Below are 55,902 nucleotides of genomic sequence, written 5' to 3' on the forward strand. Positions count from 1 at the left end.
AAAAGGCCGGGCCCTGGTGGGACTGGAGCGCCGAGAAGCATGCGCTGGAGTGGCTGTTCGCCGCCGGTGAGGTGACGGTGGCCGGGCGCCGGGGTTTCGAACGGCTCTATGACCTGCCGGAGCGGGTGATTCCTTCGGCAGTGCTCGGGCAGCCGCTGATCGACGAAGCCGAAGCCCAGCGCGGTTTGTTGCGCCAGGCCGCGGCGGCCCTCGGGGTGGCGACGGAGAAGGATCTGCGCGATTACTTCCGCCTGGACCCGGCCGACAGTCGGGCGCGCCTGGCGGAGTTGCTCGAGGCCGGCGAGTTGCAGGCGGGCGAGGTACAGGGCTGGCGCCAGCCGGTGTACTGCCTGGCGGATATCAAGGTGCCGCGCAAGGTCGAGGCCAGCGCGTTGCTGTCGCCGTTCGACTCGCTGATCTGGGAGCGCAGTCGTACCGAGCGGTTGTTCGACTTCCGTTACCGCCTGGAAATCTATACGCCGCAGCACAAGCGGGTGTATGGCTACTACGTGCTGCCGTTCCTGCATGGCGAACGCATCGCCGCGCGGGTCGACCTGCGTGCGGAGCGGGTGCTCGGGCGCCTGGCGGTGCATGCCGTGCATGAGGAAGAGCAGGGGCTGGATGAGGCGGGGATGGCCGCGCTGGCCGTCAGTTTGCGGCAACTGGCCGACTGGCTGGGGTTGCCGGATATTCAGCTCAACTGCCAGCGGGTCAGTGCGCAGCGGTTGCGCGGCTTGCTGTGAATCCCGGGTAGGGCGCTGTCTGGAAGGGCCTCTTCGCGGGCAGGCCCGACGCCTGCGGACTCATGTCGTCTGCAGGAGCCGGGCTTGCCCGCGAAGGCGGTCTGACGAACCACGAAAAACCGCCTGAATCAGCGCCGCACCTGTTTCAACGTCTCGGCAATCAGGAACGCCAGCTCCAGCGACTGATCGGCGTTCATCCGCGGATCGCAATGGGTGTGATAGCGGTCCGACAGGCCATCTTCGGTGATCGGCCGCGCGCCGCCGATGCACTCGGTGACATTCTGCCCGGTCATCTCGATATGAATCCCGCCGGCATAACTGCCTTCGGCCTGGTGCACCTGGAAGAACTGCTTCACCTCACTGAGGATCTGCGCGAAGTCGCGGGTCTTGTAGCCGCTGCTGGCCTTGATGGTGTTGCCGTGCATCGGGTCGGAACTCCACAGCACCTTCTTGCCTTCGCTTTCCACCGCGCGGATCAGTTGTGGCAGGTGATCGCCGACCTTGTTCGCGCCCATGCGCACGATCAGGTTCAGGCGACCGGGGTCGTTGTCCGGGTTGAGAATATCGATCAGGCGGATCAGGTCGTCGGTGTTCATGCTCGGGCCGACCTTGACCCCGATCGGGTTGTTCACCCCGCGCAGGAACTCGACGTGGGCGCCGTCGAGCTGGCGGGTACGGTCGCCGATCCACAGCATATGGGCCGAGCAGTCGTAGTAGTCGTTGGTCAGGCTGTCGCGGCGGACAAAGGCTTCTTCGTAGTTCAGCAGCAGCGCTTCATGGGCGGTGAAAAAACTGGTCTCGCGCAGTTGCGGTGAGCTGTCCATGCCGCAGGCGCGCATGAACGCCAGGGTTTCATCGATGCGGTCGGCCAGCTGGCTGTATTTCTCGGCCAGGGCCGAGTTGGCGATAAAGTCCAGGTTCCATTTGTGTACCTGGTGCAGGTCGGCGAAGCCGCCCTGGGCAAAGGCGCGCAGCAGGTTCAGGGTGGCGGTGGCCTGGTGATAGGACTGCAGCAGGCGGTCCGGGTCGGGCACGCGGCTTTTTTCATCGAAGCCGATGCCGTTGACGATATCGCCACGATAGGCCGGGAGGGTCACGCCGTTGATGGTTTCGTCGTTGGCCGAGCGCGGCTTGGCGAACTGGCCGGCCATGCGTCCGACCTTGACCACCGGGCAGCCGGCGGCGAAGGTCATGACAATGGCCATCTGCAGCAGCACCTTGAAGGTGTCGCGGATCTTGGCGGCCGAGAACTCCGCGAAACTCTCCGCGCAGTCGCCGCCCTGGAGCAGGAAGGCCCGGCCCTGGGTCACTTCGGCGAACTGCCGGCGCAGTTCGCGGGCTTCGCCGGCAAACACCAGGGGCGGGTAGCTGGCCAGGCTTTGCTCGACGCGCAGCAGGTGGGCGGCGTCCGGGTAATGAGGTTGTTGCTGGATCGGCAGGGCGCGCCAGCTGTCAGGGCTCCAGGGGTGGCTCATCATGAACTCTAGTGTTGACGGTCGGAGTCCCATGTTAGCAGCAATTAGTACGTGACCTGCTCCCGTGGCTTGGCCGACAATCGGCGCTTTCCCGCTCGTAGCCGAGCGGCTTGATTCATCGCGACGGCAGGGGCCGCTCGCGGCAAGGAGATGAAATGTCTGAGGAGCGCGTCGAGCGTCTGCTGGCTGAAGTGCACGACGACTTCGGCATGATTCGCGTGCTGGAAGTGGACGACTACCGCTTTCTCGAATTTGGCGATGCGATCGAGCAGAGCTGCGTGTTCACCGCTGATCCCAGTTGGCTGGAATATGACTATACCCGGGCCATGCTCATCGGCGCGCTGTGCCACGAGTTGCCCGAGAGCGCGCTGTTCCTCGGGCTGGGGGCCGGGACACTGACCCAGGCCTGCCTGAAGTTCCTGCCGCTGGAAGATGTCGAGGCCATCGAACTGCGCCCGGACGTACCGCGCCTGGCCATCGAGTACCTGGGGCTGGACGACGACCCGCGGCTTTACATCCGGGTCGGCGATGCCCTGGAACTGCTGGAGACCGCGGAGTCGGCGGACCTGATCTTCGTCGACCTCTATACCGATGTCGGCCCGGGGGTGGGGCATCTGGCCTGGACCTTCCTGGAGAACTGCCAGAAGAAGCTCAATCCCGGCGGCTGGCTGGTGATCAACCAGTGGGCCACCGACGATGGCAAGCCCCTGGGCGCGGCGCTGCTGCGCGGGTTGTACCACCGGCATTACTGGGAACTGCCGGTGAAGGAGGGCAATGTCATCCTGATCGTCCCGGCGGACCTGGACCAGGTGCTGGACCGCGACGCCCTGATCGGTCGCGCCGATGAGCTGGCGCCGCGCCTGGGCTACTCGTTGCAGTCGTTGATCAGGGATATCCGCCCGGCGACCTGAGGTTCAGCGCCCCTTGAATTCGCCGGGGCGTTTTTCCAGCATGGCGCGCACGCCTTCCGCGGCGTCCTCGCTGGTCAGCAGTTTCTTGACCAGCGCCGGCAGGCTCGCCGCCGCGGCCGTCTCCCCTTCGTAGCGGGCCTGGCGCGCCGAGGTCAGTGTCGCCTGGACACCCAGCGGCGCCTGTCGCGCGATGCGTTCGGCCAGTTGCAGGGCTCTTGGCAGCAAGTCTTCGCTGGCCATCACTTCCTGCACCAGCCCGAGGCGCAGCGCCTCGTGGGCGTCGAACTCGTCGCCGGTCAGCAGCCAGCGCATCGCGTTGCCCCAGCCGGCGATCTGCTGGAAACGCAGGGTCGCGCCGCCGAAGGGAAAGATCCCGCGTTGCACTTCCATCTGGGCAAACCGGGTGTTGCTGGCGCACAGGTTGATATCCGCGGCGAGCATCAGCTCTATGCCGATGGTCAGGCAGTAGCCCTGCGCCGCGACGATGACCGGTTTGCTGACCCGGGGGCCGGCAAATACGCCCCAGGGATCACAACCGCCGGTCGGTATCTTCCAGCCTTCGGCCATGGTCGCGCCGACCTTGGCCAGGTCCAGGCCGGCGGTGAAGTGTTCGCCATGGCTGAAGACCACGGCGACCCGCGACTGTTCGTCGCGCTCGAACTCGCCATAGGCCAGGCTCAGTTCGTCGAGCAGGTCGAGGTCGAAGGCATTGCGCTTGGCGACCCGGTCCAGGCCGAGCAGCAGGACATGACCACGTTGTTCACGACTGACACGACTGGCGGCGGGCTGATTCATGGGGCAGTTCCTGGGTAGGGGAGCGAAGCCGCGGGCCGGCGTAGCCGACCTGATGGGTGAACCGTTTAAGCACCAAAGCACGCCCGTAGAAAATAACGCTTTGGCCGCCGATCCGCAAAGCCTGAAACAGACGGGCGTCTACCGGCTTTTGCCGATAAATAAATCTCCCTTTTTTCGCCAATTCCGGTATAGTGCGCGCCGGCCTTTAACCGGGCCGCGTTTAGGTAATGCAATTCCCCGAAGCCAGCTTCGGCTGCTGTTCGCCCTGCGGACTATCCTTGACGATTCTTTCATTCAATCGTTTTCGCAAATCCCCGCCGACAAAGCTGCCAGGGTGACTCTCAGAGTCTTACACGGCATGTGCAGCTTTGGAGCATGGGTCTTTGCGGATGCACTTAGAGGCAGACCCATGACCCAGGAAATCGGCGGCTTCGCCGCTCTTGAACTTCATCCCAATATTGTCGCTGCAGTAGTCGCTACCGGCTATGAAGAGCCTTCGGCCATTCAGCAGCAGTCAATTCCGATCATCCTTGCCGGTCACGACATGATTGGTCAGGCACAAACCGGTACCGGTAAAACGGCCGCTTTCGCCCTGCCTATCCTTCACCGCATCGATCCGTCCAAGCGCGAGCCGCAAGCTCTGATCCTGGCCCCAACCCGTGAGTTGGCGCTGCAAGTTGCAACCGCTTTCGAAACCTACGCCAAGCAGATGCCGGGCGTGACTGTTGTGGCTGTCTACGGCGGCGCGCCGATGGGCCCACAATTGAAAGCAATCCGGAATGGCGCGCAGATCGTTGTCGCCACCCCGGGCCGTCTGTGCGACCACCTGCGTCGCGACGAAAAAGTCCTGGCGACCGTGAACCACCTGGTTCTCGACGAAGCCGACGAAATGCTCAAGCTGGGCTTCATGGATGACCTGGAAGTCATCTTCAAGGCCATGCCGGAAAGCCGCCAGACCGTCCTGTTCTCGGCCACCCTGCCGCAATCGATCCGTGCCATCGCCGAGCGCCACCTGCGCGATCCGAAGCACGTGAAGATCCAGAGCAAGACCCAGACCGTCACCGCGATCGAGCAGGCCCACCTGCTGGTTCACGCCGACCAGAAGACCTCGGCCGTGCTGAGCCTGCTGGAAGTCGAGGACTTCGATGCCCTGATCATGTTCGTGCGCACCAAGCAAGCGACCCTGGACCTGGCCAGCGCCCTGGAAGCCAAAGGCTACAAGGCCGCCGCGCTGAACGGCGACATCGCCCAGAACCAGCGTGAGCGCGTGATCGATTCCCTCAAGGATGGCCGCCTGGACATCGTTGTGGCAACCGACGTGGCTGCTCGTGGCCTGGACGTTCCGCGCATCACCCACGTATTCAACGTGGACATGCCGTACGATCCGGAATCCTACGTTCACCGTATCGGCCGTACCGGCCGTGCCGGTCGCGAAGGTCGTGCCCTGCTGCTGGTGACTCCACGCGAGCGCCGCATGCTGCAAGTGATCGAGCGTGTGACCGGTCAGAAAGTTGCCGAAGTCCGCCTGCCGGATGCCCAGGCCGTTCTCGATGCGCGCATCAAGAAGCTGACCAACAGCCTGTCGCCACTGGTGGCCGATGCCGAATCGACCCACGGTGATCTGCTCGATCGCCTGACCGCCGATATCGGTTGCAGCCCGCGTGCCCTGGCCGCGGCCCTGCTGCGCAAGGCGACCAACGGTCAAGCGCTGAACCTGGCCGCTATCGAGAAAGAGCGTCCACTGGTGCCGAACAATGCACCACGTGGCGATCGTCCGGAGCGTTCGGGCGACCGTCCCGAGCGTAGCGATCGCGAGCGTCGTGCCCCGATCCCGCTGGCCGAAGGCCGTGCCCGCTGCCGTACCGCGCTGGGCGCGCGTGACGGTATCGCCGCCAAGAACCTGCTGGGCGCCATCCTCAATGAAGGTGGCCTGGCTCGTGAAGCGATCGGTCGCATCCAGGTGCGCGACAGCTTCAGCCTGGTGGAACTGCCGGAAGATGGTCTGGAGCGTCTGCTGACCAAGCTGAAGGACACCCGCGTTGCCGGCAAGCAGCTCAAGCTGCGTCGCTATCGCGAGGATTGATCGACAGGCGTCGACAGACGTTGCGTTGATTGATCGATAAAAAAATCCCCGACTGGTTCGGGGATTTTTTTTGCCTGCTCCTGGAGGATTGACGTTTCAACGCGAAATATCTCGCTACCCCGAACCTTGTGGGAGCCGGCTTGCCGGCGATGAGGCCCGCGAGGCTGGCATTGACCTGACGGACGCCATCGCCGGCAAGCCGGCCCCACAAAAGCGCTGTCAGGCGAAGCGATAGATGTCCATGCCCAGCGCGCCCATGGTGAAACCCTGATGGGCGATGCTCATCCGGTCGCCGGCGCCGCGGGCGAAGTACAGCGGCAGCAGGTGCTCGTCGCTGGGGTGGCTGCGCACCGCGTAGGGGGCCTGTTTGCGGTAGTCGTGCAGGGCGGCTTCGTCATCGGCGGCGAGTTTGTCGACCATCCAGTCGCGAAACGCCTTGGCCCATGGCTCGATGGTTTCCGGGCCGGCATGCCAGTCCAGTTCGCCGAGATTGTGGGTGATGCTGCCGGAACCGATCAGCAGGATGTCCTGGTCCCGCAGGCTGCGCAGGGCCTGTCCGACCCTGGTCTGCAACGCAGGACCCTGGCGGCTGGGCAGGGAGACCTGGACCACCGGGATATCGGCTTGTGGATACATCAGCGACAGCGGCACCCAGACGCCGTGGTCGAACGGCCGGTTGTTATCCAGGCGGGCGGGCAGGCCGCTGGCCGTCAACCGCTGGGCCACCTCGGCGGCCAGTTGCGGTTCGCCCGGCGCCGGGTATTGCACGGCGAACAGTTCGCGGGGGAAGCCGCCGAAGTCGTGCCAGGTTTCCGGGTGCGGGTTGCTGCTGACCAGCAACTCCTGGCTTTCCCAGTGGGCCGAGACGATCACGATGGCTTTCGGGCGTGGCAGTTCGGCGGCCAGCCGGGCCAGCGCCGGGCCACTGGCACCGGGTTGCAGCGCCAGCATCGGCGAGCCGTGTGAGATAAACAGGCTGGGGAGCATAATAAAGGTCCTGAGCGTTAAGATGAGATCATCTTCGGTCAGATCATTGATCTAAATCTAATATAAGTTTTGATAGGTTTTAATCGAATTTCCTGAGGTCAATCATGCAGCCCGAGTTTTGGCACAAACGCTGGGAGTTCAACCAGATCGGTTTTCATCTGGATCAGGTCAATCCCTGTCTGCAACGCTTCTGGCCGGACCTGGCGCTGGAGCCCGAGGCGCGGGTGCTGGTGCCGCTCTGTGGCAAGAGCCTCGACCTCGCCTGGTTGGCGGCCCAGGGGCTGCGGGTGCTGGGCGTGGAACTGTCGGAGAAGGCCGTGGAGGCCTTTTTTGCCGAGCAGCAGCTCAAGCCGCAGGTGCGCGAGCACGGTGCCTTGCGGATCTACGAGGCCGGGCCGCTGGAGCTCTGGTGCGGGGATTTCTTCGCCCTGACCGCGGCGGACGTCGCCGACTGCACGGCGCTTTATGATCGTGCGGCGCTGATCGCCTTGCCGCTGGAGATGCGCGAGCGTTACACGGCGCATCTGACACGGATCCTGCCGGGTGGCTGCCAGGGTTTGCTGATCACCCTTGATTACGATCAGGCGCAGATCGACGGCCCGCCGTTCGCGGTACTCGATGGTGAGGTCCGGCGTCTGCTGGAGCCGCAGTGGCAATTGCGCATGGAGGAGGAGCGGGATGTGCTCGGCGAGAGCTGGAAGTTTCTCCAGGCGGGTGTCACACGGCTGGAAGAGCGGGTGTACCGGCTGGAGAAGATTGCTTGAGGATGGTGGGTTGGTAGCTGGTGGGTGTTGAGGCTGTGTGGGCTTTATGTGGGGGGCTTGTGTGGGAGGGTTTGTGTGGGAGCGGGCTTGCCCGCGAAGCTTTTGGCGCTCTTGATGACGCCTTCGCGGGCAAGCCCGCTCCCACAAGGGTCCGCTCCCACAAGGGCCGCTCCCAAAAGAGCTTGCTCCCACACAATCCTGCCCCCACATAGCCTGCCTTGGGGGCAGGGTCAGGTCAGCCGCGACGACGCAGGGCGTCGATGCGCTCTTCCAGCGGCGGGTGGCTCATGAACATCTTCGCCAGGCCCTGCTTCAGGCCGCCGTTGATGCCGAAGGCGTTCAGGGTGTCGGGCATGTGCACCGGCAGGCCCTGTTCGGAACGCAGGCGCTGCAGGGCGCTGATCATCGCGGCGGTACCGGCCAGGCTGGCACCGGCTTCGTCGGCGCGGAATTCGCGTTTGCGCGAGAACCACATGACGATGGCGCTGGCCAGGAAGCCCAGGACCAGTTCGGCGAAGATGGTCGCCACGTAGTAGGCGATACCCTGGCCTTCTTCGTTCTTGAAGATGACCTTGTCGACGAAGTTGCCGATGATCCGCGCGAAGAACATCACGAAGGTGTTCACCACGCCTTGCACCAGCGCCAGGGTGACCATGTCGCCATTGGCCACGTGGCCGATCTCGTGGGCCAGCACGGCCTTCACTTCATCGGGCGAAAAGCGCTCCAGCAGGCCCTGGCTGACGGCAACCAGGGCATCGTTCTTGTTCCAGCCGGTGGCGAAGGCGTTCGCCTCGTAGGCGGGGAAGATACCGACTTCCGGCATCTTGATCCCGGCTTCGCGAGACAGTTGCTCGACGGTCTGCAGCAGCCATTGTTCGTGGCGGGTGCGTGGCTGGGTGATGATTTGGGTACTGGTGCTCATCTTCGCCATCCACTTGGAGATGAACAGCGAGAACAGCGAGCCGGCGAAACCAAAGACCGCACAGAAGATCAGCAGCTGATTGAGGTTGAGATCAACCCCGTTGGCCGCCATGAACCCGTTGAAGCCGAAAAGGCTCAGGGTGATGCTGGCAATCAGCACGACCGCCAGGTTAGTGGCCAAGAACAGCAGGATGCGCATCATGGTTGAAAGTTTCTCCTCATCTAAAGATGTAGCGTCATGCGGGGTATATAAGGTGCCGCTACCGCCTATTCAACCGGGTGACTATTTCAAACTGTGTCCTACAGCTCGATTCTAGAATCCTGCCAGTCATTTCCGAAGCGCGGAAGCCGATTTTTTCTTGCAGCAGCGCCTCCAGTCACTTCAGAAACCGCGCCGCAGAGCCTTTGACAGCTCCCTGCGGGACAGTTCGATGAGTGACGCACGCGCATACAAAAAACAGCCGATGAGAGGGGGGCCACGCTGCAACTCTTTCTTGGAGTCGCAGCGGGCTGTAGGAGATTACTGGCGGTAGGATTTCAGGAAGTTGCCGATGCGACCGATGGCCTGTTCCAGGTCGTCGACCCGTGGCAGGGTGACGACGCGGAAGTGATCCGGCCACGGCCAGTTGAACGCGGTGCCCTGGACGATCAGCAGCTTCTCCGAGAGCAGCAGGTCCAGCACGAATTTCTCGTCGTTGTGGATCGGGCAGACCTTCGGATCGATCCGCGGGAAGGCATACAGCGCGCCCATGGGCTTCACGCAACTGACACCGGGAATGTCGTTGAGCAGTTCCCAGGTGCGGTTGCGCTGTTCCAGCAGGCGGCCGGGCGGCAGCACCAAGTCGTTGATGCTCTGGTAGCCGCCGAGGGCGGTCTGGATCGCGTGCTGGCTCGGCACGTTGGCGCACAGGCGCATGTTCGCCAGCATGTCGATGCCCTCGATGTAGCTCTGGGCATTGTGCTTGGGACCGGAAATCGCCACCCAGCCGGAGCGGAAACCCGCGACCCGGTAGGACTTGGACAGGCCGTTGAAGGTCAGGCACAGCAGGTCCGGGGCCAGCGAGGCGGTGCAGATGTGCACGGCGTCGTCGTAGAGGATCTTGTCGTAGATCTCATCGGAAAACACCACCAGGTTGTGCTGGCGGGCCAGTTCCAGCATGCCCAGCAGCACTTCCTTCGAATACACCGCGCCGGTCGGGTTGTTCGGGTTGATGATCACCAGGGCCTTGGTGTTCGGGGTGATCTTGGCCTTGATGTCGGCCAGGTCGGGCCACCAGTTGGCCTGTTCGTCGCACAGGTAGTGCACCGGGTTGCCGCCGGAAAGGGTGACGGCGGCGGTCCACAGCGGGTAGTCCGGTGCCGGGACCAGCACTTCGTCGCCGTTGTTGAGCAGCGCCTGCATCGACATCACGATCAGTTCGGAGACGCCGTTGCCCAGGTAGATGTCCTCGATGCCGACACCTTCGACCTGCTTCTGCTGGTAATACTGCATGACCGCCTTGCGGGCGCTGAACAGGCCCTTGGAGTCGCTGTAGCCCTGTGCGGTCGGCAGGTTGCGGATCACGTCCTGGAGAATTTCGTCCGGCGCTTCGAAACCAAAGGGCGCCGGGTTGCCGATGTTCAGCTTGAGGATGCGATGGCCTTCCTCTTCCAGGCGTTTGGCGTGCTTGAGCACCGGGCCGCGAATGTCATAACAGACGTTGGCGAGCTTGTTCGATTTGCTGACCTGCATGGCGATTTGATCCCGAAAATGGACGATCCGGGCGACTCGCTGAGCGCCCTGGCAATACTGCGTTTTCAGCGCGTCCCGTGGTCCCTGGCCAGCGCTCGGAAAATCCGATTTGAATGCGCCTGGCGCGGGTGCCAGACTGGCGTTCAACGAGGCGCAATCATACGTGCCACCCGATCCGCGGAAAAGATACAGATCGGGGTTTTTCAGTCGCCGAGGTGTAACGATGGAAAAGCTTGAGAAAACCCTGGAAGAGTGGCGCGCCATGCTCGATCCGGAGCAGTACAACGTCTGTCGCCTGAAGGGCACGGAGCGGCCGTTTTCGGGCAAGTACAATGGCACCAAGACAGATGGTGTCTATCATTGCATCTGTTGCAACGCGCCGCTGTTCGACTCGAAGTCGAAATTCGATTCGGGTTGCGGCTGGCCGAGTTTCTACGAACCGATCGGCGAGAGCGCGATGGTCGAGATCCGTGACATCAGCCACGGCATGATTCGCACCGAGGTGGTCTGCGCCAGGTGCGATGCACACCTGGGCCATGTGTTCCCGGACGGTCCGCCGCCGACCGGCCTGCGTTACTGCATCAACTCCGTGTGCCTGGACCTGGTCCCCCGGGGCTGAGTCCTGCCACAGGCACCGCCCCCGCGGGGGCGGTGTTATCAAATGGCGATATGGCGTGGCATCAGTCCGGGAAATTGAATTGTGTACAATTCAATTGCTCGCTATTTTATCTGGCATTCAATGGAGGAACTGTCATGAGCGCAAACCTGCTGAACATCCCGTGCACCACCATCAAGGGTGAGCAAAAGACCCTCGGCGATTTCGCCGGCAAGGCCGTACTGGTGGTCAACACCGCCAGCAAGTGCGGTTTCACCCCGCAATACAAGGGCCTTGAACAGCTCTGGCAGAACTACAAGGACCAGGGCCTGGTGGTTCTCGGTTTTCCCTGCAACCAGTTCGGCAAGCAGGAGCCGGGCAACGAAGGCGCGATTTCCGAGTTCTGCGAGCTGAACTACGGCGTCAGCTTCCCGCTGTTCAAGAAGATCGAGGTCAATGGCGACGGCGCTCACCCGTTGTTCGTGCAACTGAAGAAAGACGCCCCGGGCCTGCTGGGTTCCGAGCGCATCAAATGGAACTTCACCAAGTTCCTGATCGGCAAGGACGGCAAGCTGGTGAAGCGTTTTGCCCCGCTGACCAAACCCGAGGACCTGACCCGCGAGATTGAAGCCCTGCTCAAATGAATGACCTGTCCCTCGATTCCCTATGTCTCGATCGTCAGTTGTGCTTCAAGCTGTATGCGGCTTCGCGGGCGGTTATCCGGGGTTACAAGCCCATGCTCGAGCAGTTGGGCCTGACTTATCCACAGTACCTGGTGATGCTGGTGCTGTGGGAATGGCACGAAGCCGCGCCGGAGCAGCCCACGGTCAAGGCCCTGGGCGAGCGCCTGTTGCTCGACTCGGGGACGCTCACGCCGTTGCTCAAGCGCCTGGAGCAGGTGCGGTTCGTGCAGCGCCAGCGTTCGCCCCGCGATGAACGTGAAGTGCACCTGAGCCTGACGGCATCCGGCGTGGCCCTGCGCGAGCAGGTTGCACCGCTCAAGGCGCGCCTGCTCTGTGACAGCGGTGTCGACCTGGGTCGGCTCGATGAACTGCGTGACGGCCTCGATCAGTTGCTGGCGTATATCAGGGAGCCGTAGGCGGGACCCAGAGTTCCAGCAGCGCCATCAACTCCTCGCGCCGGAACGGTTTTGCCAGGTAGTCGTTCATGCCCGCCGCGCGGCAGCGTTCACGTTCTTCGGGCATGGCGTTGGCGGTCAGCGCGACGATCGGCAGATGCGGCCAGCGTCCGCTGCGGCGGATCTGCCGGCTGGCCTCGTAACCGTCCATGACCGGCATGTTGCAGTCCATCAGCACCATGTCGAAATCCTTGTGCTCCAACTGGCTGAGGGCCTCGCCGCCATGGGCGGCGACGGTCACTTCGCAGCCCAGCTTGCCGAGCATGCCCTTGGCTACCAGTTGATTGACCGGATTGTCCTCCACCAGCAGGATGCGCCCGCGGCGTTGTGGCTGGTTGACCTGGGCCTGCACCGCCTGGTCGGTCGGATCGTCCGCCTGCAGGGTGCGTTGCAGGATCTGATACAGCGCGTTGCGCGCGAGGGGGCGGGCCTGCTGTTGCAAGGGGGCCAGGGCGGCGGCCTGTTCGCTGGGCATGAAGTTGCCGTAGGCGGTCACCAGCAGGATCGGTGCGGTGATGGCCGGGCGCAGCCCGAACAGGCATTCCGGGCAATCGGTAATCAGCAGGTCGGCCTGCAGGCCGGCGAGGCTGTCGTCGAGTCCGTAGCGCTGGTAATCCAGGCCCCAGGCCGGCAACTGGTTGCCGAGCAACTCGCTCAGGCCGCTGGCCGGTGAGCTGACGGCGATGATCTTGCCCTTGAGCTGCTTGGGCGTGGCGGCCGGTGTATGGCTGGGCAACGGCAGTTCGGCGCAGAACTGGCTGCCGAAGCCGACTTCGGAGTTGATGGTCAGGCGGCCCTTCATGGCTTCGCAGAGGTTATGGGTCAGGGTCAGCCCCAGCCCGGTGCCGCCGTACTGGCGGGTGATACCGGCGCCGGCCTGGGTGAAGGGCTGGAAAATCTTCGCCTGGGCTTCCTGGGCGATCCCGATGCCGGTGTCGCAGACCTCGATCCGTACGCCGCCGTCACGGGCTGACAGGCGCACATCGACGCGGCCGAAACGGGTGAACTTCAGCGCGTTGGACAACAGGTTGCTGACGATCTGCCGCACCCGGGTCGGGTCGCCCAGTACCAGGGCCGGGAACTGCGGGTCGATCAGGCAGGCCAGTTCGACGCTCGGGGCGGCATTTTGCGAGAGCAGGTTGGCGGTGTCCTCGACCAGCGCGCCGAGGTCGAAGGGGATTTTCTCCAGTTCCAGTTGCCCGGCGTCGAACTTCGACAGATCGAGGATATCGTTGAGCAGTTCCACCAGGACTTTTCCGGAGTCATGGGCAATCGACAACTGCTGGCGTTGCTCGGCATTCAGCGAGCTGTCGAGGGACAGCGCGATCATGCCCAGCAGGCCGTTCAGGGGCGTGCGGATCTCGTGGCTCATGTTGGCGAGGAACGCCGAACGTGCCTGCGCCATGTTGAGGGCGGTGCTGCGGGCGACTTCCAGCTCTTCGTTGGACTGGCTCAGGCGGGCATTGATCGCCTTGAGCTCGGTGGTACGGGCCGAGACGATGTTTTCCAGTTGCCCGAGGTAATCGGTCAGGCGGTTCTCGGCATTGCGTCGTTGCTGGATCTCGGTGGCCATGGTGTCGAACTGCTGGTTGGCGACCTTGACCAGGACGCCGATCTCATCGTTCTCATGACCGGGGGGAAACTCCAGCCGCGATTGCCGGGCGGTTCCCGGTTGAGTGTTGCTCAGCGCGCGGATGACCCGCACCAGCGGCTTGGTCAGCATCACGTAGAACAGTCCGAGGAGGATGCCGGTCAGGATCAGACTGCGGGCGAAGCCGTTGAGCAGGGTGACTTCGGCCCGCTTGAGGAAACGGATGCCAAAGGTGTAGGTGTCGACATCCAGGTGCAGGATACCGAGGGATTCGTTCGGCAGGTGGCTGAGAAACAGCCGGTCCTCGAATTGCCGGTCGGCGCCGAACAGATAATCGCTGATCATCCGGTAGTTGCCGCTCTGGCGGGGGCGCTCGACGCTGGCCAGCACCGATTTGTTGTTGTCGATCAACTGCGCCCGCAGCACGGCCGGCGAACGCAACAGGCCGAGGGTCAGTTCCTGGGCCAGTTCGGCATCGATGTTGTAGGCGATTCTGGAGGCCGGGTTGTGGCTGATTTCCAGCAGCGAAAGGATTTCACGATTGATGGAGGCGTTTTCGCTGGCATAATCGAGGCCGATCTGTACCAGGCTGAGCAGTGTCCCCAGGATAAACCCGACCAGCACGGTCAACCGGGCCTGCTTGTAGGACAAGCGCTGGGTGAATTTTATATCCATGGGGTGGTGTACCACGTTCGTTTCCCTTCGCCGGGCAAGCATAGCTGATCCTTCGGGGTCACCGGCAGGTGGTGATGGCGCCCCGAAACATTGTCGACCGAGATTGCTGGTTGTTTTGACGCGCCCGAGGGCGCCGACGCGACATCATGAGTGTGAACTTGCCTGAGGAAAAGTCGTGGATGCTCGATTGAATGCCTTTCTGGAACGCGCCGATGCGTTTCTCTCCCGCCTGGAACCCCTGCTGCCCGCCACGCGCCAGGTGATCGACTGGGATCGTTGCCTGGCGGCCCGCTGGCAGCGTGAAGGCCGTACTGGCTACCTGTTGCCGCTGGAGGTCAGCCTGGACATGCGCCTGTCCGACCTGATCGGTGTCGACAAGCAACGCGAGCAACTGGCCCGCAACACCCGGCAGTTCATTGACGGCCTGCCGGCCAACCATGCGCTGCTCTGGGGCTCGCGGGGCACTGGCAAGTCATCGCTGGTCCGCGCCTTGCTGGCAGAACATGCCGGTGCCGGCCTGCGCCTGATCGAGATCGAGCGCGATCACCTGGCGGACCTGCCGCGGGTGGTGGAACAACTGATGAAGTTGCCACAGCGTTTCGTGCTGTTCTGCGACGACCTCTCGTTCGAGTCCGGCGAAGGCGACTACCGGGTGCTCAAGAGCGTGCTCGACGGCTCGCTGGAGCAGGCCCCGGACAATGTGCTGCTGTACGCCACATCGAACCGCCGGCACCTGGTCCCGGAGAAGGAAAGCGACAACGAGAACTGGAAGCGGGTCGACGGCGAGCTGCACCCCAGCGAAGCGGTCGAGGACAAGATCGCGCTCTCCGACCGGTTCGGCCTGTGGCTGTCGTTCTACCCGTTCACCCAAGAGCATTTCCTCAGTGTGGTCGAGCACTGGATCGGCGAACTGGCGCTCAAGGCCGGGCTGAAGTGGCAGCGTGACGAGGAACTGGACATCCAGGCGGTGCGCTGGGCCACCGGGCGCGGCAACCGCAACGGTCGTTGCGCCTATCAGTTTGCGCGTTACTGGGTCGGATTGAAATTGCTGGAGCAGGCACCATGATCGATTTGCAAAAGGCCGGCGCGGGTCTGGACGGCTACGGGCTGCTCTGTGCGCAACTGGAGTCGTTGCTGGCGGACGAGCGCGATTTCATCGCCAACGCGGCGCAGTTCTCGGCGTTCCTGTTCAACCAGCTGGACGACCTGAACTGGGCCGGTTTCTACCTCAATCGCAACGAGGAACTGGTGCTCGGGCCGTTCCAGGGGCAGATCGCCTGCGTGCGGATTCCCTTCGGTCGTGGCGTCTGCGGCGCGGCGGCGGCCAGCCTGCAGACCCAGCGGGTCGAGGACGTGCACGCGTTCGCCGGGCATATCGCCTGTGACAGCGCGTCGAACAGCGAACTGGTGGTGCCGCTGGTCAAGGACGGCAAGCTGATCGGCGTGCTCGACCTCGACAGCCCGCGCCTGGCCCGCTTCACCCCGGAAGATCAGGCGGGCATCGAAGGACTGGCGGCGATTTTCCTGCGCCTGACCGACTGCTGAACCGCGCTCATGCCGTGAGCCCGGCCTTGGCCAGCAACCCCGGGACATCGATTTCATCGATCTGCTGGGGTTGCAGGTAGCGGTTGGCGTACTGCAGGTAGATTTCCTCGCGCATGAACAGCTCGAACAGTTCCGGATCGATATGGGCATCGCGGCACATGCCGGCCATGATGCCCAGTGCCTCGCTCAGCGGCTTGGCCTTCTTGTAGGGACGGTCCGCCGCGGTCAGTGCCTCGAAGATATCGGCAATCGCCATCATTCTCGCCGGCAGGCTCATCTGCTCGCGCCTCAAGCGTTTCGGATAACCGCTGCCGTCCATCTTCTCGTGATGGCCGCCGGCGATTTCCGCGACCGTGGACAGGTGGCGGGGAAAGGGCAGGTGGCTGAGCATCATGATGGTCTGCACCATGTGATGGTTGACGATATAGCGCTCCTCGCGGGTCAGGGTGCCGCGGGGGATGCTCAGGTTGTACAGCTCGCCGCGGTTGAACTTGTGGGCCGGTACATCCAGCTGGAAACCCCAGGGGTTGTCGGCGGGCATCTGTTCGGCGGCGCTGCGTTCGAACAGGTGCTCGGGCTTGTCGGCCAGCAGCTGCTCGATGGCGGGCAAGGGCGCGGCGGGACTGTTTTCCTGGCGCCGGTTTTCTTCCCAGGACACGCCCAGGCGATCGTCCAGGGTCCGTGTCCAGGTACGTCGGGCGATGCCGCGCAGGCGTTCCAGGTCGGCCTCGGCCATGGCCTCGCCACCCAGGTTGCAGCGGGCGACAAAGGCAAAGTCGGCATCCAGGCTGCTCAGGCTGGCATCGCGGGTGGTGGCGAGGGCCTGTTCGTCGCCGCCGTTTGCCCGGGCCTGCCAGTAGTCGATCCAGGCGTCGCGCTTGAGCACTTCGAAACGGGTGCGTATTTCGTGGATGCGGTCGTAGAGGGTTTCCAGCTTGGTGGCCTTGTCGACCACGTACTCCGGCGTGGTGACCTTGCCGCAATCGTGCAGCCAGGACGCCACATGCAGCGCCTCCCACTCGTCCGGCGAGGGCTGGTAGTCCTTGAACGGCGCCTGTTCGCTGGCCGCGGCGGCTTCGGCCAGCATCAGGGTCAGGACCGGCACACGCTGGCAATGACCGCCGGTGTAGGGACTCTTGGCGTCGATGGCCCCCGCGAGCAACTGGATGAACGCGTCGAGCAGTTGTTTCTGCCGCACCTGCAGGTGCTGGCTCTCGATACAGGCCGCCGCCGCGCCCGAGACGGCGCTGATAAAGGCGATCCGGTCGGGCCTGAGGTTTTCCAGGTCGGCCTCGGTGCCGCTGTCGGGCAGCAGCAAGGCCAGGACCCCGACGGTTTCACCGTGGCGATTGTGCAGGCGAACGCCGATCAGGTGGACGCTCGGCGCTTCCAGGGCGAGCATTACCTTCTGCAGGTCGGCGGCCTGCTCGAAGCCCAGGGTCGCGACGGTGCTGTCGTGGTTGTCGAGTCGACTCAGCCAGGCTTCGCGTCGGGTATCCGCCACGGCATCGCTGCGAATGGCGAAGTGCCGCGGGTCGTGCTGCTCGCCATCGATGATCAGGCCCTGCGGCTCGAGTCGCTGGTTCTCCGCGTTGAGCAGGTACAACAGGCCCGCGCGGGCCTGGCCGATCTTCATGGTTTCGTTGAGCACACGCTGCAACAACTGTTCGAAGCGGGTTTCCGCCGAGAGGCTGGCGGATATCTCGAAAAAACTGGCCAGGGTGCCTTTCATGCGGGTCATCGACACCGTCAGTTGGTCGACTTCCAGGACCGGCGAGTTCGGAGTGGCGGGGTAGTTGAAATCGAAGCTGCGGATCGCATCGGCCTCCCGCACCAGCGCCCGCAGGGGCTTGACCAGGAGTCTGGAGGTCAACCAGCCCAGTGGCAGGCACAGCAGGAGCGTGGCCAGGGTCAGCAGTGCCCCTTGCCAGCGGATCCGGTAGGCGTCTTCGAGCAGTTGGTCTTCCGGGACCAGCAGGGCCAGGTGCAGGCCGCTGGGACCACCCTCCGAGAGATTGCTGCGAGCCACGATCCAGCGTCGGTCCAGGGTGCTGAAGTGATTGCCGGGTCGGGTCGCCGGATCCATGAAACGCTGCAACACCGGGCTCAGGTCCGCGACTTTCGCCAGTTGACTGCCGCCCTGGTGGGTCAGGCGGTTGTAGTCGGGGTAGGCCACCGCGTTGTCCTGGTCATCGAACAGGACGATTTCGGTGTCGGGGGTGACCTTGTGCTTGCCCAGGGTCGCGGACAACTCCGCCAGGGTCAGGTCCGCGGCCACCACCACGGTCGAGGCGCTGCGTCGGGCAAGGGTGGTACCGACGTTGTGCGTCGAGAAAAACACATAGGGCTCGGTGGTGATCTGGCCTTCGCCCTCCAGGGCGCTGTCGAACCAGGAGCGGGTACGGGGATCGTAGATTTCCTCGGGATTTTCCTGGCGGCTGATCAGGGCGAGGTTGGCGTCGTAGAACAGCGACTGCGATTGCAGGCTGCCGTCCGTGGTATTGCGTTCGATGCTCCAGACCTGGAAGGCCGCCGTGTCCGGGGCCTTGACGTAGGCGCGCAGGAGCGGATCGCGCAATGGCCGGACCATGAAAAAGTCGCCGCTGGTGTAACCCAGGTACAGCGAGGCGAGGTCGGGATTGTCATTGAGGGCCTGGGTGAACGGCTTGAGCAAGGCCAGGCGCTGTTGCAGGTCGGAGGCCTGGTTGCGGCTGTCGATGGCCAGCAGGCTCAGCAGGTGGCGAATCGGCTGGTAGGTGTTTTGCAGGTCCAGCTGGACGTCGTCCTGGATCCTGCCGAAGAGTTTGTCGCTGCTGGAAAGGATGATGCGGGTGGTTTGCTGGTAGTTGAACACCCCCAGCAGTGCGCCGGTGAGCAAGAGCAGGCAGGTGAACAGGATGCTGATGTGGATGTGCAGGGGGAACCGGCGCCTGGGGGCGGGCATTGAACTGGGCATCGCAACTGTCTCCTTGGTGATGCGGTGCACTTGCTCAGCGTCCAGGCGGGCAACGGTTCGCCGAAGATCGGGCGGTCTCGTTTGTCGTGGGTCCTGCCGAGAGGGGGGGACTGTGCACGGACAATGCTCCGCCCTGGGTGTTTTTTACTCCATTTCAGAGGGTTTTGTCTGGTGGGGGGAACTCTCCTGGCCGGGATTTTTTTCCGGCAGTCGGGCCAGGTGCTGTTGCAAGGCAGCCTCCAGGGCTGACATGGCTTCGAGGATCGCGGCCCTGGCGTTGTCGATCACATTCGCGGAAACATTCTGCTCGCAGGCTTTCTCCAGGTGTTCACAACGCTCGACCAGGGTCCGGGCCTGGATGATCCGGGCCGCGCCCCTGATCTTGTGGGCCATGTCCATGAACGCGCCGGGGCCGGACTGCAGCGGCAGTGCGATCAATTCGTCGCGATCGTTGCGGCAACTGTTGAGCAATTCGTCCATCAGCCGTCGCACCAGCAGCGGTTCGCCGCCGGTCAGGGCGTTCAGGCCTTCGATGCTGAAGGGGGGATCGAAGGGCAGCGGGCGCAGGTCGACCAGCTTCTTGTTCAGTGCGGTCAGGCTGATCGGCTTGAACAGGCAATCATCCATCCCGGCCTGCAGGCAGCGGGTGCGTTCTTCCGGCTGGGCGTTGGCGGTGAAGCCGAGCACCGTGCAACGTGGCCGGGCCTGTGCGGCCTCGTGTTCACGCAGGCGACGAGTCAGCTCGTAACCGTTCATCACGGGCATGTTGCAGTCGACGATGACCAGGTCGAAGTGTCCGTCCTTCCAGGCCTGCAAGCCGGTCGCACCGTTCTGCTCGGTGCTGAATCGATGCCCGAGAAAGCCCAGTTGCTGGCACATCAACAAGCGATTGGCAGGATGATCGTCGACTACCAGCACATTCAGTTCATGCAGGGCCGGGGGGATCTCCGGCTCACGCTCGATCACGCCCTGGATCGGCTCCAGGCAGCCGAGCTTGAGTGACACCGTGACCTGGGTGCCCTGGCCGGGGACGCTGGAGAGGGTCAGGGTGCCGCCCATCATTTCACAGAGACTGCGACAGATCACCAGGCCCAGCCCGGCACCGCTGCGGGCCAGGTGCCCGGAGTTGTCGGCCTGGGCAAACGGCTGGAACAGACGCACCTGGTCGGCGTGGCTGATGCCGATGCCGGTGTCTTCGACCCGCAGTTGCACGTCGACCTGTTGCGGATCCGCGGCAGGCTGGATGTTCAGGCCGATGCTGATCTGTCCCTGCTCGGTGAACTTGATCGCGTTGCTGATCAGGTTGGACAGGATCTGCTTGAAGCGCAGCGGATCGACCAGCACGTCGCACGGGCGGTTCTGTGTCGGCGCCAGCATCACCAGGCTCAGGCTTTTCTGTCGGGCCAGGCCATCGAACACACGGGCGACCGAGTCCACCAGTTCGGTCAGGTTGACGCGTTCCGGGGACAGGCTGAGGCGGCCGGATTCGATGCGGGCGATATCGAGGATGTCGCCGATCAGTTCCAGCAGGTCCTTGGCCGAGTTGTAGGCGACCTCGATGGCGGGGCGGTCGAGATGGCCCTGGTCCGCGCGCCTGAGGGTCAGTTCGAGCATGCCGATCACCGCATTCATCGGCGTGCGTATCTCATGGCTCATGGTTGCCAGGAAGGTGCTCTTGGCCCGGTTGGCGTCGTCCGCCTGTTCCTTGGCCGAGCGCAGTTCCTCGAACAACTGGCGTCGTTCGCTGATATCGATCCAGCCGCCGATGATCCCCTGCACGTCGCCCAGGGAGTTGCGGTAGGGCAGGATCCAGTGGTAGATGGCCAGTTCCCGCCCGCCAATGTGCAGGGTGCGATCACAGATCAGCGGCGTGCCTTCGTCGATGACCCGCAGGTAGTCGGCCTGGTACTCGTCGGCCTCCTGCTCGTTGCCAAGGGCCCGCGCGCCGTCCTGCACGCTTTTGCCGACGACATCTTCGAGCTTCGCCGAGAATGCCTCCAGGTAGCTGTCGTTGCAGGTCTGCAGCAGGCCCTGGCGGTCACGCACGTAGATCGGGTGCGGGGTGCCATTGACCAGGGCCCGCATGAATTCGAACTGGTCGCTCAGGGCCCGCTCCGCCAGTTGGCGCTGACGGATCTGGCGGCGCATGTAGGCGTTCCAGGTCAGCGACAGCAGCAACAGCACGCTGGCGCCGATGACGACCTGGATGATCAGGCGATGATAGTTGCGCCAGTAGCTGTCGGAAGCCGGCGTGTAGCCGCGCCAGCGGCTGTTGACGATGCCCAGTTCGTCAGGCGCGATGCTCAGCAGTGCCTTGTCCAGGATCGAGCCCAGTTCGGTGGCGCCGCGTGCGGTGGCCAGGGCGAAGACCGCCTGCTGGGTGCCGATGGTGGCGCTGATCTGCAGCTTGTCTTCGAACACCTGCGAGGCAATCAGGTAATTGGCGATCACCAGCGAGCCCACCGCGCCTTCCACCTGACCCTGGGCGAGCAGTTCGACCGCCTTGAGGCTGTCATCGGTTTCCACCAGGCGGATCTGCGGGAAGTCGTTGCGCAGGTAGTCGGTCAGCGGATTGCCGCGGGTGATGGCCAGGCGCTTGCCCTGCATCTGGTCGAGGTTGCCGGGGCTGTCCTTGCCTTTCGCCGTGAGCAGGACGAAGGAGTTCTCCATGTAGGGGCGGCTGAAGTGCAGGAGGTTTTCCCGCGTATTGGTCGGGCTGATGGCGGCAATGACGTCGGCCTTGCCGCTGCCGATGCGGCCGATCATGTCGTCCAGGCTGCGGGACTTCTGTATTTCGAAGCGCAAGCCGGTGCGCAGGCGGATCAGTTCCAGCAGGTCGGCCGTCACCCCGCGAAAGTTGCCATCGGCATCGAAGAAGGTAACGGGCGCGAGGGCCTCGTTGACCACCACCCGCACCAGCGGATTGGCCTTGAGCCACTGTTCCTCGCGGTTGGTCAGCTGCAGCTTGTGGTCGGTCAGCAGGATATCGCTGCCAGCGCTCCAGCGTTGGGCGATGCTCTCGCGCTCGCCGGTGGGGATGGCCTGCAGGATGCTGTTGAGGATGCCCAGCAGCAGCGGGTTGTCGCCCCGTACGGCAAAACTGAAGCCGTAGGCCTCGTGCTTGCCGAAATTGGCCATTTTCACATTGCGCAGGTAGCCCTTGTTGATCAGGTAGTGGGTGGAAATGGTATCGCCCAGGAAGACATCGGCCTGATCGAAGGCAACCGCATTGATGGCATTCAGGTAGGAGGGGTAGAACTGGATGATCGCGTCGGGATACAGCGTCTTGATCTCATCCAGCGGCAGGTAGTGGTAGACCATGCTCAGGCGCATGCCGGCCAGGCCGTCGGTCAGTGAGCGGGTCTCGCCCTCGCGGGTGACCAGTACCGGCTGGTCGACGGCATAGGGGATGGACAGTGCGATGTTCTTGTTGACGGCTTCGAAGCCATTGGCACTCCCGAGCAGGTCGATCTTGCCGTCCTCGAGGGCCTGGATTGCCGCTTCGCGGGTTGCAAAGCTCTGTACCTTGACGGGCAGGCCCATGGCCCTGGCGAGAATACCTGCGTAGTCCGCCGTGATGCCCTCGTAGTCACGCCCGCTGACCGTCATGTCGAACGGCGGATAGTCCGGGGCCGAGGTGCCCAGCACCAGCGTGCGGTGGTCCTCGATCCAGCGGCGTTGTTCCTTGTCGAACCGTACCTCGAGGTGGCCGCTGCTCGAACGGCTGAGCAGGGCGAAGTGGGTGACATCGCCGGTTTCTGCAAGCGCTGACAGGCACAGGAACATTCCCGTGATGATTGCCAGATAATCCTTTAAGCGCGTGGGCATCCGTTTTCTCACACTACCGCGTTGCGTTTGGCCATTTCGATCAGCTCTACCAGGGATTTGGCTTTCAGTTTTTGCATCAGGCGTTTCTTGTAGGTACTGACGGTCTTGTTACTGAGGAACATGCCCTTGGCGATTTCCTTGTTCGTCCGCCCTTGGGCGAACAGTTGCAATACCATCAGTTCCCGGTCGTTCACCAGTTTGAAAAGTTCCATTTCCGGATTTGTCGCTTCATCTTTTCGTCCACCGATCAACGCCTGGCTAGGGAAGTAATTGTAGCCGGATAATACCGCTTTCACCGCGCTCATCAATTCGCTCAAGTCTTCCGTCTTGCAGACATACCCGGCGGCTCCCGATTGCATGCAGCGAATGGCAAAGAGCGAGGGCGATTGTCCGGTCAATACCAGCGTTTTCAGCGAGAGGTTCATTCCGTCCAGGCGGGCCAGGACTTCCAGCCCATCCAGCTTGGGAATGCTGACATCGAGAATGACCAGGTCCGGCATGCATTCGCGCACCATCTGCATCGCATCGACGCCATTGTCCGTCTCGCCAACTATTTCATAACAATCTTCCTGTTCCAACAATATCCTGATGGCAAGGCGGACAACGGGGTGGTCGTCGACGATAAAAACCGAGTTCATAATAAAATCCCATACGAGCTTCGTAGAAAGCGCGCACATTAGCTCAGTTGCACCCCGAGGCGCATGAATAGAGGCGCCTACAGAAGCTGTATAGGAATATTCCTACTTTAATTAGGCTGTTGACTTACGCTCTTGGCAAGCCAAAGGTGGAAGTGTGCGACCTTTTAGATTTTTTGGTTATGAATGTTGGTTTAGTGTTTGTGGTTTTTTATAGATTCTTAGGAAGTATCCTACAGATAGGTGGATCGGTATTTGTAATATTTATGTACTTGGATTGTGTACCTTGGCGGCATGACTGAAGTGTTTTCCTCACGCTGAATGATTTTTCGTCATCCGCTGCCTTTCAAACGCCAATATGTTTTTCAGCGCGAGGCCATTGAGGGGTTTGGTCAGGCAGCCCAGCAAGGGGATATTGCGCGACACGGCCGCTTCGCTGAGCACCTGGAGCTCTTCGAGGCTGAGACTGCTGAGCAGGATCGCCTGTTTGATCTTGCCGCGCTGATTGGCGGTCTGGATCAATTCGAGTCCCAGCAGGTCGGGCAGGCACTGGTCGCAGAGCATGAGGTCGAAGGGGGCCGGCGAGGCCTCCATGGCCGTCAGGGCTTCGGCTGCGTTTGAGGTCGGGGTGAGGAGATGGTAGCCGTAGCTGTTGAGCAGGCTCTGTGTCGCGGCCAGTTGAAAGGGATGATCCTCCACCAGCAATACACGCAGGTTTTGTTTGGACATGCGATTTTCCAGGCGAACTACCTACTTCGAACAAGGCTTCAGGAGCAGGCGTGGAACAGGGGGGTGGGCCTGAAGTCGGGCGCTTGTTGAGCGAGGGGTCGGATTGAGTCCGGGTGGCAGACTAAGAGGGAATGGATTATTTCAGCGGGTCCAACATAGTCTCCATCAGGTGATTCCGGGGCAAATGTAGGCTTTCTCCGTGTGGGACGCGGGCATCGCTGTTCGCTCGTGGGCCCGCCGGCTTGGCGCCAGCGGGCCCGCGGGATCACTGGGGACTGGAGCGGCCGGTCATTTCCCGGGCCATTTCGCTGGCGTAGCTGTCGGTCATCCCGGCGATGAAGTCGATCATGCGCAGGAACGAGGTGTGCAGCGGCCAGTCCGGGTGAGGTGCATTGTTGCCGAGCAGGTCGAGGATCCGCCGGTGCTTGAACGACGGCGTACGGCCGCCATGCTGCTCCAGCGCGGCGCCGCAGAACGCGTTCAGGAGGATTTCCAGGGTGGTGTAGGCACCGATCTCGTGGAGCGTCTTGCGCTTGTCCTGGAAGATCTTCTTGCGCGCGATGTCCTTCGCGTTGAGCACGCAGCGCTTGGCCGGCCCGTGCATGTGTTCCACCAGGTCGCCCGACAGGGTCCCGGCGAGCAAGGCATCCTGCTGTTCGACAAAGGCCCTGGCAGCGGCGTTGGTCAGGTGCTCGATGGCCTTGCCGCGCAGGATCGCCAGCTTGCGTCGCCGCGAGTCCTGCGGACCCAGTTGCCGGTAGGTTTCCGGCAGGTCGTCGCCCACCAGCCCGAGCAGCAGCGACTCGACTTCCGCGTAGTTCAGCAGATCCATCTCCAGGCCGTCCTCGAGGTCGATCAGGGCGTAGCAGATGTCATCGGCGGCCTCCATCAGGTAGACCAGCGGATGCCGCGCCCAGCGCTGTTCTTCCAGCTGCGGCAGGCCGAGCTTCTGGGTGATCTGTTCGAGGATCGGCAATTCGCTCTGGTAGCAGCCGAACTTGTGCTTCTTGTAACCCAGGGAATCGGCGTGCCGGGCGGTCCAGGGGTACTTGAGGTAGGTGCCGAGGGTCGCGTAGGTCAGGCGGGTACCGCCGTCGAACTGGTGGTATTCCAGCTGGGTCAGCACCCGGAAACCCTGGGCGTTGCCTTCGAAATTGAGGAAGTCGGCACGCTCGGCGACGCTCATGTCGTCCAGCCAGCCACGCCCGGCCGCCTGCTGGAACCAGTGGCGGATCGCATCCTCGCCGGAATGGCCGAAGGGCGGGTTGCCGATGTCGTGGGCCAGGCAGGCCGATTGCACGACCATGCCCAGGTCGCTCGGCTCGCACCAGTCGGGCAGGGCGCCGCGCAGGGTTTCGCCGACGCGCATGCCGAGGGAGCGACCGACGCAACTGACTTCCAGCGAGTGGGTCAGGCGGGTGTGGATATGGTCGTTGCTCGACACCGGGTGCACCTGGGTCTTGCGCCCCAGGCGCCGGAAGGCTCCGGAGAAGATGATACGGTCATGGTCTTTGTGGAAAGGGCTGCGTCCCAGCTCTTGCGGGCTGTGCAGGGGCTTTCCCAGGCGTTCGCGGTTGAGCAGGGTTTGCCAATCCAAGGCGCGTTCTCTCCGTCGGGTGATTGAACCACCAGCTTCCCGGTTAGGCGGCGCGCCTGCAAGCAAAAACTACAAGCCGGCGGCGTCGATATCGATCAGCAGCAGACGCTGGCCGTTGTCGAAGAACTGTCCGGCGGTCAGGCAATACTGGTTGCTGGTGGCATCGCGGTAGGTGCTGGACAGGGTCAGGCGGCGTTCATCCCAGCCTTCGGCCAGCAGGTGATAGAAATACGGGCGCCATGACCAGTTGTGGCCCAGGTAACTGCTGTCGGCGTGCCAGGCATGGTTGCGCCACTCCAGGTTCGGCGTCAGTTGCGTGCCGTGCCGGTCGCATTGGTAAAAGCGCAGCAGCCAGGGATAACTGTCGAGTTGCGGCAACTGGCTGATCGGCGCCTGGGCCTGGGCCCAGGCCTGGAGGATGCCCATCAGCTCGCCCAGTTGCAGGCGCAGGCTCATCAGTCGGGCGCGCTCGGCGAGTTTTTTCTGTACATAACGTTCACGCAATTCGGCGAACCGCGCGACGAAGGCATCGCTGGGGAAAAAGTCCAGTTCGGCCCTGGCAAACAGATAGCCCTGCACGTAGCGTGAACCGCACTCCAGGGCGAAATTCAGCTCGGCTTCGGTTTCCACCCCTTCGGCGATGATCCAGCAGCCGGTCTTTTCCGCCATCTGCGCCAGGGCCTTGACCACTTCGCTGCTGGGTCCGCCACGGGCGGCCGCCTGGAACAGGCGCATATCGAGCTTGAGAATATCCGGCTGCAGGGCCAGGACCCGATCCAGTTGCGAGTACCCGGCACCGAAATCATCGATGGCGATCCGCGCTCCGGCTTCGCGATAGCGGCTGACCGCTTCCGAGAGGCGCGAGCTGTCACCGCTCAATTCGGTGATTTCGAAGACGATACGCCGTGGGTCGACACCGTGCTGCTGCAGTTGTTTCAGGCTCGGCAGGGCCTGGCCACTGCTCAGGCGGCTGATCCAGCGGGGGGACATGTTGAGACTCAGGAACCACTCCGCGGGGGCTTCGTGCAGGCGGCTCAGGGCGTTGTCGCGGATCTGCCGGTCGAGGCGACGCAAGGCCGCGGACGGCGTGCGCGGGTCGGCGAACAGCGGTCCCACGGAGGTCAGTTGCCCATCGGCCTGGCGCAGTCGGCCAAGCGCCTCGACGCCGGCGATGCGTCCGGTGGCGGTATCGATAAAGGGCTGAAAGCAGGCGAGCGGTTGCCCGTCGATCACGGAGCCTCCTTGGTCGGTGTTATGGGGCTGGCTGGCACACGGGCAGGGTGGAATGGCGCGAACCACGGAAAACCGCCGTCGGTTCGCGTTCGATCCATTGCTACTGCAAGAATGCAGCCAGATTCACCGGGATCAGCGTTTGCCGGATGAGCCTTGCAGTGCCAGCCTGATCAGCGGAAGCAGGCTGGTGCCCAGGCGGATCAGGCGGGACAGGCCATTGAGGCCGCTGCCCTTGGCGCCCTTGCCGCCGAGAAAGCCCAGCAGGGTGACCACGCCGATCCCCCATAGCGGGGCGTGCTTGATACCGAGATTGTCCTGCCAGTTCTGGCCCAGGCCGCGCATGCGTTGCAGTGGTTGCAGCAACTGCGCGGACTCATGGCGGATTTCCTGGCGGTGCATTTCCATGCGCAGGCGAATCAGCGCCTTGCGCATTTCCCGGCGCGAGCTGTTCTGTTTCAGTTCGGGGGCACTCATGGCAGCAGTCGCTCGCGGTCGTTGGCCAGCTCTTCGAGCGTGGCGTGGAAGGGAGAGGACTCATCGAAGATCGCCGCCTTCAGGCGCAGGCCACAAAACAGTGCCGCCAGCGTATAGAAGGCGCACAGGCCGATGATGCCGGTCAGGCGATAGGTGTCCCAGACCAAGATCAGCACCAGTGCCGAAAGGCCGATCAACAGCAGCAGGGCGAACACCAGCGCCAGTCCGGCGAACAGCAGCAGGCTGACGGTGCGGGCCTTCTGTTCCTGCAGTTCGATGCCGAACAGCTCGACATGGCTGTGCAGCAGGCCGAGGAAGGCGGCGCCCAGGCGGCGCGTGGAGGAGCGGGTGCTGCCCGCTTCATCGCTCGCCATGATCAGCGCCGCGTGGCCAGCAGGCCGATCAGGAAGCCGATCCCGGCGGCGATGCCGACGGACTGCCAGGGATTGGCCTGGACATAGTCCTCGGTCGCCACCACGGCGGCCTGGCCGCGCTCGCGCAGGGACGCCTCGGTCAGTTGCAGGGTCTCCCGGGCCTTCAACAGGCTGTCGTGAATCTGCGCGCGCAGCTCGTCAGCCTGGTCGCCGGCCAGGGTCGCGGTATGTTCGAGCAGACGTTCCGTGTCGCTGACCAGGGTCTGAAAATCCGCCATCAGTATTTCCTGAGCAGTCTTTGCCGTTTTGCTGACCATGGTGTTCTTCTCCTTGAGAGGCGTTGTGAAAGGCGTGTGACAGGTTCGAGTACAGGCCGTGGGCGAAGGTTCACTGCGATCGGCTGGTACAGGTTTTGCTATGTGCTGGTGCGTTGCTGCCGATGCGTGCGCCGTATCTGGGCGTCGATCGGCGGGAACCCGCGAAAACCTTACCCTAAATAATCAAAATACGCGGAAAAAACCGAAGTGGTCCCTGACCCTGTTCTTCGCCCTGCGCCAAAGCGGTTCGCCGCCAGTCGCCGATTGCGCCAATAGAGTGCGAAAAGTGGGCGCGTTGAACAGCTTTGGTGCTTTTCCCTGACTTCAGGTCTGCCGTCTCCATGGAAAATTTGCAAAGCGCTGTGGACACTCTGGTCCATGGCTCCAATACCCTGTTCATCCTGATCGGCGCGGTCATGGTCCTGGCCATGCACGCCGGTTTTGCCTTTCTCGAAGTCGGCACTGTACGCCAGAAAAACCAGGTGAATGCGCTGTCGAAGATCCTCAGTGACTTCGCCATCTCGACCCTGGCCTATTTCTTCATCGGTTACTGGATCTCCTACGGCGTGAGCTTTCTGCACCCGGCGGCGCAGATCAGTGGCGATCATGGCTATGGGCTGGTGAAATTCTTCTTTCTGCTGACGTTCGCCGCGGCCATTCCCGCGATCATTTCCGGCGGGATCGCCGAGCGTGCACGGTTTGCCCCGCAATTGTGCGCCACGGCGCTGATCGTGGCATTCGTCTATCCCTTCTTCGAGGGCGTGGTCTGGAATGGCAATTTCGGCCTGCAGGCCTGGTTGCTGGAGCGCTTCGGGGCGAGCTTCCATGACTTCGCCGGCTCGGTGGTGGTGCACGCCATGGGCGGCTGGCTGGCGCTGGCGGCGGTCCTGCTGCTCGGGCCGCGCCAGGGGCGTTACCGCGATGGACGACTGGTGGCGTTCGCGCCATCGAGCATCCCGTTCCTGGCCCTGGGGTCATGGATCCTGATCGTCGGCTGGTTCGGCTTCAACGTGATGAGTGCGCAGACCCTGCAAGGCGTCAGCGGCCTGGTGGCGGTCAACTCGCTGATGGCGATGGTCGGCGGCACGGTGGCGGCGCTGATCATCGGTCGCAACGACCCGGGCTTCCTGCACAACGGGCCATTGGCCGGGCTGGTGGCGATCTGTGCCGGTTCCGACCTGATGCATCCGGTGGGTGCGCTGGTGACGGGGGCGGTGGCCGGCGGGTTGTTTGTCTGGTGCTTTATCGCCACCCAGAGCAAGTGGAAGATCGACGATGTCCTGGGTGTCTGGCCGCTGCACGGCCTGTGCGGCGTGTGGGGCGGGGTGGCCTGCGGGATCTTCGGCCAGCAGGCGTTGGGCGGGTTGGGCGGTGTCAGCCTGATCAGCCAGTTGATCGGCACGCTGTCGGGCGTGGCGGTCGCGCTGATCGGCGGTTTTGCCGTGTACGGCGCGATCAAGGCGGTGCATGGCCTGCGCCTGAGCCAGGAAGAAGAGTACTACGGCGCCGATCTGTCGATACACAAGATCGGCGCGGTCAGCCAGGACTGATTCAGCCCCCGAGCAGGCGTGCCTCGCACGCTTCGATGGCGGCCAGTGTCCCGGACATCAGCACGGTATCTCCGGCGTGCAGGGCGGTATCGCCGTCCACCTCGAGTTCCTTGCCGGCGCGCTGCAGGCCCTGGACTTCGACGCCCAGCTGTTCGAGTTCAAGGGTATTGATCGACTGGCCGCAGGCATGGGCGTCGACGGCCAGGTTCACCGCGTGCATCAGCACCTTGGGCTGGCCCTGGGTGCCGAGCAGGTTGGTCTGCGCGCCGTGATAGAAACCGCGCAGCAGCTTGTAGCGGGTGTGCCGGACCTCATTGACCCGGGCCTGCACCTGCGGCTCGGCAACCCCGAGCATGATCAGCGCGTGGGAGGCGAGCATCAGGCTCGACTCCAGCAGTTCCGGGACCACTTCGTTGGCACCGGCGGCCTTCAGCTCGGCGAGCTGACTGTCGTCACGGGTCCTGACCAGGATCGGCACCGTCGTATTCAGGTGGCGGGCGGCCTTGAGGACGAGCATGGCGATATCGGTCTTGTCCACGGCGATCACCAGCAGCCGCGCCCGTTCGAGGCCGACGGCGGCCAGCAGGTCGCCACGACGTGAGTCGCCGTAGTGCACGCAGCTTTCACCGGCCGCCGCCTCGCGCACCCGTACCGGGTCGTCGTCGAGGGCGACGAAGCGTTGCTGTTCCCGGCGCAGGAAACGCCCGATGGACTGGCCGACGCGCCCGTAGCCGCAGATCACCACGTGCCCGTGCAGTTCCGCGTTCAGCGCGCTGATCTCCTCGAGCCGGGCCTCCTGGTTCGGCTTGCGGTGCAGCCGGGCGGCGATACGCGGGGCGGCCCGCAGCAGCAGTGGGGTGAGGACCATGGAGCAGAAGGTCGCGGCCAGCAGCAGGCCGCTGATATCAGCCGGCATCAGCTTGTTCTGCTGCATCTGGGCCATCAGCGCAAAGCAGAATTCACCGCCCTGGGCCAGGGCCAGGCCGCTGCGCCAGGCGGTTTCCGCATCGCTGCCGCGCAACCTGACCAGCAGCGCCACTATCGCGCCCTTGATCAGCAGCAAGGCCAGGGTCAGGCCGAGAATCAGCAGGCCGTGGTCGGCGAACAGTTGCAGGTCGATCAGCATGCCGATGCTGACGAAGAACACCCCCAGCAGGATGTCGCGGAACGGCCGGATATCGGCTTCGATCTGGTGGCGGTAGTGGCTTTCCCCCAGCAGCATGCCGGCAAGGAACGCCCCCAGGGCTGGCGAAAGCCCCAGCAGGTGGGTCAGCCAGGCAGTCAGCAGGACGATCACCAGCGCCAGCAGGACAAACAGTTCCGCCGAGTGCGATGCGGCGACCTCATGGAACAGCCGTGGCAGCAGCCAGCGGCTGGCCAGCAGCAGGCCGACGAACAGCACCAGGGTTTTCCCCAGGGTGATCGGCAGCGCCCAGTACCAGGCCTGGTCGCTGCTGCCGGCGAACACCGGGACCAGGGTCAGCAGCAGGACCGCGATCACATCCTGGAACAGCAGCACGCCGATCGCGTTCTGACCGTGGCTGCTGAAGATCTCGCCGAGACTGGTCAGCTCCTTGCTGACGATTGCCGTCGAGGACAGGGCGAGGCCGGCGCCGAGCATCAGCGCCGCCACCAGCGGCATGCCGAAGAACACCAGCAGGCTGCCCAGCGCCGCACCGGTACAGGCCACCTGCAGGCTGCCGAGGCCGAATACCACGCGGCGCAGGGCGAGCATTTTCGACAGGGAGAACTCCAGCCCCAGGGAAAACAGCAGGAACACCACGCCCAGCTCGGCCAGGTCCGGCAGGTTCTCGTTGTCGTTGACCCAGCCGAAAGCGGTTGGGCCGACCAGCAGGCCGACGCACAGGTAGCCCAGCACCGGTGGCAGTTGCAGGCGCCGGAACAGCGCAATCACCACCAGTGACGAGGCGAGGATGATCAACAGATTGGCAAACACAAGCGTCTCCGGTCAGGACCGACAAAAAAACCGCCAGCATCATGCAGGCGGGCAGGGCATCGATTGATGGCGGTCATCGTTTCAAAGCAATGTCTCATATTTGGCACGGTTCGCTATGCTCAACTTCGGAATGCCAGGGGGAGGCGTCCTTTCAGCGAGTAGACGACGGAGAGGAGTATGGAGCGTCTGTATTCTCTGCAGGGCCTGAGGGGCGCGGCAGTATTGGGGGTGGTGCTGTTTCACATGGCGGCGGTGGAGCTCAAGTACTCCGGTGGCGATGCGTTGCTGCCGGCGCTGGTGGACTTCTTCCAGTTGGGCGTCGATCTGTTTTTTGTCATCAGCGGTTTCGTCATGGTGATCGTCACCCGTGGACGCTTCCAGGACAAGGTCCAGGTCCAGCGTTTCCTGTTCAACCGGGTGTCGCGGATCTACCCCAACTACTGGCTGTATTTCTTTATCACCCTGGTGGTCTATCTGTTGTCGCCGACGCTGGTCAACAGCTCCCATGGCGGCTCGAACCTGCTGATGTCGTTCCTGCTGCTGCCCAACGAGCGCGTGCTGCTGGTGATGGTGGCCTGGTCGCTGGTGTTCGAACTGTGGTTCTACCTGGTGTTCAGCCTGCTGCTGGCCTTGCGCGAGCGCTGGCTGCCCGTCCTGCTGGCGATATGGGCGCTGGCGCTGGTGCTGTTCAACCTGCTGGACTCCTGGCAGGACTATTCGCCGGCGCTGAAGATCGTGCTGCATCCCTATGCGCTGGAGTTCATCGTCGGCAGTGCGCTGGCCCTGTTCTTCTATGGCCGGCACAGCGCGCGGGTGCCGACGGCGGTGGTCTGGCTGATGTTCGCCGCGAGCCTGCTGGTGGGTTTTCCGCTGATCTACCACTACCAGTTGTTCTTCAGCGAAGGGCTGGTGCGGATGCTCGCGGTCGGCCTGGTATTCGGTGCCCTGACCCTGTCACTGGTGCTGCTGGAACGACGCCAGCTGATTCGTTTTCCACAGTCCCTGGTGTTTACCGGCGACATGTCCTACACGATCTATCTGTCGCACTTGCTGGTACTCGGGGTGATCGGCCGCGCCTGGCTGGTGATCGGCAACTGGCCGGGGAGCCTGCTGGACAACCTGCTGTTCCTGATACTGATGATGGTCGCAGTGCTGTGCTACGGCTGGGTCGGCTACTCGTTCTTTGAAAAGCCGGTACTCGACCGCGCGACGAGCTACTGCAAGCGCCGGTTCCGCGGCGAGACATCGCGCCAGCAGACCGATGCCGCGGGACGACAGGTGAAGAACGATGGCTAAAGCCCTCAACGGCAACCTGGATGCGCTGAAAGTCCTGCTGGCGGTATTCGTCGTGGTGCTGCACTGCCATTTCATGGGCGGCAACTACACGGCGCCGGGCTATGTGCTGTGCAATGGCCTGTTCCGGGTGGCGGTGCCGACCTTTTTTGTCATCAACGGCTATTACCTGTGGCAGACCCTTGCCCGCGGCCACTCCTTCGCGCTCTGGTTCAAGCGCGGCCTGCTGCTGTACCTGTTCTGGATGCTGGTCTACAGCCCGACCTACACGAGTTTCGCCGCCCTGGGCAGTGTCGGTGGGGTGCTGGCGATCCTCAAGCAGTTCGTGATCGGTTATTTCCACCTCTGGTACCTGGTGGGCATGCTCGGCGGCGGGCTGATCCTCTACCTGTTGCGCCAACGGCCAACGGGCCTGCTGATGGTGCTGGCGCTGGGGGCATTCACGGTGGGCCTGGTGCTGCAATATGCGCGGGTCTATTTCGAATTGCCCAATGCCTTTCTCCAGCACTTCAACCAGAACGACTATACCGCCCGCAACTTCCTGTTCATGGGCTTTCCGTTCATGGCCCTGGGGTTTCTGCTGGCCCGCCACGGGGTGCCGGAAAAGGTCAGGCGGGGGCAGGTCTGCGGGGCATTCGCCGTCGGCCTGGTGCTGGTGCTGGGCGAGGCCTGGCTGAATTACTCGCATCAGGCCGATGCCCGGCAGAACTTCGATTTCCTGGTGTCGTTGCCCCTGATCACACCGGCACTGTTCCTGCTGCCGTTCGTGTTTTTCCGGGCGTCCACCAGCACTCTCAACGCCAAGCTGTCCTCGGCGCTCTACTACGTGCACCCGCTGTTTCTCTACGGGGCACTGTCGATGGGGTTGGCGTACGGCAACACCCTGACCGCCGTGGTCCTGGTCCTGGCCTTCCTCGCGGCGCCGCTGCTGATCCTCGCCAGCCGGCGCGCGCGGTTCATTCTCTGAGGCCGGCTCGACTGCCCCGGGCGACGGGCCTAGAATGAACCTTCATCCTGTCCCGGACCCTTTGCCATGCTTCCTGAATGCCAATTGTTCGGCACCCTGGGTTGCCATCTCTGTGAAGTCGCCGAATCGGTGCTGATGCCGCTGGTCGAACACGGCCTGATGGTCGAACTGGTGGACATCGCCGACAGCGAAGAGCTGTTCGAGACCTACAGCCTGCGGATTCCGGTGTTGCGCCGGGCGGATAACGGCGCTGAGCTCGGTTGGCCTTTCGATGCCGAGCAGGTCGTGGCCTTTGTGCGCTGAATCCTTCCTCTGAATCCCCGCGATCAACGCTGTCCCGACCCTTCTGTTTCATCAAATTGCCTGAGCTTGCACCCGCAAAACGCCTGTGCTTACGTCGCGTCATGACGTTTTGATGCAGCACGTTCGGTGGTGCAGGGAGGAAGTGAGATGAAAGGGAGGCAAGTGTTGCTGGTCAACCAATTGGGCGGACGCAAATTTCTCGCGACATTGGTGGTAGGTGTAAGCACCGCGACCTTGACATGGTATGGAAAGATTGATGGTGCAACCTATGCCATGGTGATCCTGGGCACGGTGGGTTCGTTCATCGGCGGCAACGTCTATGGAAAGGTCCATCCCAGGGAATCATGACCGCAGTGTGCGGCCGGTAATCCGTTGGCGGATTACGAAAAATTCAGTTACTGTATATTCATACAGTTTTCGTCTCGGTGTTGGGACAGGATGTCCACCATGACATGCGCACCCAGGGACGAAACCAGGAAAGATCAAGAGGGTAAAAGCATGGTCAACGTCGAACAATTGAAAGCCAGCGTGAACCGCATGTCCGCGGATGTCGTCCGCGAAGCGGTGCTGGAGTTGCGCCTCGATGGGCTGGTGACGGAGGGCAAGACGCCGTTCAACAAGCTGCATTTCAACACCTGCTTCGCGGAAATCGAGGCGTTGTTCCAGCGGGCGGGCTATCACCGCCAGCTGGATGTGGTGGGGTACCAGGGATTGCTCTATGCGCTGTACGATCCGGGGCGCTGGGAAGCGGTGGATGTGTTGCGCTGGCTGAAGGACTACACCGAGGCGGCCGGCGCGACCCTGGTGAAGAGCCAGCTGGCGGCCGGCTGAGGTCTGGCGGCGCGATTGATTGACGGGGCGCCCGGGTCTTGCCGGATAATGCCGGCCTAGCCAACCGTTCGAGCCCCGTCATGTCCGCTTTGCCTTTCAACGCCGCCGAAAACCAGGCCAGCACCCTGTACCTGCCACCGGGTGCCTGGTCCACCGTGCTGGAGTGCCTGTGCGAGCACTTCCAGGCCATCGGTCGCGAGCAGTGGCTCGACCGCATTGCCCGGGGCCGGGTGCTCGATGCCGAGGGCCGGCCGATCACGGCACAGCTGGCCTATCGCGAAGGCCTGAAGATTCATTACTTTCGCGAAGTGCCGAACGAGACGCCGATTCCGGTCACGGAGACGATCCTCTACGCGGACGAGCACCTGGTGGTGGCCGACAAACCGCATTTCCTGCCGGTGACCCCGGCCGGCGAATATGTCGAGCAAACCTTGCTGCGCCGGCTGATCCGCCGGCTGGACAACCCCAACCTGGTGCCGCTGCACCGGATCGACCGGCATACCGCCGGGCTGGTGCTGTTTTCGGCCAATCCCGAGAGCCGTTCGGCTTACCAGTCGCTGTTTCCGACCCGCCGGATCGAGAAGCGCTACGAGGCGATTGCCCGTGCCTTGCCCGAACTGTCCTTTCCGCGGGTCCACAAGAGTCGCCTGGTGGAGGGCGAGCCATTCTTCCGCATGCGCGAAGGCGAGGGCGCCAGCAACACCGAGACAGCCATCGAAGTGGTCGAGCGGAACGACGGTCTGTGGCGTTATGCCCTGTACCCGGTGACCGGCAAGAAACACCAGTTGCGGGTGCACATGGCTGCCCTGGGCGCGGGAATCTGCAACGACCCGTTTTATCCACAGGTGCTCAAGGACGTCGAGGACGACTACGCCAATCCGCTCAAGCTGCTGGCCCAGGCCTTGCGTTTCATCGATCCGGTCAGTGGGCAGGAGCGTCATTTCGAGAGCGAAATCATCCTGCACTGGTGAATCGGCGCGGGTGAACCGGGTTCAGTCCGGCATGGCGTGGGCCGCGCCGACCACCGCGCGCAGGCCCAGCAGGTAGCTGTCGACGCCGAACCCGCAGATCTGCCCCACGCTCACTTCGGCCAGCACCGAGGGATGGTGCAGGGTCTCGCGGCCGTGGATATTCGCCATGTGCAGTTCCACCACCGGGACCTTCAGGCGCGCCAGGGCATCGCGGATATCGTAGCTGCTGTGGGCCCAGGCCCCGGCATTGATCAGCACGGCGTCGACATGCTCGCTGGCGCCTCGTTCGATGCGGGCGCACATCGCCCCTTCGTTGTTGGTCTGGTAGCTGGCGACGTCGACCTGCAGTTCCCTGGCCAGGTTCAGCAAACGGGCGTCGATCTGCTCCAGCGTGATCCCGCCATAGCGGATCGGTTCGCGCTTGCCGAACAGATTGTGGTTGATGCCGTGGAGCATGAGGACTTTCATGGTTCGCCTCTCGTAGGGGCCCCTTTGCGCAAGGACACAAGGCCTGGACAGGGTTCTCCATAGAATAGGCGTCGGCGCCGGGTTGCGCCTGCCGACGGCCTTCTGGTCGTCGGAAACGACAAAGCCCGCACAGGGCGGGCTTTGCAGGGGGCTTGCGAAGGGCTTACAGCTCCTTGACGGTGCGCACCTGATCCTTGTTGATGCGGGTGTTCTTGCCGTCCAGCTGCTTGAACTCGTAGAAGCCCGATTCGGAATCATATTTAGGAGTGTCCACGGCCTGGATCTCACGCCCGTCGTTCAGGGTGATCACGGTCGGCGATGAACAGCCGGCGAGGGTCGCCAGGCCCATGGTCAGCATGAGTGCGGCGAGGGTCCGTTGAGTCATGGTGTTTCTCCAGAAAGAATTCGGATTGATTACTACTGAGACGACAGCATTTTCAGCAAGTTCCTCACCCGTGTCCATCCGGCAGGCTGTCGCAATGCTGAAGCAGACGCGGAGTGTTGAGATTGGCCAGCCGCGGATCGTCCGGCGGGCACTGCAGGGCCTGGGCCTGCAAGGGCAGCATGACCTTGCGCGGGCTGCGCTCGCCGGTTGCCCAGGCACTGGCGAACGCTGCGACCAGGGCCACGGGAATCACGCACAGCAGCGGCTCCCAGTGTTCGCCCTGGCGCACCATCAGCGGCCGGTCCGGGTGCTGGCCGGCCGCGTCGAGCATGCCCTGGAGCAGGTCGCGATCGACCTGCGGCACATCACAGGGCAAGACCAGCAGGTGCGAGTGGCGAGCCACCGCCAACCCGGCACGAATCCCGGCCAGGGGCCCGGGGAAATCGTCGCTGTCGTCGGATACCAGGCGGTCGGCGTAGGCCGCGTAGCGTTGCCGATTGCGGTTGCAGGAAATGATCAGGTCATCGGTCAGCGGCCGTGTCGTCGCGTGCAGATGGGCGATCAGCGGCTGGCCGCGCCATTCCAGCAGGCCCTTGTCCTGGCCGCCCATGCGTTGGCCACGGCCGCCGGCCAGGAGCAGAATGGAGACATTGATCAGCGACATTGTAAGCCTCGACGGGGACGGTGGCGGAGCCGGCCAGAGCCGGTATGACGGCCTCTATGAACCGCGGCGCTGTGATATAACACCGGCCTGTTTCTCCTACAACAACTGGACCAAGCCTATGAAAGCCAAGGCTGATACACCCTTCGTACCGCTGAATATCGCGGTCTTGACTGTCAGTGACACCCGCACCTTCGAAACCGATACTTCCGGGCAGGTCTTCGTCGATCGCCTGACCGCCGCCGGTCATCGCCTCGCCGAGCGGGTACTGCTCAAGGATGATCTGTACCGGATCCGCGCGCAAGTCGCCACCTGGATCGCCGAGGACGTGGTCCAGGTCGTGCTGATCACCGGTGGTACCGGCTTCACCGGTCGTGACAGCACCCCGGAAGCCGTCGCGTGCCTGCTGGACAAGCAGGTCGACGGCTTCGGCGAACTGTTCCGGCAGATTTCCGTGGCCGATATCGGCACGTCCACCGTGCAGTCCCGGGCCCTGGCCGGGCTCGCCAACGGGACCCTGGTCTGCTGCCTGCCGGGCTCGACCAACGCGGTTCGGACCGGCTGGGACGGGATCCTCGCCGAGCAACTGGACTCGCGCCATCGGCCGTGCAATTTCGTTCCTCACCTGAAACAGGCGGCACCTTGTGAATCCCGCGGGTAAGCCGGGCAAGACCGGTGCCTTGATTCCGGTCGAGGTCGCCCTGGCCCGACTGCTGGAACTGGCCGAGGCGGCCCCGATCCGCGAGGCCGAATACCTGCCGCTGGCAGAGACCGAGGGCCGGGTGCTGGCCGAAGACCTGGTTTCCAGCCTCGACCTGCCGCCGTGGCCCAACAGCGCCATGGACGGTTACGCCTTGCGCCTGGCCGACTGGCAGGGCGAGCCGTTGCCGGTCAGCCAGCGGATTTTCGCCGGACAGGCGCCGGCGCCGCTGTTGCCCGGGACCTGTGCGCGGATCTTTACCGGGGCCCCGGTCCCGGCCGGCGCCGACTGCGTGGAAATGCAGGAAAACGCCGAGGTCCAGGCCGATCAGCGGATACGCTTTACCGAGCCGCTGGTGCTGCAACAGAACATTCGTCCCCAGGGCCAGGAAACCACGGTCGGCGAACAGGTACTGGCGGCGGGCACCCGCCTGGGGCCGATCGAGCAGGGCCTGGCCGCGTCCCTGGGGTGTGCCGGGCTGGCGGTGATTCGCCGGGTCCGCGTAGCGGTGCTATCGACCGGCGATGAGCTGATCGAGCCGGGCCGGGCACTGGGGCCGGGGCAGATCTACAACAGCAACCGTGTCCTGCTGTGCAGCTGGCTCAAGCGCCTGGGCTGCGAAGTGGTGGACGCCGGCATCCTCCCGGATGACCTGCCGACCACCCGCCAGCGCCTGGCGGAGCTGGGGGATGTGGACCTGATCCTGTCCACCGGCGGAGTATCGGTCGGTGAGGCGGACTTCCTCGGCATCGCCCTGCGCGAAGAAGGCGAGCTGGACCTCTGGAAGCTGGCGATCAAGCCCGGAAAGCCGCTGACCTTCGGGCATTTTCGTGGCGTGCCGGTGATCGGCCTGCCGGGTAATCCGGCGTCGACACTGGTGACCTTTGCACTGCTGGCCCGGCCTTACCTGCTGCGTCGCCTGGGCGTGCAGCAGGTCCAGCCGCTGCAGTTCAGGGTTCCGGCCGGCTTTGTCTGGCCGAAACCGGGTAATCGCCGGGAATACCTGCGCGGGCGCCTGGAAAACGGCCGGGCGATCATCTACCGCAACCAGAGCTCCGGCGTGCTGCGCAGTGCGGCCTGGGCCGAGGGTCTGGTGGAGGTGCTGGAAGACAGCACGCTGGTGGAAGGGGATTGGGTCAACTTCATTCCCCTGAGTGAAGTGTTGGGTTAGGTGCACTGGCAAACCCCTTAGACGCTGAGCTTTTGTGGGAGCGGGCTTGCCCGCGAAGAACGATCATTTCGCGGGCAAGCCCTCAGATATAGGTTGAAAACCAAGCAAGCGCTAGGTAAGTTTCCTGAGTCTTCTCAGGGAGCTTGCCGATGTCTGCCTTTCAGGAATACTTCGATCCCAGCCACCAACTGGTGCGTGACAGCGTCAGGCGTTTTGTCGAACGTGAGATCCTTCCGGACATCGAGCAGTGGGAAGAGGCCGAAGGCTTTCCCCGCGAGCTCTACCTCAAGGCCGGCGTGGCGGGCATCCTCGGTATCGGTTATCCCGAAGCGCTGGGCGGCAGTCACGAAGGTGACCTGTTCGCCAAGGTGGCGGCCAGCGAAGAACTGATGCGCTGCGGTTCCGGCGGACTGGTGGCAGGGCTCGGTTCCCTGGATATCGGCCTGCCGCCCATCGTCAAATGGGCGCGTCCCGAGGTTCGCGAGCGGGTGGTGCCGGCCGTGCTCGCCGGGGAAAAGATCAGCGCCCTGGCGGTGACCGAACCGGGCGGCGGCTCGGACGTCGCCAACCTGCAGACCCGCGCCGTGCGCGACGGCGACTGCTACCGGGTCAGCGGCAGCAAGACCTTCATTACCAGTGGCATCCGCGCCGACTACTACACCGTGGCGGTGCGCACCGGCGCGCCGGGCTTTGGCGGGATCAGCCTGCTGCTGATCGAGAAGGGCACGCCGGGTTTCACGGTGGGCCGACAGCTGAAGAAAATGGGCTGGTGGGCATCGGATACCGCCGAGCTGTTCTTCGACGATTGCCGGGTCCCGGCAGGCAACCTGATCGGGGCCGAGAACATGGGCTTTGCCTGCATCATGGGCAATTTCCAGAGTGAGCGCCTGGCCCTGGCGATCATGGCCAACATGACCGCCCAACTGGCCCTGGAAGAAAGCCTGAAATGGGCCCGGCAGCGCGAGGCCTTCGGCAAACCCATCGGCAAATTCCAGGTGATCAGGCATCGCCTGGCGGAGATGGCCACCGCGCTGGAGGTTTCCCGGGAGTTCACCTACCGCCAGGCGGCGAGGATGGCCGCGGGCCAGAGCGTGATCAAGGAGGTGTCGATGGCGAAGAATTTCGCCACCGACACCGCCGACCGCATCACCCACGATGCGGTGCAGATCCTTGGCGGCCTCGGTTATATGCGCGAGAGCCTGGTGGAGCGCTTGTACCGCGACAACCGCATCCTTTCCATCGGTGGCGGCACCCGCGAAGTGATGAACGAAATCATCGGCAAGCAGATGGGCCTCTGAGCCGTGGTGAAGGATTACTTCTCCGACAGGGAGAACCGGGTCAGGCAGTAGGTCGGGATGCCCATGTCGTTCAGGCGCTGGGAGCCGCCGAGTTCCGGCAGGTCGATGATGGCGCCGGCCTCGAAGACCTTGGCGCCCATGCGCCGCACCAGGTTGGCGGCGGCGATCAGCGTGCCGCCGGTGGCGATCAGGTCATCGAAGATCAGCACCGAGTCGCCTTCGCACAGGCTATCGGCATGGACTTCGAGGAAGGCTTCGCCGTATTCGGTCTGATAGCTCTCGGACAGCACGTCGGCCGGCAACTTGCCCTGCTTGCGGAACAGGATCAGCGGCTTGTTCAACTGGTAGGCGATGATCGAGCCGATCAGGAAACCGCGGGCATCCATGGCGCCGATATGGCTGAAGTCGGTTTCGACATAGCGGTGGATAAAGGTATCGGCCACCAGCCGGATCGCCCGTGGCGACTGAAACAGCGGCGTGATGTCGCGGAAGATCACTCCCGGTTTCGGAAAGTCGATAACCGGGCGGATCAGGGATTTGATATCGAAGCTGTCGAAGGCCATCGTCGCGGTGTCCTGGGGGGCTGTAAGCACCGCAGTATACCCGCGACGGGTGTCTGGATCAGCCTTCCAGCGAGCCCCCGGCGAGCGCGCAGAGCTGGATCGGGTCGAGGATGTGCACTTCCTTGCCTTCGGCGACGATCAGTTCGCTGGCCTGGAAGCGGGTGAATACCCGGGAAACGGTTTCCACCGCCAGCCCCAGGTAGTTGCCGATCTCGTTGCGCGACATGCTCAGGCGGAACTGGTTGGCGGAGAAGCCACGGGCACGGAAACGCGCCGAGAGGTTGACCAGGAAGGTGGCGATGCGCTCGTCGGCGGTCTTTTTCGACAGCAACAGCATCATCTGCTGGTCGTCACGGATTTCCCGGCTCATCACCCGCATCAACTGCCGGCGCAATTGCGGCAGTTGCAGGGCCAGTTCGTCCAGGCGCTCGAAGGGAATCTCGCAGACCGAGGTGGTCTCCAGCGCCTGGGCCGACACCGGGTAGGTCTCGGTGTCCATGCCGGACAGCCCGACCAGTTCGCTCGGCAAGTGGAAGCCGGTGATCTGTTCTTCGCCGGCGTCGCTCAGGCTGAAGGTCTTCAAGGCCCCGGAACGTACCGCATAGACGGAGCCGAAGGTGTCGCCCTGGCGAAACAGGAATTCGCCTTTTTTCAGCGGACGCCCGCGTTTGACGATTTCGTCCAGCGCATCCATGTCTTCCAGATTCAGTGAAAGTGGCAGGCAGAGAGGAGCCAGGCTGCAATCCTTGCAATGGGCCTGGCTGTGGGCGCGCAATTTCACGGGCTCAGACATTTCTTAAATCCTTGTGGGAAAACACACATAAGACGTAAGGGTAACCCAGTGAGGGTTGCCGAGGCCAGCCTGCGCCAAAATGGCGCACCTTTCTAAAGTTGTTCGTACCAATGTCGATACAAAGCTTGACCCTCTATCGCATGGAGCACCCCACATGACCGCCATCGGCAATTCCGTCCCGCTGTTCGCCATCACCGAAGTCCCCCGTAACGCCGACACCATGGACGCCGCGTCCGCCGCCGCGATCAAGGCCGGCCGCGAGCAGATCCTGCGCAATACCGGCAGGGCCGATGAAATCGACCAGGAGCAGCCGACGGCACCCGAAGGGGTCAAGGTCAGCCTGTCCGAGGCAGGCAAGCAGCAGGCGGTCAAGGGCTCCGGCTCGGGCGAATACGCCGATATCGAAGACAGTGACCTGCCGTCCAGGACCCAGTCCGCGTTGAAGAACATTCGCGACCTGCAACGGAAACTGGCGCAGTTGCGTGCCGAGCTGGAGAAAATTCGCAACGACAAGGAGCTTGACCCGAAAATCGCCGAGATCAAGATCTTCAACCTGACCTCGGCCATGAGTGGCCTCAATGCCGCGCTGACCAAGGCCAATACCGTCCTGGGCAAGGCCATGGAGGCGGATGGCCTGAACAGCGACCAGATGACCCAGGCGCAACAACTGGCGAGTCCGCCGAAAGCCAGCTGAGGCCTAGATCACCCGGGAAAAGCGTTGGCGATTCTGCTGTCCCAGGTAGGCATCGAACACCATGCATACCGACCGGACCAGCAGGCGCCCCGCCGGCAGGACAGTGAGTCGCTCGTTGTCCAGCTCGATCAGGCCATCCTCGGCCATGGCCGTCAGTTGCGGCCAGAGCGCTGCGAAGTAACCCCTGAAATCGAGGGTGAACTGCTGTTCGATACGGGCGAACTCCAGGCTGAAATTGCAGATGATCTGCTGGATCACTTCCCGGCGCAGGCGGTCATCGGCGTTGCACAACAGGCCACGGCTGGTGGCCAGCTGGGCGCTGGCGAGGGTGTTCTGGTACTGGTTCAGGTCGCTGCTGTTCTGGCAGTACAGATCGCCGATCTGGCTGATGGCCGAGACACCCAGGCCGATCAGGTCGCAATGACCATGGGTGGTGTAGCCCTGGAAATTGCGCTGCAGGGTTGATTCTTCCTGGGCGATCGCCAACTCGTCATCGGGCAGGGCGAAATGGTCCATGCCGATATAACGATAACCGGCGGCGGTCAGTTGCTCGATGGTGCGATGGAGCATTTCCAGCTTGTCGGCCGGGGCCGGCAGCTCATGGCCGTTGATCCGCCGCTGGGGCAGGAAACGCTCGGGCAGGTGGGCGTAGTTGAAGACCGAGAGGCGATCCGGTTGCAGGTTGATCACTTCGTCGACCGTGCGCGCAAAGTGTTCCGGTGTCTGCTTGGGCAGGCCGTAGATCAGGTCGATGTTGATCGAGCGGAACTGCAGGGTCCGCGCCGCCTCGATCACCGCGCGGGTTTCCTCCAGGCTTTGCAGGCGATTGACCGCCCGCTGCACATTCGGGTCGAGGTCCTGCAGGCCGATACTGACCCGGTTGAAGCCCAGTTCGCGGAGCAGGCCCATGGTCGACCAGTCGGCCTCCCGCGGGTCGATCTCGATGCCGTAGTCGCCGGAGTCGTCGTCCAGCAGGTTGAAGTGCCGGCGCAGGCTGCCCATCAATTGGCGCAGTTCGTCATGGCTGAGGAAGGTCGGCGTCCCGCCGCCGAAGTGCAACTGCTCGACTTTCTGGTTCGGGTCCAGGTGGCAGGCCACCAGCTGGATTTCCTGCTCCAGGCGTTGCAGGTAGGGCTGGGCCCGGCCACGGTCCTTGGTGATGACCTTGTTGCAGGCGCAGTAGTAGCAGATGTTCGCGCAGAACGGCACATGCACATACAGCGACAGCGGTCGCAGGGCCTTGCGGCTGTCGCGCAGGGCATGCAGCAGGTCGAAGGTGCCGACCTGGCTGTTGAACTGCACGGCGGTGGGGTAGGAGGTGTAGCGCGGTCCCGCGAGGTCGTAGCGGTGGATCAGATCAGAGTCCCAACGAATGGCGTCGAGCATGCGGGCGTTCCCCCGGATTGGCTGCAATGCCCGGAGTCTAGGGGATGGACCTGGAACGCATCTTGACCTGTATCAAGCGCCTCAATGGCCCATCAGCCAATGCTGGTGCGGGCCGGGCAGGGTCCACAGGCCGAACAGCATGACCAGCAGCCCACCGCCCAGGCGCACGCTGCGCTTGCGCAGCACGGCCGTGACCCGCTCCGCCGCCAGCCCGGTGGCCAGCAGCACCGGCCAGGTGCCGAGGCCGAAGGCCAGCATCAACAGCGCGCTGTCGACGGCATTGCCCTGGCTCGCCGCCCACAGCAGTGTGCTGTAGACCAGGCCGCAGGGCAGCCAGCCCCACAGCGCGCCGAGCAGCAAGGCGCGGGGCAGGCTCGACACCGGCAGCAGGCGGCTGGCGACGGGCTGGATATGCCGCCACAGGCCGCGTCCGAGGCTTTCCACGCGGGTCAGGCCGCTCCACCAGCCGGCCAGGTACAGGCCCATGGCGATCAGCAGCAGGCCGGCCAGCACCCGCAGCAGCATCACCGCCGGGCTGCTGGCCACGGCCCAGCCAGCGAGGCCGATCAACAGGCCGGCGGTGGCGTAGCTGAGAATCCGCCCGAGGTTGTAGGCCAGCAGCAGGTGCAGGCGGCGGGCCCGTTGTTCCTTGGGGATCGCCAGGGTCAGGGCGCCCATCAGGCCGCCGCACATGCCCAGGCAATGGCCGCCGCCGAGCAGGCCGAGGATCACCGCCGAGGCCAGCAGGGGTGCCAGTTCAAGCATGGGGCGGGGCCTGCTGGTCGTGGTCGCGCGGCGTCCCGTCGGCCTCGTCGATGGCGGCCTTGTGGTTCGGGTCCTGGTCGTCGAACAGGATGCTGTGGGCCGGACCGTCGAGATCGTCGTACTGGCCGCTGTCCACCGCCCAGAAGAAGATGTAGACGGCGATGGCGACGATCAGCAGTGCCGCCGGGATCATCACATAGAGAGCTGGCATCTTTGCTCCAGGCCCGCGCGGCTCAGGCCGGCAGCGGGCGGATATCGGGTTGGGCGTGGCCGGCCGGTGCGCTCGGCAGGCGGGTCAGGCGCAAGGCGTTTAGTACCACGGTCAACGAACTGATGGACATACCGACCGCCGCCCACACCGGCGTGATCCAGCCGAGGGCGGCGAACGGCAACATGAGGCCATTGTACAGCGCCGCCCAGACCAGGTTCTCGATGATTACCCGACGGGTGCGGCGGGCCAGGTCGAAGGCCTGCACCAGGGCGTCCAGGCGATTGGACAGCAGTACCGCGTCGGCGCTGGTTTTCGCCAGGTCCGTGGCCGAGCCCATGGCGACGCTGATATCGGCGGCGGCTAGTACTGGCACGTCGTTGACGCCGTCGCCGAGCATCATCACCTTGCGTCCCTGTTGCTGCAGTTGCTTCAGGACCTGCAACTTGTCATCCGGATGCAGCCCGCCACGGGCCTCGTCGATGCCCAGTTCGGCGGCGACGCTGGCGACCATCGGCGAGCTGTCGCCGGACAGCAGCAGGGTCCGCCAGCCCCGCGCGCGACAGGCGGCGAGCAAGGCCGGGGCATCGCCGCGCAGGCGGTCATCGAGGACGAACCAGGCCAGCGCGCCGTGGCTGTCGCCCAGCAGCAGCCATTGTCCGGCGGTGTCCGGTGGTGCGGGGATCGCGCAGCCGCTGAGTTCACAGACGAACGCCGCCTGGCCGATACGCAGTTGCTGTTCGCCGACCCGCCCCTGCAGGCCGCGCCCGGGAGTGGCCTGGACCTCTTCGGCGGCTTGCGGGGCACGACCGAAAGCCTTGGCGATCGGGTGTTCGGAGCGGTTTTCCAGGGCGGCGGCCAGGGCCAGGCAGCGCTCGCTGTCCAGTTCCCCCAGGGGGCGGATGGCGCGCAAGGCCAGGCGGCCTTCGGTAAGGGTGCCGGTCTTGTCGAAGATCACCGTGTCGATCTGGTTCAGGCCTTCGAGGACATGGCCACGGGTCAGCAGCAGGCCGAGCTTGTGCAGGGTGCCGGTGGCGGCGGTCAGCGCCGTCGGAGTGGCCAGCGACAGCGCGCATGGGCAGGTCGCCACCAGCATCGCCAGGACGATCCAGAACGCCCGGTCCGGGTCGAGCTGCCACCAGAGCAGGCCGATGGCCGCCGCGGCGATCAGCGACAGCAGGAGGAACCATTGCGAGGCGCGGTCGGCGATTTCCGCCAGGCGCGGTTTTTCGCTCTGGGCGCGTTCCAGCAGACGGACGATGGCGGACAACCGGGTGTCCTGGCCGAGGGCCAGGACTTCGACCGTCAGTGCGCCTTCGACGTTCAGCGTACCGGCGGTGACCGCGTCTCCCGACGTGCGCGGTTGCGGCAGGTATTCCCCGGTCAGCAGCGATTCGTCGATGCTCGACTGGCCTTCGACAATCCGGCCGTCCGCCGGCAGGACGGCGCCGGGATGCACCAGGACACGATCGCCCAGGCGCAGTTCGCCGAGCAGGATCCGTTCGCTCTGGCCGTCCGCCAGCAGGCGCAGGCAGGAGGCCGGCAGCAGGTTGACCAGTTGCGCGGTGGCCGCCGCCGTGCGCTCGCGGGCGCGACGCTCCAGGTAACGACCGGCGAGCAGGAACAGCGCGAACATGCCCACGGCATCGAAGTACAGCTCGCCGACCCCGGTGATCGAGGTCCAGATCCCGGCGCAATAGGCACTGCCGATCGCCAGCGAGACCGAGACGTCCATGGTCAGGTGCCGGGTCCGCAGGTCGCGCAGGGCGCCGCGAAAGAACGGCGCGCAGCTGTAGAACACGATCGGTGTGGTGAGGAACAGGGCGACCCAGCGCAGGATGGTGTGCAACTCGGGGCTCAGGTCGATATTGAATTCCGGCCAGGTGGCCATGGTCGCCATCATCGCCTGGAACCACAACAGGCCGGCCAGGCCCAGCTGGCGCAGGGACTTGCGGTTTTCGCTGGCCAGTTGTTCGCTGGCACGGTCGGGCTGGTAGGGGTGGGCGGCGTAGCCGATCTGGCGCAACTCGGCGAGCAGGGTGCTCAGGGCCAGCTGGCTGTCGATCCAGCGCACCTGCAGGCGATGGTTGGACAGGTTCAGCCGTGCCTCGGCCACGGCCGGCAGGTTGCGCAGGTGTTTTTCGATCAGCCAGCCACAGGCCGCGCAACTGATGCCTTCCATCAACAGGGTGGCTTCGACGAGTTCGCCATCGTGATGGACGAAGGGTTGCTGCACATCGGCGCGGTCGTACAACGCCAGTTCGTCCGGCAGTTGCACGGGCAGCACGTCCGGGTTGGCGGAGGCTTCGCTGCGGTGGCTGTAGTAATGCTCCAGGCCACCGGCGACGATGGCTTCGGCCACGGCCTGGCAGCCGGGGCAGCAGAATTCGCGGGTTTCGCCGAGTACGGCCGCGGTGAAGCGGCTGCCGGCGGGGACGGGCAGGGCGCAGTGGTAGCAGGGGGTAGGGATTGTCATAGGCGCCATGGGTCACTGTAGGAGCCGGCTTGCTGGCGATGGCGATTTCACAGTCGACCTCTTTATCGCCAGGTAGACCGCTATCGCCAGCAAGCCGGCTCCTACGGAAGCGGAATCGTGGTTACTTGTCCAGGTCTTCGGCGCCTTGCAGCGGCTCATCGCCCAGCAGCAGGTCCTTGTCGTGGCTGACCTGCTCTTCCTCGAACATACGCCAGGTCTTGTCGCCCTGCATCCCCAGCAACTCGACGAAGCGCCGGCCTTCGATCTTGTCGCTCAACTGGCCGATATAGCGGCCCTGTTCCGTCTCGCTGCGGTTCAGGGTGATCCGCCGATCCTTCTCCGGCTGGGTCGGCGAGATCAGGTTCAGCTCCAGGGTCGCAGGCTGGCTCGCGCCGCTCAGGCGCAGATCGACTTCGCCGGTGACTTCATCGAGGTGCACGTTGGCGCGCATCTTCAGGGTCTGGGCCAGCAACTCGCGGTCCAGCGAGCGATTGATGCCCTTGCCGGCCTCGTAGTAGTTGTCGTTGACCAGGTTGTCCGGGTTCTTCACCGCGATGGTCACCATCGACAGGGTCAGGGTCACCGAGCAGGCCAGGATGCCGATGATGATCCAGGGCCAGAGGTGCTTGTACCAGGGGCTGGTGGCGGTTGCGACGGACATTGTGGGTTCCCTTAGCGAATTTGCGGGCCGATGAATCGGCTCTTGGCTTCAATGTGGACGCTGTCGTCATCGGCGTCGCGGAGGATGAACTTCACCTCGTTGGTGCTCGACGGCAGTTGTTCGGGGGCGCTGGACAGTTCGAACGGCATGCTGAAGATCTCCCCGGCCGGCACCTTGATCTCGCGCCGGCCCTGCAGTTTCAGGTCGGGCAGGCCGCTGGCGTCGAGGACGTAGGTGTGGTCGCGCTGGTCCTTGTTCATGATCTTCAGGCTGTAGACGTTTTCGATCCGGCCCTCGGCATTCTCGCGATAGAGCACGCGGTCCTTGCTGACGTCGAAGCCCACCAGCGAGCGCATGAAGAAGGCCGTCACCAGCAGGCTGATCATCGCCAGCAGCACCACTGCGTAACCGATCAGGCGCGGGCGCAGCTTGTGGGTTTTCTGCCCGGAGAGGTTGTGTTCGGTGGTGTAGCTGATCAGGCCGCGCGGGTATTCCATCTTGTCCATGATGCTGTCGCAGGCGTCGATGCAGGCCGCGCAGCCGATGCATTCGATCTGCAGGCCATCGCGGATGTCGATGCCGGTGGGGCAGACCTGCACGCACATCGTGCAGTCGATGCAGTCGCCCAGGCCCTGGGCCTTGTAGTCGGTGCCTTTCTTGCGGGGGCCACGAGCTTCGCCACGACGCGGGTCGTAGGAGACGATCAGCGTGTCCTTGTCGAACATCACGCTCTGGAAACGCGCGTACGGGCACATGTAGATGCACACCTGCTCGCGCAGCCAGCCGGCGTTGCCATAGGTGGCGAGGGTGAAGAAACCGACCCAGAAGTACGACCAGCCATCGGCCTGGCCGGTGAAGAAGTCGACGACCAGTTCGCGGATCGGCGAGAAGTAGCCGACAAAGGTCATGCCGGTGACGAAGCCGATCAGCAGCCAGAGGCTGTGCTTGCCGAACTTGCGCAGGAACTTGTTGGCGCTCATGGGCGCCTTGTCCAGCTTGATGCGCTGGTTGCGGTCGCCTTCGGTGACCTTTTCGCACCACATGAAGATCCAGGTCCAGACGCTTTGCGGGCAGGTGTAGCCGCACCACACGCGTCCGGCGTAGACGGTGATGAAGAACAGGCCGAAGGCGGCGATGATCAGCATGCCCGAGAGCAGGATGAAGTCCTGGGGCCAGAAGGTCGCGCCGAAGATGAAGAACTTGCGCTCGGGCAGGTTCCACCAGACCGCCTGGTGGCCGCCCCAGTCCAGCCACACGGTGCCGAAATACAGCAGGAACAGTGCCGCGCCGCCGGTCATCCGCAGGTTGCGGAACAGGCCGGTGAAGGCCCGGGTGTAGATTTTTTCGCGTGAGGCGTAGAGATCGACGGTGTCGTTCGAGTGCTTGGCAGGCGGAGTAACGTCGTGTACCGGAATCTGGTTGCTCATCATTGCATCCCACGGCTGGGGGAAAATGCCTCGGTCAGTACATGCCGACCGCGATCAGAAAGGGTAGTGCAGTGGCGCAATGATACGCCTGTCACCCCGGCTCAAGGGTGCGACCTTTGGTCGCGTTGGGGGAATGGCCTGGATGGTGTAGCAAATGTAACAAAGCATGATGCAGGTCAATTGACTATAGATGAAACCGCGTGGCGCGACGGGCCGATTGCTGCCGTGGCAGAGCGCCCGCGGATGAAAAAGGCCCCGCCAGTCTGCACGGGCGGGGCCTCGGGTGTCGCGGCAAGCCGGGAATTTATTCCGCGGGCTTGTTGTCGCCGTGGGACAGGCTGTAGACGTAGGCGGCCAGCAAGTGGACCTTGTCGTTGCCCTGGGTCTGTTCCTGGGCAGGCATCTGGCCCTGGCGGCCGTAACGGATGGTCTGCTGCAGTTGCGCGAAGCTCGAACCGTAGATGAACGCAGCCGGGTGCGTCAGGTTCGGGGCGCCCATGGCCGGGGTGCCCTTGCCTTCCGGACCGTGGCAGGCCACGCAGTTGGCGGCGAAGAGCTTCTGCCCGTTGGCCGGGTCGGCCTTGGCGCCTTCCGGCAGCTTGCGGCCGTCGAGATTGGTCAGCACGAACGCGGCGACATCGGCCACGCCCTGCTCGCCGATCACATCGGCCCAGGCCGGCATCACCGCGTGGCGACCGCCCATGATGGTGGTCTTGATGGTTTGCGGGTCACCGCCCCAGCGCCAGTCTTCGTCGGTCAGGTTCGGGAAGCCATAGGCACCCTTGGCGTCGGAGCCATGGCAGACCGAGCAGTTGGACGCGAACAGCCGGCCACCCATTTTCAGGGCTTGCGGGTCCTTGGCCACTTCCTCGATCGGCATGGCCGCGTACTTGGCGAAGATCGGTCCGAACTTGGCGTCCGAGCGGGCCATTTCCTTCTCCCACTCATGCACGCCGGTCCAGCCGGTCTGGCCGTTGGCGAAGGGCGTCTGCTTCTCGTTGTCCAGGTAGCCATAACCTGGCAGCAGGCCTTTCCAGTTGCCCAGGCCCGGGTACAGCGCCAGGTAGCCGAGGGCGAAGATGATGGTGCCGACGAACAGCATGAACCACCATTTCGGCAACGGGTTGTCGTATTCCTCGATCCCGTCGAAGGAGTGGCCGACCGTCTCGTCGGTCTGCTCGGCGCGCTGGCCCTTGCGGGTCGACAGCAGCAGCCAGGTCAGGGCGAAGATGGTACCCAGGCTGAGGACTGTGACGTACAGACTCCAGAACGTAGTCATTCTTTGTTACTCCTAGAAGCTTGCTCGACGTGCTTGATGGCTTCGGGATCATCCGCGAAAGGCAGCAAGGTCGCGTCTTCAAACTCCGACTTGCGCTTGGGGCTGAATACCCACAACGCCAGGCCGATAAAGGCCACCATCACCACGACGGTGCCCAGGCCACGAATCATCCCGATATCCATCCAGATCACCGTTTGCTTTTGATGATGGTGCCCAGGCCCTGCAAGTAGGCCACCAGCGCGTCCATTTCGGTCTTGCCCTTCACGGCGTCCCTGGCACCGGCGATGTCTTCGTCGGTGTAAGGCACGCCGAGGGAGCGCAGGACTTCCATTTTCTTCGCGGTGTCCTTGCCGTCGAGCTTGTTTTCCACGAGGAACGGGTACGCCGGCATTTTCGACTCGGGTACCACGTTGCGCGGGTTGTACAGGTGCGCGCGGTGCCAGTCATCGGAGTAACGACCGCCGACACGGGCCAGGTCCGGACCGGTGCGCTTGGAACCCCACAGGAACGGGTGGTCCCAGACGCTTTCACCGGCAACCGAATAGTGCCCGTAGCGTTCGGTTTCAGCGCGGAACGGCCGGATCATCTGCGAGTGGCAGCCGACACAACCGTTGGCGATGTAGATGTCACGGCCTTCCAGTTCCAGTGCCGAGCGCGGCTTCATGCCTTCGACCGGCTTGTTGGTGACGTCCTGGAAGAACAGCGGAACGATCTGGGTCAGGCCGCCGATACTGACGGCGATGACCATGAAGAAGGCCAGCAGGCCGATATTCTTCTCGACTACTTCGTGCTTCATCAGTGAGCTCCAACGACAGCGATCTGAGCGGCGGCTTCAGCTTCAGCCGGGTTCGAGGCACGAACGGTGCGGTACACGTTGTAGGCCATGAACAGCATGCCACTGGCGAAGAACGCACCGCCCAGGGCGCGAACGATGTAGCCGGGGTGGCTGGCCTGCAGCGCTTCGACGAACGAGTAGGTCAGGGTGCCGTCGTCGTTGATTGCCCGCCACATCAGGCCCTGGGTGATGCCGTTGACCCACATCGAGGCGATGTAGAGCACGGTACCGATGGTCGCGAGCCAGAAGTGGGTATTGATCAGGCCGACGCTGTGCATCTGCGCACGCCCGAACAGCTTGGGAATCATGTGGTAGATCGCGCCGATGGAAATCATCGCCACCCAGCCCAGGGCACCGGCGTGAACGTGGCCGATGGTCCAGTCGGTGTAGTGGGACAGCGAGTTGACGGTCTTGATCGCCATCATCGGCCCTTCAAAGGTCGACATGCCGTAGAACGCCAGGGATACCACCAGGAAGCGCAGGATCGGGTCGGTGCGCAGCTTATGCCAGGCGCCCGAGAGGGTCATCATGCCGTTGATCATGCCGCCCCAGCTCGGTGCCAGCAGGATGATCGACATGGCCATGCCCAGCGACTGCGCCCAGTCCGGCAGGGCGGTGTAGTGCAGGTGGTGCGGGCCGGCCCAGATGTACAGGGTGATCAGTGCCCAGAAGTGCACGATGGACAGGCGATAGGAATAGATCGGGCGCTCGGCCTGTTTCGGCACGAAGTAGTACATCATCCCGAGGAAGCCGGTGGTCAGGAAGAAACCCACCGCGTTGTGCCCGTACCACCACTGGATCATCGCATCCGTCGCCCCGGCGTAGGCCGAGTAGGACTTGAAGAAGCTCACCGGCAGGGAGGCGTGGTTGACGATGTGCAGCATGGCGGTGACGACGATGAACGCACCGTAGAACCAGTTGCCGACGTAGATGTGCTTGGTCTTGCGCTTGACGATGGTGCCGAAGAACACCAGTGCGTAGACCACCCAGACGATCGCCAGGAGGATAGCCAGCGGCCACTCCAGCTCGGCGTATTCCTTGGTGGTGGTGTAACCCAGCGGCAGGGTCACCAGGGCGCCGATGATCACCGCCTGCCAACCCCAGAAGTGGAAGGCCGCAAGGCTGTCGGAGATCAGTCGCACCTGACAGGTACGCTGCACCACGTAGTAGGAGGTGGCAAACAATGCACAACCACCGAAGGCGAAGATCACCAGGTTGGTGTGCAACGGGCGCAGGCGTCCAAAACTCGTCCACGGCAGACCGAAATTCAGCTCCGGCCAGACCAATTGAGAGGCGATGAATACTCCGAGCCCCATGCCAAGGATCCCCCAGACCACCGTCATGATGGCGAACTGGCGGACTACCTTATAGTTATAAGCAGTCGGACTGATTGCTGTGCTCATTCTAAGGTTCCACGGTTTGGGTATAGTTATTAGGGGTGAAAATCGGCCGCAAGTATGGATAAAGTGTAGGGTCATTGCAACGCGCCATGACCTGGGTCAATACGTTACGACGCTGATTCTGCGGCCTTTCCATGCTCGGTGTAAGGTCAAAACGCGCACTCGCGGATACCCGGACTGACCGGCAGGCGAGGGGTTGCGGATTGATCGAGGTTTGCAAAGCTTAGTACCGATTCCCGGGAGTGGGTAGGCGGACTAAAAGAGAGGTGCGACACTTGGTCGCGTACAGGCAGGGAACTGCCGCATCCTGATCGATGCGGCAGGAAATATCCGGTATTTATTGAGCCTTATCTTCTCCTTGACTGCCGTGAGAGAGACTGAATACGTACGCCGCCAACAGTTGCACCTTGTCGTTGCCGAGCAGTTCGTTCTGGGCCGGCATATGGCCCTGGCGCCCGTGGCGGATGGTCTGCTGCAACTGCGCCAGGCTGCTGCCGTAGATAAAGCCGGAGGGCTGGGTCAGGTCCGGAGCCCCCATGATCGGGCTGCCCTGGCCGGTGGCGCCATGGCAGGCGATGCAGGTGGTGCTGAACGATTGCCGGCCCGCCGCCAGGTCCGCCGTGGAATCCTGTGGCAGCGGCAGCTTGGCCAGGTCATGACGGACGTAGGCGGCGACGTTCTTCACCCCGTCTTCACCGAGGATTTCGCCCCAGGCCGGCATGGCCGCGACGCGTCCGCCCATGATGGTGGTCTTGATCGTCTCGGCGCTGCCGCCCCAGCGCCAGATGCTGTCGGCGAGGTTGGGGAAGCCGTAGGCGCCCTTGGCGTCCGAGCCATGGCAGACCGCGCAGTTGGAGGCGAACAGACGACCGCCCATTTTCAGCGCCTGCGGGTCCTTGGCCACTTCCTCCACCGGCATGGCGGCGAATCTGGCGAAGATCGGCCCGAACTTGGCGTCGGCCTTGTCCATCTCCTTTTCCCACTCGTGCACGCCGGTCCAGCCGTTCTCATAGCCGGGCAGGATGCCTTTCCAGTTGCCCAGGCCGGGGTAGAGGATCAGGTAGCCGACGGCAAACACCAGGGTCCCGGCGAACAGCATGAACCACCACTGCGGCAACGGGTTGTCGTACTCCTCGATGCCGTCGAAGCTGTGGCCCATGGTCTGGTCGACGCTGCCCTTGGTTTCGCCCTTGCGGGTGCCGAGCAACAGCCAGGTCAGGCCGATCAGGCTGCCGATGGTCAGTACGCAGATGTACGTACTCCAGAAGGTGGTCATGGCCGGTTGCTCCTTGTAGCAGGGTCTTGTTCGGGTGTTTCGGGCAAGGGCTCGTCGGCGAACGGCAGCATGCGCGCCTGGGCGAACTCCGGATTGCGCTTGGCGTTGAACACCCAGATGGCGAGGCCGACGAAGGCAATCATCACCACCAGGGTGCCGAGGCCGCGGATCATTCCGCTACTCATCTCCATGGCTCACCTCTTGCTCTTGATCGCAGTGCCGAGCACTTGCAGGTAGGCGACCAGCGCGTCCATCTCGGTCTTGCCCTTGAGGCTGGCGACCGCGCCGCTGATGTCGTCGTCGGTATAGGGCACGCCGAGGGTACGCATGGCCCGCAGCTTGGTTTCGGTGTGGCTGCTGTCCAGGGCGTTGGCCACCAGCCAGGGGTAGGCCGGCATCTTCGACTCCGGGACCACGTTGCGCGGGTTGTACAGGTGCGCGCGGTGCCAGTCTTCCGAGTAGCGGCCGCCGACCCGTGCCAGGTCCGGCCCGGTGCGCTTGGAACCCCACAGGAACGGATGGTCCCAGACGCTTTCGCCGGCCACCGAGTAGTGTCCGTAGCGTTCGGTCTCGGCGCGGAACGGCCGGATCATCTGCGAGTGGCAACCGACGCAGCCTTCGCGGATGTAGATATCGCGACCTTCCAGTTGCAGCGCGGTGTAGGGCTTCATGCCTTCCACCGGCTTGTTGGTGACGTCCTGGAAGAACAGCGGGACGATCTGGGTCAGGCCGCCGATGCTGACGGCGAAGACCATCAGCAGCATTAACAGGCCGACGTTCTTTTCAATCACTTCGTGTTTCATGGCGAACTCCTCAGGCCGTCTGCGCGGCGGCGGTGACGGTGGCTGGCTCTGCGCCGCGCACGGTGCGCCAGGTGTTGTAGGCCATCAGCAGCATGCCGCTGAGGAAGATCGCCCCGCCGATCAGCCGCACGACGAAGCCGGGATGGCTGGCCACCAGGGTTTCGACGAAGGAGTAGGTCAGCGTGCCGTCCTCGTTGACCGCGCGCCACATCAGGCCCTGGGCGATGCCGTTGACCCACATCGAGGCGATGTAGAGCACGGTGCCGATGGTCGCGAGCCAGAAGTGCGCGTTGATCAGGCCGAGGCTGTGCATCTGCGTGCGGCCGAAGACTTTCGGGATCATGTGGTACAGCGCGCCGATGGAGATCATCGCCACCCAGCCGAGGGCGCCGGCATGCACGTGGCCGATGGTCCAGTCGGTGTAGTGGGAGAGGGCGTTGACGGTCTTGATCGCCATCATCGGCCCTTCGAAGGTCGACATGCCGTAGAACGCCAGGGACACCACCAGGAAGCGCAGGATCGGGTCGCTGCGCAACTTATGCCAGGCGCCCGAGAGGGTCATCATGCCGTTGATCATGCCGCCCCAGCTCGGGGCCAGGAGGATCAGCGACATCACCATGCCCAGCGACTGCGCCCAGTCCGGCAGCGCGGTGTAGTGCAGGTGGTGCGGGCCGGCCCAGATG

54 protein-coding genes and 1 pseudogene (2 of these 55 only partly in view) are annotated in these 55,902 nt (G+C 63.6%); 20 read left to right on the plus strand and 35 right to left on the minus strand.

Translation table 11 applies throughout. The features are described from left to right. Positions 1–743 carry the 3' portion of a winged helix-turn-helix domain-containing protein gene (locus KI243_RS09310; RefSeq protein WP_017125868.1) on the plus strand. It extends 469 nt beyond the left edge of the window, so 743 of the gene's 1,212 nt are visible here — the last part of the coding sequence; the start codon falls outside the window, past its left edge; the stop codon is at positions 741–743. 128 nt (positions 744–871) lie between these two features. On the opposite strand, the gene KI243_RS09315 is transcribed toward KI243_RS09310, so the two are convergent. Next, a complete protein-coding gene (locus KI243_RS09315) occupies positions 872–2,218 on the minus strand; it encodes a 3-deoxy-7-phosphoheptulonate synthase class II (RefSeq protein ID WP_017125869.1) in 1,347 nt (448 codons plus the stop codon). A 155-nt stretch (positions 2,219–2,373) separates the two neighbouring features. On the opposite strand from KI243_RS09315, the gene KI243_RS09320 reads away from it, so the two are divergent. After that, positions 2,374–3,129: a spermidine synthase gene (locus tag KI243_RS09320; protein WP_017125870.1), complete on the plus strand. Its 756-nt coding sequence runs from the start codon at positions 2,374–2,376 to the stop codon at positions 3,127–3,129. A 3-nt stretch (positions 3,130–3,132) separates the two neighbouring features. Here the strand turns inward: KI243_RS09320 and KI243_RS09325 are convergent, their stop codons facing one another. Then, a complete protein-coding gene (locus tag KI243_RS09325) occupies positions 3,133–3,924 on the minus strand; it encodes a crotonase/enoyl-CoA hydratase family protein (RefSeq protein WP_212810718.1) in 792 nt (263 codons plus the stop codon). Positions 3,925–4,299: 375 nt separating this feature from the next. Here KI243_RS09325 and KI243_RS09330 point away from each other — a divergent pair. Further along, positions 4,300–6,007, plus strand: a pseudogene (locus KI243_RS09330) (DEAD/DEAH box helicase). 219 nt (positions 6,008–6,226) lie between these two features. Here KI243_RS09330 and KI243_RS09335 read toward each other — a convergent pair. Beyond that, positions 6,227–6,994, minus strand: a complete 768-nt coding sequence (locus KI243_RS09335) for a class III extradiol ring-cleavage dioxygenase (RefSeq protein WP_177107434.1) — start codon at positions 6,992–6,994, stop codon at positions 6,227–6,229. 104 nt (positions 6,995–7,098) lie between these two features. Between KI243_RS09335 and KI243_RS09340 the strand changes: the two genes are divergently transcribed. After that, positions 7,099–7,758, plus strand: a complete 660-nt coding sequence (locus KI243_RS09340; protein WP_212810719.1) for a thiopurine S-methyltransferase — start codon at positions 7,099–7,101, stop codon at positions 7,756–7,758. A gap of 235 nt (positions 7,759–7,993) precedes the next feature. Here the strand turns inward: KI243_RS09340 and htpX are convergent, their stop codons facing one another. Beyond that, positions 7,994–8,881, minus strand: coding sequence for a protease HtpX (gene htpX, locus KI243_RS09345; protein ID WP_017125875.1), 888 nt, complete (start codon positions 8,879–8,881; stop codon positions 7,994–7,996). Positions 8,882–9,199: 318 nt separating this feature from the next. Then, positions 9,200–10,411 carry a pyridoxal phosphate-dependent aminotransferase gene (locus KI243_RS09350; protein ID WP_017125876.1) on the minus strand — a complete coding sequence of 404 codons (1,212 nt, stop codon included), beginning with the start codon at positions 10,409–10,411 and terminating at the stop codon, positions 9,200–9,202. Between the two features lie 223 nt (positions 10,412–10,634). Here KI243_RS09350 and msrB point away from each other — a divergent pair, with 223 nt between their 5' ends. The 3 genes from msrB (at position 10,635) to KI243_RS09365 (ending at position 12,105) form a co-directional block, all read left to right on the plus strand. After that, positions 10,635–11,030: a peptide-methionine (R)-S-oxide reductase MsrB gene (gene msrB / locus KI243_RS09355; RefSeq protein ID WP_017125877.1), complete on the plus strand. Its 396-nt coding sequence runs from the start codon at positions 10,635–10,637 to the stop codon at positions 11,028–11,030. 134 nt (positions 11,031–11,164) lie between these two features. Then, on the plus strand, positions 11,165–11,650 hold the full coding sequence (locus KI243_RS09360) for a glutathione peroxidase (protein ID WP_017125878.1): 486 nt from the start codon (positions 11,165–11,167) through the stop codon (positions 11,648–11,650). Beyond that, positions 11,647–12,105 carry a MarR family transcriptional regulator gene (locus tag KI243_RS09365; RefSeq protein ID WP_212810720.1) on the plus strand — a complete coding sequence of 153 codons (459 nt, stop codon included), beginning with the start codon at positions 11,647–11,649 and terminating at the stop codon, positions 12,103–12,105. Before KI243_RS09360 ends, KI243_RS09365 begins: the two co-directional genes overlap by 4 nt. On the opposite strand, the gene KI243_RS09370 is transcribed toward KI243_RS09365, so the two are convergent. Continuing rightward, positions 12,092–14,410, minus strand: coding sequence for a response regulator (locus tag KI243_RS09370; protein ID WP_017125880.1), 2,319 nt, complete (start codon positions 14,408–14,410; stop codon positions 12,092–12,094). The genes KI243_RS09365 and KI243_RS09370 overlap by 14 nt on opposite strands. 175 nt (positions 14,411–14,585) lie before the next feature. Between KI243_RS09370 and KI243_RS09375 the strand changes: the two genes are divergently transcribed. Next, positions 14,586–15,476, plus strand: a complete 891-nt coding sequence (locus KI243_RS09375; protein WP_042935253.1) for an ATP-binding protein — start codon at positions 14,586–14,588, stop codon at positions 15,474–15,476. Further along, a complete protein-coding gene (locus tag KI243_RS09380) occupies positions 15,473–15,955 on the plus strand; it encodes a GAF domain-containing protein (RefSeq protein ID WP_017125882.1) in 483 nt (160 codons plus the stop codon). The genes KI243_RS09375 and KI243_RS09380 overlap by 4 nt, the downstream gene beginning before the upstream one ends. 7 nt (positions 15,956–15,962) lie before the next feature. Here KI243_RS09380 and KI243_RS09385 read toward each other — a convergent pair whose 3' ends face one another. The 9 genes from KI243_RS09385 to KI243_RS09425 form a co-directional block, all read right to left on the minus strand. Next, the gene (locus KI243_RS09385; RefSeq protein WP_177118921.1) at positions 15,963–18,911 is read right to left on the minus strand and encodes an HD domain-containing phosphohydrolase; all 2,949 of its coding nucleotides are present in this window, start codon (positions 18,909–18,911) and stop codon (positions 15,963–15,965) included. A 144-nt stretch (positions 18,912–19,055) separates the two neighbouring features. After that, on the minus strand, positions 19,056–22,739 hold the full coding sequence (locus tag KI243_RS09390; RefSeq protein WP_212810721.1) for a transporter substrate-binding domain-containing protein: 3,684 nt from the start codon (positions 22,737–22,739) through the stop codon (positions 19,056–19,058). A gap of 8 nt (positions 22,740–22,747) precedes the next feature. Further along, on the minus strand, positions 22,748–23,377 hold the full coding sequence (locus tag KI243_RS09395; protein ID WP_042935256.1) for a response regulator transcription factor: 630 nt from the start codon (positions 23,375–23,377) through the stop codon (positions 22,748–22,750). A 309-nt stretch (positions 23,378–23,686) separates the two neighbouring features. Then, the gene (locus KI243_RS09400) at positions 23,687–24,103 is read right to left on the minus strand and encodes a response regulator (RefSeq protein WP_017125886.1); all 417 of its coding nucleotides are present in this window, start codon (positions 24,101–24,103) and stop codon (positions 23,687–23,689) included. Positions 24,104–24,368: 265 nt separating this feature from the next. Further along, complete coding sequence (locus KI243_RS09405; protein WP_017125887.1) at positions 24,369–25,700, minus strand: deoxyguanosinetriphosphate triphosphohydrolase; 1,332 nt, start codon at positions 25,698–25,700, stop codon at positions 24,369–24,371. A gap of 69 nt (positions 25,701–25,769) precedes the next feature. Continuing rightward, a complete protein-coding gene (locus tag KI243_RS09410; RefSeq protein WP_017125888.1) occupies positions 25,770–26,933 on the minus strand; it encodes an EAL domain-containing protein in 1,164 nt (387 codons plus the stop codon). A 132-nt stretch (positions 26,934–27,065) separates the two neighbouring features. Next, the gene (locus tag KI243_RS09415) at positions 27,066–27,407 is read right to left on the minus strand and encodes a hypothetical protein (RefSeq protein WP_177107440.1); all 342 of its coding nucleotides are present in this window, start codon (positions 27,405–27,407) and stop codon (positions 27,066–27,068) included. Then, positions 27,404–27,781: a phage holin family protein gene (locus KI243_RS09420; protein WP_017125890.1), complete on the minus strand. Its 378-nt coding sequence runs from the start codon at positions 27,779–27,781 to the stop codon at positions 27,404–27,406. Before KI243_RS09420 ends, KI243_RS09415 begins: the two co-directional genes overlap by 4 nt. 2 nt (positions 27,782–27,783) lie before the next feature. Further along, on the minus strand, positions 27,784–28,098 hold the full coding sequence (locus tag KI243_RS09425; protein ID WP_017125891.1) for a YqjD family protein: 315 nt from the start codon (positions 28,096–28,098) through the stop codon (positions 27,784–27,786). A 341-nt stretch (positions 28,099–28,439) separates the two neighbouring features. Here KI243_RS09425 and KI243_RS09430 point away from each other — a divergent pair, with 341 nt between their 5' ends. Next, entirely contained in the window at positions 28,440–29,648 is a 1,209-nt protein-coding gene (locus KI243_RS09430) for an ammonium transporter (protein WP_042935257.1), read from the plus strand. A 1-nt stretch (position 29,649) separates the two neighbouring features. Here the strand turns inward: KI243_RS09430 and KI243_RS09435 are convergent, their stop codons facing one another. Further along, complete coding sequence (locus tag KI243_RS09435; RefSeq protein WP_017125893.1) at positions 29,650–31,605, minus strand: monovalent cation:proton antiporter family protein; 1,956 nt, start codon at positions 31,603–31,605, stop codon at positions 29,650–29,652. 177 nt (positions 31,606–31,782) lie between these two features. On the opposite strand from KI243_RS09435, the gene KI243_RS09440 reads away from it, so the two are divergent. From KI243_RS09440 to KI243_RS09465, 6 genes are all read left to right on the plus strand, one after another. Then, positions 31,783–32,901, plus strand: coding sequence for an acyltransferase (locus KI243_RS09440; RefSeq protein ID WP_212810722.1), 1,119 nt, complete (start codon positions 31,783–31,785; stop codon positions 32,899–32,901). Continuing rightward, complete coding sequence (locus KI243_RS09445; RefSeq protein ID WP_212810723.1) at positions 32,894–33,865, plus strand: acyltransferase family protein; 972 nt, start codon at positions 32,894–32,896, stop codon at positions 33,863–33,865. Before KI243_RS09440 ends, KI243_RS09445 begins: the two co-directional genes overlap by 8 nt. Positions 33,866–33,931: 66 nt before the next feature. Then, entirely contained in the window at positions 33,932–34,168 is a 237-nt protein-coding gene (locus tag KI243_RS09450; protein ID WP_017125896.1) for a glutaredoxin family protein, read from the plus strand. Positions 34,169–34,330: 162 nt separating this feature from the next. Further along, a complete protein-coding gene (locus KI243_RS09455; protein ID WP_244861828.1) occupies positions 34,331–34,516 on the plus strand; it encodes a hypothetical protein in 186 nt (61 codons plus the stop codon). Between the two features lie 150 nt (positions 34,517–34,666). Further along, positions 34,667–34,999, plus strand: coding sequence for a hypothetical protein (locus KI243_RS09460; protein ID WP_017125898.1), 333 nt, complete (start codon positions 34,667–34,669; stop codon positions 34,997–34,999). An 80-nt stretch (positions 35,000–35,079) separates the two neighbouring features. Next, positions 35,080–35,970, plus strand: coding sequence for a pseudouridine synthase (locus KI243_RS09465; protein ID WP_177084996.1), 891 nt, complete (start codon positions 35,080–35,082; stop codon positions 35,968–35,970). Positions 35,971–35,991: 21 nt separating this feature from the next. Here the strand turns inward: KI243_RS09465 and KI243_RS09470 are convergent, their stop codons facing one another. From KI243_RS09470 to mobA, 3 genes are all read right to left on the minus strand, one after another. Continuing rightward, on the minus strand, positions 35,992–36,438 hold the full coding sequence (locus KI243_RS09470; RefSeq protein ID WP_177084994.1) for a type II 3-dehydroquinate dehydratase: 447 nt from the start codon (positions 36,436–36,438) through the stop codon (positions 35,992–35,994). Between the two features lie 163 nt (positions 36,439–36,601). Then, positions 36,602–36,823: a YgdI/YgdR family lipoprotein gene (locus tag KI243_RS09475; RefSeq protein ID WP_017125901.1), complete on the minus strand. Its 222-nt coding sequence runs from the start codon at positions 36,821–36,823 to the stop codon at positions 36,602–36,604. A gap of 64 nt (positions 36,824–36,887) precedes the next feature. Continuing rightward, a complete protein-coding gene (mobA, locus tag KI243_RS09480) occupies positions 36,888–37,487 on the minus strand; it encodes a molybdenum cofactor guanylyltransferase MobA (RefSeq protein WP_177084992.1) in 600 nt (199 codons plus the stop codon). Between the two features lie 118 nt (positions 37,488–37,605). Between mobA and moaB the strand changes: the two genes are divergently transcribed. The 3 genes from moaB to KI243_RS09495 all read left to right on the plus strand — a co-directional run bounded on the left by moaB (position 37,606) and on the right by KI243_RS09495 (position 40,653). Continuing rightward, complete coding sequence (gene moaB, locus KI243_RS09485; protein WP_017125903.1) at positions 37,606–38,145, plus strand: molybdenum cofactor biosynthesis protein B; 540 nt, start codon at positions 37,606–37,608, stop codon at positions 38,143–38,145. Next, positions 38,129–39,355, plus strand: coding sequence for a gephyrin-like molybdotransferase Glp (glp, locus tag KI243_RS09490; RefSeq protein WP_017125904.1), 1,227 nt, complete (start codon positions 38,129–38,131; stop codon positions 39,353–39,355). Before moaB ends, glp begins: the two co-directional genes overlap by 17 nt. Positions 39,356–39,504: 149 nt before the next feature. Then, entirely contained in the window at positions 39,505–40,653 is a 1,149-nt protein-coding gene (locus KI243_RS09495; protein WP_212810724.1) for an acyl-CoA dehydrogenase family protein, read from the plus strand. Between the two features lie 14 nt (positions 40,654–40,667). On the opposite strand, the gene KI243_RS09500 is transcribed toward KI243_RS09495, so the two are convergent. Together KI243_RS09500 and fnr are read right to left on the minus strand one after the other, a co-directional pair. Beyond that, a complete protein-coding gene (locus KI243_RS09500; protein WP_017125906.1) occupies positions 40,668–41,216 on the minus strand; it encodes an adenine phosphoribosyltransferase in 549 nt (182 codons plus the stop codon). 58 nt (positions 41,217–41,274) lie between these two features. Further along, complete coding sequence (gene fnr / locus KI243_RS09505; protein WP_017125907.1) at positions 41,275–42,009, minus strand: fumarate/nitrate reduction transcriptional regulator Fnr; 735 nt, start codon at positions 42,007–42,009, stop codon at positions 41,275–41,277. A 154-nt stretch (positions 42,010–42,163) separates the two neighbouring features. Here fnr and KI243_RS09510 point away from each other — a divergent pair, with 154 nt between their 5' ends. Continuing rightward, positions 42,164–42,703: a hypothetical protein gene (locus KI243_RS09510; protein ID WP_177084988.1), complete on the plus strand. Its 540-nt coding sequence runs from the start codon at positions 42,164–42,166 to the stop codon at positions 42,701–42,703. A gap of 3 nt (positions 42,704–42,706) precedes the next feature. Here KI243_RS09510 and hemN read toward each other — a convergent pair whose 3' ends face one another. From hemN to ccoN (KI243_RS09580), 14 genes are all read right to left on the minus strand, one after another. Beyond that, positions 42,707–44,089, minus strand: coding sequence for an oxygen-independent coproporphyrinogen III oxidase (gene hemN, locus KI243_RS09515; RefSeq protein WP_177084986.1), 1,383 nt, complete (start codon positions 44,087–44,089; stop codon positions 42,707–42,709). A gap of 81 nt (positions 44,090–44,170) precedes the next feature. Then, positions 44,171–44,854, minus strand: coding sequence for a sulfite exporter TauE/SafE family protein (locus KI243_RS09520; RefSeq protein WP_212810725.1), 684 nt, complete (start codon positions 44,852–44,854; stop codon positions 44,171–44,173). Further along, positions 44,847–45,065: a cbb3-type cytochrome oxidase assembly protein CcoS gene (ccoS, locus tag KI243_RS09525; RefSeq protein WP_042935261.1), complete on the minus strand. Its 219-nt coding sequence runs from the start codon at positions 45,063–45,065 to the stop codon at positions 44,847–44,849. Before ccoS ends, KI243_RS09520 begins: the two co-directional genes overlap by 8 nt. A gap of 22 nt (positions 45,066–45,087) precedes the next feature. Then, positions 45,088–47,538 carry a heavy metal translocating P-type ATPase gene (locus KI243_RS09530; RefSeq protein WP_212810726.1) on the minus strand — a complete coding sequence of 817 codons (2,451 nt, stop codon included), beginning with the start codon at positions 47,536–47,538 and terminating at the stop codon, positions 45,088–45,090. A 121-nt stretch (positions 47,539–47,659) separates the two neighbouring features. Continuing rightward, positions 47,660–48,199 (minus strand): FixH family protein, encoded by a 540-nt coding sequence (locus KI243_RS09535; protein WP_017125913.1) that lies wholly within the window; start codon positions 48,197–48,199, stop codon positions 47,660–47,662. Between the two features lie 11 nt (positions 48,200–48,210). Next, positions 48,211–49,626 (minus strand): cytochrome c oxidase accessory protein CcoG, encoded by a 1,416-nt coding sequence (ccoG, locus tag KI243_RS09540; RefSeq protein ID WP_017125914.1) that lies wholly within the window; start codon positions 49,624–49,626, stop codon positions 48,211–48,213. A 304-nt stretch (positions 49,627–49,930) separates the two neighbouring features. Beyond that, on the minus strand, positions 49,931–50,905 hold the full coding sequence (ccoP, locus tag KI243_RS09545) for a cytochrome-c oxidase, cbb3-type subunit III (RefSeq protein WP_103032486.1): 975 nt from the start codon (positions 50,903–50,905) through the stop codon (positions 49,931–49,933). Beyond that, positions 50,902–51,087 carry a CcoQ/FixQ family Cbb3-type cytochrome c oxidase assembly chaperone gene (locus tag KI243_RS09550; protein WP_003175465.1) on the minus strand — a complete coding sequence of 62 codons (186 nt, stop codon included), beginning with the start codon at positions 51,085–51,087 and terminating at the stop codon, positions 50,902–50,904. The genes ccoP (KI243_RS09545) and KI243_RS09550 overlap by 4 nt, the downstream gene beginning before the upstream one ends. A gap of 5 nt (positions 51,088–51,092) precedes the next feature. After that, entirely contained in the window at positions 51,093–51,701 is a 609-nt protein-coding gene (gene ccoO, locus KI243_RS09555; protein WP_103032485.1) for a cytochrome-c oxidase, cbb3-type subunit II, read from the minus strand. Next, a complete protein-coding gene (gene ccoN, locus KI243_RS09560) occupies positions 51,701–53,143 on the minus strand; it encodes a cytochrome-c oxidase, cbb3-type subunit I (protein WP_017125916.1) in 1,443 nt (480 codons plus the stop codon). The genes ccoO (KI243_RS09555) and ccoN (KI243_RS09560) overlap by 1 nt, the downstream gene beginning before the upstream one ends. A gap of 334 nt (positions 53,144–53,477) precedes the next feature. Further along, entirely contained in the window at positions 53,478–54,416 is a 939-nt protein-coding gene (ccoP, locus tag KI243_RS09565) for a cytochrome-c oxidase, cbb3-type subunit III (protein ID WP_212810727.1), read from the minus strand. Beyond that, positions 54,413–54,607, minus strand: coding sequence for a CcoQ/FixQ family Cbb3-type cytochrome c oxidase assembly chaperone (locus KI243_RS09570; RefSeq protein ID WP_275936901.1), 195 nt, complete (start codon positions 54,605–54,607; stop codon positions 54,413–54,415). Before KI243_RS09570 ends, ccoP (KI243_RS09565) begins: the two co-directional genes overlap by 4 nt. Before the next feature lie 3 nt (positions 54,608–54,610). Beyond that, positions 54,611–55,219: a cytochrome-c oxidase, cbb3-type subunit II gene (gene ccoO / locus KI243_RS09575; protein WP_103032484.1), complete on the minus strand. Its 609-nt coding sequence runs from the start codon at positions 55,217–55,219 to the stop codon at positions 54,611–54,613. Positions 55,220–55,229: 10 nt separating this feature from the next. Beyond that, positions 55,230–55,902: the 3' portion of a cytochrome-c oxidase, cbb3-type subunit I gene (gene ccoN / locus KI243_RS09580; protein ID WP_103032483.1), read on the minus strand. Its footprint extends 752 nt past the window's final position; the window shows 673 of its 1,425 coding nt (coding positions 753–1,425); its start codon lies beyond the right edge, outside the window — the gene reads right to left on this strand; its stop codon occupies positions 55,230–55,232.

The sequence above is a fragment of the Pseudomonas sp. Ost2 genome, from assembly GCF_018326065.1.
GTDB lineage: Bacteria > Pseudomonadota > Gammaproteobacteria > Pseudomonadales > Pseudomonadaceae > Aquipseudomonas > Aquipseudomonas gingeri.

What these genes read in the sequence shown, in the direction of transcription:
- KI243_RS09425 (WP_017125891.1), bottom strand. Translation starts at nt 28,098, where the DNA reads ATGGTCAGCAAAACGGCAAAGACTGCTCAGGAAATACTGATGGCGGAT.
- KI243_RS09325 (WP_212810718.1), bottom strand. Translation starts at nt 3,924, where the DNA reads ATGAATCAGCCCGCCGCCAGTCGTGTCAGTCGTGAACAACGTGGTCAT.
- hemN (WP_177084986.1), bottom strand. Translation starts at nt 44,089, where the DNA reads ATGCTCGACGCCATTCGTTGGGACTCTGATCTGATCCACCGCTACGAC.
- KI243_RS09460 (WP_017125898.1), top strand. Translation starts at nt 34,667, where the DNA reads ATGGTCAACGTCGAACAATTGAAAGCCAGCGTGAACCGCATGTCCGCG.
- ccoP (WP_212810727.1), bottom strand. Translation starts at nt 54,416, where the DNA reads ATGACCACCTTCTGGAGTACGTACATCTGCGTACTGACCATCGGCAGC.
- KI243_RS09420 (WP_017125890.1), bottom strand. Translation starts at nt 27,781, where the DNA reads ATGGCGAGCGATGAAGCGGGCAGCACCCGCTCCTCCACGCGCCGCCTG.
- KI243_RS09465 (WP_177084996.1), top strand. Translation starts at nt 35,080, where the DNA reads ATGTCCGCTTTGCCTTTCAACGCCGCCGAAAACCAGGCCAGCACCCTG.
- KI243_RS09350 (WP_017125876.1), bottom strand. Translation starts at nt 10,411, where the DNA reads ATGCAGGTCAGCAAATCGAACAAGCTCGCCAACGTCTGTTATGACATT.
- mobA (WP_177084992.1), bottom strand. Translation starts at nt 37,487, where the DNA reads ATGTCGCTGATCAATGTCTCCATTCTGCTCCTGGCCGGCGGCCGTGGC.
- KI243_RS09365 (WP_212810720.1), top strand. Translation starts at nt 11,647, where the DNA reads ATGAATGACCTGTCCCTCGATTCCCTATGTCTCGATCGTCAGTTGTGC.
- KI243_RS09335 (WP_177107434.1), bottom strand. Translation starts at nt 6,994, where the DNA reads ATGCTCCCCAGCCTGTTTATCTCACACGGCTCGCCGATGCTGGCGCTG.
- KI243_RS09510 (WP_177084988.1), top strand. Translation starts at nt 42,164, where the DNA reads ATGACCGCCATCGGCAATTCCGTCCCGCTGTTCGCCATCACCGAAGTC.
- KI243_RS09495 (WP_212810724.1), top strand. Translation starts at nt 39,505, where the DNA reads ATGTCTGCCTTTCAGGAATACTTCGATCCCAGCCACCAACTGGTGCGT.
- KI243_RS09370 (WP_017125880.1), bottom strand. Translation starts at nt 14,410, where the DNA reads ATGGATATAAAATTCACCCAGCGCTTGTCCTACAAGCAGGCCCGGTTG.
- KI243_RS09570 (WP_275936901.1), bottom strand. Translation starts at nt 54,607, where the DNA reads ATGGAGATGAGTAGCGGAATGATCCGCGGCCTCGGCACCCTGGTGGTG.
- KI243_RS09395 (WP_042935256.1), bottom strand. Translation starts at nt 23,377, where the DNA reads ATGAACTCGGTTTTTATCGTCGACGACCACCCCGTTGTCCGCCTTGCC.
- ccoO (WP_103032485.1), bottom strand. Translation starts at nt 51,701, where the DNA reads ATGAAGCACGAAGTAGTCGAGAAGAATATCGGCCTGCTGGCCTTCTTC.
- KI243_RS09430 (WP_042935257.1), top strand. Translation starts at nt 28,440, where the DNA reads ATGGAAAATTTGCAAAGCGCTGTGGACACTCTGGTCCATGGCTCCAAT.
- KI243_RS09380 (WP_017125882.1), top strand. Translation starts at nt 15,473, where the DNA reads ATGATCGATTTGCAAAAGGCCGGCGCGGGTCTGGACGGCTACGGGCTG.
- ccoG (WP_017125914.1), bottom strand. Translation starts at nt 49,626, where the DNA reads ATGAGCAACCAGATTCCGGTACACGACGTTACTCCGCCTGCCAAGCAC.
- KI243_RS09360 (WP_017125878.1), top strand. Translation starts at nt 11,165, where the DNA reads ATGAGCGCAAACCTGCTGAACATCCCGTGCACCACCATCAAGGGTGAG.
- msrB (WP_017125877.1), top strand. Translation starts at nt 10,635, where the DNA reads ATGGAAAAGCTTGAGAAAACCCTGGAAGAGTGGCGCGCCATGCTCGAT.
- KI243_RS09320 (WP_017125870.1), top strand. Translation starts at nt 2,374, where the DNA reads ATGTCTGAGGAGCGCGTCGAGCGTCTGCTGGCTGAAGTGCACGACGAC.
- KI243_RS09415 (WP_177107440.1), bottom strand. Translation starts at nt 27,407, where the DNA reads ATGAGTGCCCCCGAACTGAAACAGAACAGCTCGCGCCGGGAAATGCGC.
- KI243_RS09520 (WP_212810725.1), bottom strand. Translation starts at nt 44,854, where the DNA reads ATGCTTGAACTGGCACCCCTGCTGGCCTCGGCGGTGATCCTCGGCCTG.
- ccoO (WP_103032484.1), bottom strand. Translation starts at nt 55,219, where the DNA reads ATGAAACACGAAGTGATTGAAAAGAACGTCGGCCTGTTAATGCTGCTG.
- KI243_RS09400 (WP_017125886.1), bottom strand. Translation starts at nt 24,103, where the DNA reads ATGTCCAAACAAAACCTGCGTGTATTGCTGGTGGAGGATCATCCCTTT.
- KI243_RS09315 (WP_017125869.1), bottom strand. Translation starts at nt 2,218, where the DNA reads ATGAGCCACCCCTGGAGCCCTGACAGCTGGCGCGCCCTGCCGATCCAG.
- KI243_RS09445 (WP_212810723.1), top strand. Translation starts at nt 32,894, where the DNA reads ATGGCTAAAGCCCTCAACGGCAACCTGGATGCGCTGAAAGTCCTGCTG.
- KI243_RS09535 (WP_017125913.1), bottom strand. Translation starts at nt 48,199, where the DNA reads ATGTCCGTCGCAACCGCCACCAGCCCCTGGTACAAGCACCTCTGGCCC.
- fnr (WP_017125907.1), bottom strand. Translation starts at nt 42,009, where the DNA reads ATGTCTGAGCCCGTGAAATTGCGCGCCCACAGCCAGGCCCATTGCAAG.
- KI243_RS09340 (WP_212810719.1), top strand. Translation starts at nt 7,099, where the DNA reads ATGCAGCCCGAGTTTTGGCACAAACGCTGGGAGTTCAACCAGATCGGT.
- moaB (WP_017125903.1), top strand. Translation starts at nt 37,606, where the DNA reads ATGAAAGCCAAGGCTGATACACCCTTCGTACCGCTGAATATCGCGGTC.
- ccoS (WP_042935261.1), bottom strand. Translation starts at nt 45,065, where the DNA reads ATGCCAGCTCTCTATGTGATGATCCCGGCGGCACTGCTGATCGTCGCC.
- KI243_RS09390 (WP_212810721.1), bottom strand. Translation starts at nt 22,739, where the DNA reads ATGCCCACGCGCTTAAAGGATTATCTGGCAATCATCACGGGAATGTTC.
- htpX (WP_017125875.1), bottom strand. Translation starts at nt 8,881, where the DNA reads ATGATGCGCATCCTGCTGTTCTTGGCCACTAACCTGGCGGTCGTGCTG.
- KI243_RS09470 (WP_177084994.1), bottom strand. Translation starts at nt 36,438, where the DNA reads ATGAAAGTCCTCATGCTCCACGGCATCAACCACAATCTGTTCGGCAAG.
- KI243_RS09500 (WP_017125906.1), bottom strand. Translation starts at nt 41,216, where the DNA reads ATGGCCTTCGACAGCTTCGATATCAAATCCCTGATCCGCCCGGTTATC.
- KI243_RS09450 (WP_017125896.1), top strand. Translation starts at nt 33,932, where the DNA reads ATGCTTCCTGAATGCCAATTGTTCGGCACCCTGGGTTGCCATCTCTGT.
- KI243_RS09385 (WP_177118921.1), bottom strand. Translation starts at nt 18,911, where the DNA reads ATGCCCAGTTCAATGCCCGCCCCCAGGCGCCGGTTCCCCCTGCACATC.
- KI243_RS09530 (WP_212810726.1), bottom strand. Translation starts at nt 47,538, where the DNA reads ATGACAATCCCTACCCCCTGCTACCACTGCGCCCTGCCCGTCCCCGCC.
- KI243_RS09475 (WP_017125901.1), bottom strand. Translation starts at nt 36,823, where the DNA reads ATGACTCAACGGACCCTCGCCGCACTCATGCTGACCATGGGCCTGGCG.
- KI243_RS09550 (WP_003175465.1), bottom strand. Translation starts at nt 51,087, where the DNA reads ATGGATATCGGGATGATTCGTGGCCTGGGCACCGTCGTGGTGATGGTG.
- KI243_RS09440 (WP_212810722.1), top strand. Translation starts at nt 31,783, where the DNA reads ATGGAGCGTCTGTATTCTCTGCAGGGCCTGAGGGGCGCGGCAGTATTG.
- ccoP (WP_103032486.1), bottom strand. Translation starts at nt 50,905, where the DNA reads ATGACTACGTTCTGGAGTCTGTACGTCACAGTCCTCAGCCTGGGTACC.
- ccoN (WP_017125916.1), bottom strand. Translation starts at nt 53,143, where the DNA reads ATGAGCACAGCAATCAGTCCGACTGCTTATAACTATAAGGTAGTCCGC.